The sequence below is a fragment of the Providencia sp. TYF-12 genome, assembly GCF_041344805.1.
GTDB classification, from domain to species: Bacteria; Pseudomonadota; Gammaproteobacteria; order Enterobacterales; family Enterobacteriaceae; genus Providencia; species Providencia huashanensis.
The window spans coordinates 1,786,121-1,843,791 of sequence record NZ_CP166833.1 but is presented as its reverse complement, the minus strand read 5'-3'; the positions used below and the strand labels follow the sequence as shown (position 1 = coordinate 1,843,791).

The 57,671-nt window shown below is 40.1% G+C and carries 50 protein-coding genes (1 of these 50 cut by a window edge); 20 read left to right on the top strand and 30 right to left on the bottom strand.

What is annotated here, in order from left to right; genetic code table 11:
* From ABE954_RS08205 to trmJ, 12 genes are all read right to left on the bottom strand, one after another.
* Positions 1 to 2,933, bottom strand: partial view of an alpha-2-macroglobulin gene (locus ABE954_RS08205; RefSeq protein ID WP_048607844.1) — the 5' portion only. It extends 2,107 nt beyond the left edge of the window; 2,933 of the gene's 5,040 nt are visible here — the first part of the coding sequence; it begins with the start codon at positions 2,931 to 2,933; the stop codon falls past the left edge of the window.
* Positions 2,934 to 3,243: 310 nt separating this feature from the next.
* Positions 3,244 to 3,696 carry an enhanced serine sensitivity protein SseB C-terminal domain-containing protein gene (locus ABE954_RS08200; RefSeq protein ID WP_042844633.1) on the bottom strand — a complete coding sequence of 151 codons (453 nt, stop codon included), beginning with the start codon at positions 3,694 to 3,696 and terminating at the stop codon, positions 3,244 to 3,246.
* Positions 3,697 to 3,820: 124 nt separating this feature from the next.
* Positions 3,821 to 5,116 carry an aminopeptidase PepB gene (pepB, locus tag ABE954_RS08195; protein ID WP_042844635.1) on the bottom strand — a complete coding sequence of 432 codons (1,296 nt, stop codon included), beginning with the start codon at positions 5,114 to 5,116 and terminating at the stop codon, positions 3,821 to 3,823.
* 173 nt (positions 5,117 to 5,289) lie between these two features.
* Complete coding sequence (gene iscX, locus ABE954_RS08190; protein ID WP_004912658.1) at positions 5,290 to 5,490, bottom strand: Fe-S cluster assembly protein IscX; 201 nt, start codon at positions 5,488 to 5,490, stop codon at positions 5,290 to 5,292.
* A 251-nt stretch (positions 5,491 to 5,741) separates the two neighbouring features.
* Positions 5,742 to 6,077: an ISC system 2Fe-2S type ferredoxin gene (fdx, locus tag ABE954_RS08185; RefSeq protein ID WP_042844637.1), complete on the bottom strand. Its 336-nt coding sequence runs from the start codon at positions 6,075 to 6,077 to the stop codon at positions 5,742 to 5,744.
* Between the two features lie 2 nt (positions 6,078 to 6,079).
* On the bottom strand, positions 6,080 to 7,930 hold the full coding sequence (gene hscA, locus ABE954_RS08180) for a Fe-S protein assembly chaperone HscA (RefSeq protein WP_166686814.1): 1,851 nt from the start codon (positions 7,928 to 7,930) through the stop codon (positions 6,080 to 6,082).
* Between the two features lie 12 nt (positions 7,931 to 7,942).
* Complete coding sequence (hscB, locus tag ABE954_RS08175; protein WP_042844640.1) at positions 7,943 to 8,464, bottom strand: co-chaperone HscB; 522 nt, start codon at positions 8,462 to 8,464, stop codon at positions 7,943 to 7,945.
* Positions 8,465 to 8,544: 80 nt separating this feature from the next.
* Positions 8,545 to 8,868, bottom strand: coding sequence for an iron-sulfur cluster assembly protein IscA (gene iscA / locus ABE954_RS08170; RefSeq protein ID WP_004264913.1), 324 nt, complete (start codon positions 8,866 to 8,868; stop codon positions 8,545 to 8,547).
* 211 nt (positions 8,869 to 9,079) lie between these two features.
* The gene (gene iscU, locus ABE954_RS08165) at positions 9,080 to 9,466 is read right to left on the bottom strand and encodes a Fe-S cluster assembly scaffold IscU (protein ID WP_004264914.1); all 387 of its coding nucleotides are present in this window, start codon (positions 9,464 to 9,466) and stop codon (positions 9,080 to 9,082) included.
* A gap of 25 nt (positions 9,467 to 9,491) precedes the next feature.
* On the bottom strand, positions 9,492 to 10,706 hold the full coding sequence (locus tag ABE954_RS08160; RefSeq protein WP_042844645.1) for an IscS subfamily cysteine desulfurase: 1,215 nt from the start codon (positions 10,704 to 10,706) through the stop codon (positions 9,492 to 9,494).
* A gap of 122 nt (positions 10,707 to 10,828) precedes the next feature.
* Complete coding sequence (iscR, locus tag ABE954_RS08155) at positions 10,829 to 11,326, bottom strand: Fe-S cluster assembly transcriptional regulator IscR (RefSeq protein WP_004264917.1); 498 nt, start codon at positions 11,324 to 11,326, stop codon at positions 10,829 to 10,831.
* A 119-nt stretch (positions 11,327 to 11,445) separates the two neighbouring features.
* A complete protein-coding gene (trmJ, locus tag ABE954_RS08150) occupies positions 11,446 to 12,177 on the bottom strand; it encodes a tRNA (cytosine(32)/uridine(32)-2'-O)-methyltransferase TrmJ (RefSeq protein WP_042844647.1) in 732 nt (243 codons plus the stop codon).
* A gap of 123 nt (positions 12,178 to 12,300) precedes the next feature.
* On the opposite strand from trmJ, the gene suhB reads away from it, so the two are divergent.
* Complete coding sequence (gene suhB, locus ABE954_RS08145) at positions 12,301 to 13,104, top strand: inositol-1-monophosphatase (RefSeq protein ID WP_042844648.1); 804 nt, start codon at positions 12,301 to 12,303, stop codon at positions 13,102 to 13,104.
* A gap of 90 nt (positions 13,105 to 13,194) precedes the next feature.
* Here the strand turns inward: suhB and ABE954_RS08140 are convergent, their stop codons facing one another.
* A complete protein-coding gene (locus ABE954_RS08140) occupies positions 13,195 to 14,211 on the bottom strand; it encodes a zinc-binding alcohol dehydrogenase family protein (protein WP_048607851.1) in 1,017 nt (338 codons plus the stop codon).
* A gap of 143 nt (positions 14,212 to 14,354) precedes the next feature.
* Here ABE954_RS08140 and ABE954_RS08135 point away from each other — a divergent pair, with 143 nt between their 5' ends.
* From ABE954_RS08135 to ABE954_RS08115, 5 genes are all read left to right on the top strand, one after another.
* Positions 14,355 to 15,260 carry a GntR family transcriptional regulator gene (locus tag ABE954_RS08135; RefSeq protein WP_042844651.1) on the top strand — a complete coding sequence of 302 codons (906 nt, stop codon included), beginning with the start codon at positions 14,355 to 14,357 and terminating at the stop codon, positions 15,258 to 15,260.
* 368 nt (positions 15,261 to 15,628) lie between these two features.
* Complete coding sequence (locus ABE954_RS08130; protein ID WP_048607853.1) at positions 15,629 to 17,083, top strand: tagaturonate reductase; 1,455 nt, start codon at positions 15,629 to 15,631, stop codon at positions 17,081 to 17,083.
* A gap of 31 nt (positions 17,084 to 17,114) precedes the next feature.
* Positions 17,115 to 18,119 carry a C4-dicarboxylate TRAP transporter substrate-binding protein gene (locus ABE954_RS08125; RefSeq protein WP_071548209.1) on the top strand — a complete coding sequence of 335 codons (1,005 nt, stop codon included), beginning with the start codon at positions 17,115 to 17,117 and terminating at the stop codon, positions 18,117 to 18,119.
* A gap of 76 nt (positions 18,120 to 18,195) precedes the next feature.
* A complete protein-coding gene (locus ABE954_RS08120; protein WP_048607855.1) occupies positions 18,196 to 18,675 on the top strand; it encodes a TRAP transporter small permease in 480 nt (159 codons plus the stop codon).
* On the top strand, positions 18,666 to 19,943 hold the full coding sequence (locus ABE954_RS08115; protein WP_210814098.1) for a TRAP transporter large permease: 1,278 nt from the start codon (positions 18,666 to 18,668) through the stop codon (positions 19,941 to 19,943). The genes ABE954_RS08120 and ABE954_RS08115 overlap by 10 nt, the downstream gene beginning before the upstream one ends.
* 153 nt (positions 19,944 to 20,096) lie before the next feature.
* On the opposite strand, the gene ABE954_RS08110 is transcribed toward ABE954_RS08115, so the two are convergent.
* Both ABE954_RS08110 and glyA read right to left on the bottom strand, forming a co-directional pair.
* A complete protein-coding gene (locus ABE954_RS08110) occupies positions 20,097 to 21,248 on the bottom strand; it encodes a 3-phenylpropionate MFS transporter (protein ID WP_042844654.1) in 1,152 nt (383 codons plus the stop codon).
* 81 nt (positions 21,249 to 21,329) lie between these two features.
* Positions 21,330 to 22,583 carry a serine hydroxymethyltransferase gene (glyA, locus tag ABE954_RS08105; protein WP_105881182.1) on the bottom strand — a complete coding sequence of 418 codons (1,254 nt, stop codon included), beginning with the start codon at positions 22,581 to 22,583 and terminating at the stop codon, positions 21,330 to 21,332.
* 463 nt (positions 22,584 to 23,046) lie between these two features.
* On the opposite strand from glyA, the gene hmpA reads away from it, so the two are divergent.
* Positions 23,047 to 24,246 (top strand): NO-inducible flavohemoprotein, encoded by a 1,200-nt coding sequence (gene hmpA, locus ABE954_RS08100; RefSeq protein WP_042844659.1) that lies wholly within the window; start codon positions 23,047 to 23,049, stop codon positions 24,244 to 24,246.
* A 194-nt stretch (positions 24,247 to 24,440) separates the two neighbouring features.
* On the opposite strand, the gene glnB is transcribed toward hmpA, so the two are convergent.
* From glnB to ABE954_RS08075, 5 genes are all read right to left on the bottom strand, one after another.
* Positions 24,441 to 24,779 (bottom strand): nitrogen regulatory protein P-II, encoded by a 339-nt coding sequence (gene glnB, locus ABE954_RS08095; protein ID WP_004912721.1) that lies wholly within the window; start codon positions 24,777 to 24,779, stop codon positions 24,441 to 24,443.
* Positions 24,780 to 24,791: 12 nt separating this feature from the next.
* A complete protein-coding gene (locus tag ABE954_RS08090) occupies positions 24,792 to 26,414 on the bottom strand; it encodes an NAD+ synthase (protein WP_071548212.1) in 1,623 nt (540 codons plus the stop codon).
* Positions 26,415 to 26,502: 88 nt separating this feature from the next.
* Positions 26,503 to 27,843 (bottom strand): two-component system response regulator GlrR, encoded by a 1,341-nt coding sequence (glrR, locus tag ABE954_RS08085; RefSeq protein ID WP_042844663.1) that lies wholly within the window; start codon positions 27,841 to 27,843, stop codon positions 26,503 to 26,505.
* The gene (qseG, locus tag ABE954_RS08080; protein WP_071548855.1) at positions 27,830 to 28,585 is read right to left on the bottom strand and encodes a two-component system QseEF-associated lipoprotein QseG; all 756 of its coding nucleotides are present in this window, start codon (positions 28,583 to 28,585) and stop codon (positions 27,830 to 27,832) included. The genes glrR and qseG overlap by 14 nt, the downstream gene beginning before the upstream one ends.
* 83 nt (positions 28,586 to 28,668) lie before the next feature.
* Positions 28,669 to 30,108, bottom strand: a complete 1,440-nt coding sequence (locus tag ABE954_RS08075; RefSeq protein ID WP_042844664.1) for a HAMP domain-containing sensor histidine kinase — start codon at positions 30,106 to 30,108, stop codon at positions 28,669 to 28,671.
* A 1,056-nt stretch (positions 30,109 to 31,164) separates the two neighbouring features.
* Between ABE954_RS08075 and ABE954_RS08070 the strand changes: the two genes are divergently transcribed.
* The 8 genes from ABE954_RS08070 (at position 31,165) to fbpC (ending at position 40,327) form a co-directional block, all read left to right on the top strand.
* Positions 31,165 to 31,806, top strand: coding sequence for a methyltransferase (locus ABE954_RS08070; protein ID WP_371025846.1), 642 nt, complete (start codon positions 31,165 to 31,167; stop codon positions 31,804 to 31,806).
* An 8-nt stretch (positions 31,807 to 31,814) separates the two neighbouring features.
* Positions 31,815 to 32,195: a methyltransferase gene (locus tag ABE954_RS08065; RefSeq protein WP_371025893.1), complete on the top strand. Its 381-nt coding sequence runs from the start codon at positions 31,815 to 31,817 to the stop codon at positions 32,193 to 32,195.
* Between the two features lie 222 nt (positions 32,196 to 32,417).
* Positions 32,418 to 33,044, top strand: coding sequence for a response regulator transcription factor (locus ABE954_RS08060; RefSeq protein WP_042844669.1), 627 nt, complete (start codon positions 32,418 to 32,420; stop codon positions 33,042 to 33,044).
* 6 nt (positions 33,045 to 33,050) lie between these two features.
* A complete protein-coding gene (locus ABE954_RS08055) occupies positions 33,051 to 34,577 on the top strand; it encodes an MASE1 domain-containing protein (RefSeq protein ID WP_042845368.1) in 1,527 nt (508 codons plus the stop codon).
* A gap of 105 nt (positions 34,578 to 34,682) precedes the next feature.
* Positions 34,683 to 36,008 carry an MFS transporter family glucose-6-phosphate receptor UhpC gene (uhpC, locus tag ABE954_RS08050; protein WP_042844672.1) on the top strand — a complete coding sequence of 442 codons (1,326 nt, stop codon included), beginning with the start codon at positions 34,683 to 34,685 and terminating at the stop codon, positions 36,006 to 36,008.
* Between the two features lie 14 nt (positions 36,009 to 36,022).
* Positions 36,023 to 37,054: an ABC transporter substrate-binding protein gene (locus tag ABE954_RS08045; protein ID WP_042844675.1), complete on the top strand. Its 1,032-nt coding sequence runs from the start codon at positions 36,023 to 36,025 to the stop codon at positions 37,052 to 37,054.
* A 137-nt stretch (positions 37,055 to 37,191) separates the two neighbouring features.
* Positions 37,192 to 39,270 carry an iron ABC transporter permease gene (locus ABE954_RS08040; protein ID WP_166686818.1) on the top strand — a complete coding sequence of 693 codons (2,079 nt, stop codon included), beginning with the start codon at positions 37,192 to 37,194 and terminating at the stop codon, positions 39,268 to 39,270.
* A 16-nt stretch (positions 39,271 to 39,286) separates the two neighbouring features.
* Positions 39,287 to 40,327, top strand: a complete 1,041-nt coding sequence (gene fbpC / locus ABE954_RS08035; RefSeq protein ID WP_042844680.1) for a ferric ABC transporter ATP-binding protein — start codon at positions 39,287 to 39,289, stop codon at positions 40,325 to 40,327.
* A 232-nt stretch (positions 40,328 to 40,559) separates the two neighbouring features.
* On the opposite strand, the gene ABE954_RS08030 is transcribed toward fbpC, so the two are convergent.
* From ABE954_RS08030 to ulaR, 6 genes are all read right to left on the bottom strand, one after another.
* Positions 40,560 to 41,432, bottom strand: coding sequence for a DMT family transporter (locus ABE954_RS08030; RefSeq protein ID WP_131680551.1), 873 nt, complete (start codon positions 41,430 to 41,432; stop codon positions 40,560 to 40,562).
* Complete coding sequence (locus ABE954_RS08025; RefSeq protein WP_129466134.1) at positions 41,419 to 42,090, bottom strand: 2OG-Fe(II) oxygenase family protein; 672 nt, start codon at positions 42,088 to 42,090, stop codon at positions 41,419 to 41,421. The genes ABE954_RS08030 and ABE954_RS08025 overlap by 14 nt, the downstream gene beginning before the upstream one ends.
* On the bottom strand, positions 42,077 to 43,207 hold the full coding sequence (locus ABE954_RS08020) for a ThiF family adenylyltransferase (protein WP_129466135.1): 1,131 nt from the start codon (positions 43,205 to 43,207) through the stop codon (positions 42,077 to 42,079). Before ABE954_RS08020 ends, ABE954_RS08025 begins: the two co-directional genes overlap by 14 nt.
* Positions 43,208 to 43,255: 48 nt before the next feature.
* Positions 43,256 to 43,360 (bottom strand): pantocin A family RiPP, encoded by a 105-nt coding sequence (locus tag ABE954_RS08015; RefSeq protein WP_071548218.1) that lies wholly within the window; start codon positions 43,358 to 43,360, stop codon positions 43,256 to 43,258.
* A 236-nt stretch (positions 43,361 to 43,596) separates the two neighbouring features.
* On the bottom strand, positions 43,597 to 44,664 hold the full coding sequence (gene ulaG / locus ABE954_RS08010; RefSeq protein WP_071548219.1) for an L-ascorbate 6-phosphate lactonase: 1,068 nt from the start codon (positions 44,662 to 44,664) through the stop codon (positions 43,597 to 43,599).
* 113 nt (positions 44,665 to 44,777) lie between these two features.
* Positions 44,778 to 45,533, bottom strand: coding sequence for an HTH-type transcriptional regulator UlaR (ulaR, locus tag ABE954_RS08005; RefSeq protein ID WP_042844690.1), 756 nt, complete (start codon positions 45,531 to 45,533; stop codon positions 44,778 to 44,780).
* 391 nt (positions 45,534 to 45,924) lie between these two features.
* Between ulaR and ABE954_RS08000 the strand changes: the two genes are divergently transcribed.
* From ABE954_RS08000 to ABE954_RS07985, 4 genes are read left to right on the top strand one after another with little or no spacing between them, the layout of a single operon-like run.
* Positions 45,925 to 47,685 (top strand): PTS ascorbate-specific subunit IIBC, encoded by a 1,761-nt coding sequence (locus ABE954_RS08000; protein WP_272579203.1) that lies wholly within the window; start codon positions 45,925 to 45,927, stop codon positions 47,683 to 47,685.
* A gap of 56 nt (positions 47,686 to 47,741) precedes the next feature.
* Positions 47,742 to 48,209, top strand: a complete 468-nt coding sequence (locus tag ABE954_RS07995; RefSeq protein WP_042844695.1) for a PTS sugar transporter subunit IIA — start codon at positions 47,742 to 47,744, stop codon at positions 48,207 to 48,209.
* A gap of 50 nt (positions 48,210 to 48,259) precedes the next feature.
* Positions 48,260 to 49,090: a Cof-type HAD-IIB family hydrolase gene (locus tag ABE954_RS07990; protein ID WP_048607865.1), complete on the top strand. Its 831-nt coding sequence runs from the start codon at positions 48,260 to 48,262 to the stop codon at positions 49,088 to 49,090.
* The gene (locus ABE954_RS07985) at positions 49,087 to 49,734 is read left to right on the top strand and encodes a 3-keto-L-gulonate-6-phosphate decarboxylase UlaD (RefSeq protein ID WP_129466138.1); all 648 of its coding nucleotides are present in this window, start codon (positions 49,087 to 49,089) and stop codon (positions 49,732 to 49,734) included. The genes ABE954_RS07990 and ABE954_RS07985 overlap by 4 nt, the downstream gene beginning before the upstream one ends.
* 76 nt (positions 49,735 to 49,810) lie before the next feature.
* Here ABE954_RS07985 and purL read toward each other — a convergent pair whose 3' ends face one another.
* Positions 49,811 to 53,698 carry a phosphoribosylformylglycinamidine synthase gene (gene purL / locus ABE954_RS07980; protein WP_166686821.1) on the bottom strand — a complete coding sequence of 1,296 codons (3,888 nt, stop codon included), beginning with the start codon at positions 53,696 to 53,698 and terminating at the stop codon, positions 49,811 to 49,813.
* 327 nt (positions 53,699 to 54,025) lie between these two features.
* On the opposite strand from purL, the gene mltF reads away from it, so the two are divergent.
* On the top strand, positions 54,026 to 55,633 hold the full coding sequence (mltF, locus tag ABE954_RS07975) for a membrane-bound lytic murein transglycosylase MltF (protein ID WP_238563552.1): 1,608 nt from the start codon (positions 54,026 to 54,028) through the stop codon (positions 55,631 to 55,633).
* A 41-nt stretch (positions 55,634 to 55,674) separates the two neighbouring features.
* Here the strand turns inward: mltF and tadA are convergent, their stop codons facing one another.
* From tadA to ABE954_RS07960, 3 genes are all read right to left on the bottom strand, one after another.
* Positions 55,675 to 56,166, bottom strand: coding sequence for a tRNA adenosine(34) deaminase TadA (tadA, locus tag ABE954_RS07970; RefSeq protein ID WP_042844704.1), 492 nt, complete (start codon positions 56,164 to 56,166; stop codon positions 55,675 to 55,677).
* Positions 56,167 to 56,259: 93 nt separating this feature from the next.
* Positions 56,260 to 56,907: a leucine efflux protein LeuE gene (gene leuE / locus ABE954_RS07965; RefSeq protein ID WP_371025845.1), complete on the bottom strand. Its 648-nt coding sequence runs from the start codon at positions 56,905 to 56,907 to the stop codon at positions 56,260 to 56,262.
* A gap of 315 nt (positions 56,908 to 57,222) precedes the next feature.
* Entirely contained in the window at positions 57,223 to 57,570 is a 348-nt protein-coding gene (locus ABE954_RS07960; RefSeq protein ID WP_042844706.1) for a hypothetical protein, read from the bottom strand.
* Positions 57,571 to 57,671 lie beyond the last annotated feature (101 nt).

Sequence of the window (57,671 nt, the reverse complement as noted above, 5' to 3'; positions counted from 1 at the left end):
GCGTCTTCGCTATCCCCACCAAAACGTAGGTTGGCAATTTTACCTTGCCCTTCAATCAAGTGGCCATAAACATCGTATTGGTCCACGCTATAACGTTTACGACCAAAAAAAGCATCGTATGGGTCTGGCGTTTTAAAATCAGTGATATTTAATACACCCGTATCAACCGCAGATAGCAACACATTCACTTTTTCAGGTAATGGCTTGCCGTCTTGTGCTGTCGCTTTGATTTTTACCGTTAAATCTTGATTTGGGCGCATTTTATTTGGTGCACTTAGTGCCAATGCAATCTTACGGTTTTCATCTGCAATAGGGAGATGAAGCACGCCTACCGCACGTTTCACGGTTGCTTCTTTAGAATCATCCCCAGGGCGCACGACAACCGCGGAGACATATAAATCATGGCGAGCCCACTCTTTATTGACTGGAATTTCAATATCTAAACCTTTTTCAGGCACGTCAATTTCTTGCCACCATAATGGGCCGTTGCTCGACTCCAACAATACATAGCCTTTCCCGGCTTTTGGTGATTCGATGCGCACTTTCGCCTTTTCACCCGGTAAATAAGCTGGTTTATTCAGGCTTAGCTTCACTTGGTCAGGTCGAACGGAACCACTGCCGCCAGTGTTATCTTGCCATGAGTAACCGGCCCAAAACTGAAGGCTAGTGACCAATTTATTTTCTGGGTTAACGACTTCTAAACGGAAAGCACCCCAATCCACTGGAAATGATACTTTTGCAGTACCATCTTTAGCTATCGTGATGTTTTCATTCGCCATCACTAAATCTTTTTGATCATAATTTGATGACCAGCCACCACTTTCAGACCAACTCCAATAATAATCACGGCGCTCATACACTAAACGAGCTGTTAAGTTTTCTGCAGCCAATTTATTACCCGCCGCATCTGCCATGACTAATTCGAATTCTGCTAATGAGTTTTCATCCACATTATGGCGTTTTACATAGCGGTCAGTGCGGTAATCGTAAATTTCTTTTTTAGCAAATAATGGGCGTATACCCACCAGCTTGTCTGCTGGCCAAATAGCCTGCTCAGCGCGGCGCGTTACTGGGCGGCCACCCGCTTCTAATAAGCTGGCTTGTAAAACAGCTGAAATCGGTGAACGAATTGAACTCCAATTACTGTTTGGAATTGAGATGACCGTTTCCCCATTGCTATCGAGTGTCAGGTCAAACTCATCCAGTTTACGCGGTAAACCTTCCTCATTGACGGCACCAAATTCAAAACCGGGGAGTTTAGCTACAGCTTCGCGATCCGCTTTTAATACAATTTGCCCTTGCAGTTGGTTATCTGCCGCTGGCGCACCGTATAAATAACGCCCTTGAATATCAAAATCTACTGACTGATCCGTTAAACGAGGAACATCACTACCTTCGATTTCTAATGCCATCCGTTCAGGCATAAAATCTTCAACATTGAATTTATAATAGCGTTGCGGTGAACCATCTCCTAAATCAAAGCGTAATGACCAACCACCTGTTTCTGCATTTTTAGGGATTTCAAATTGGTACTGATATAAGCCATTTTGCTTTTCATCCGGTTGCCAAACAAAGCTTCTTACAACTTGCCCATCCGTTTTTAATACGTCCACCTTGACGGGTTGGCTTTTAACGGGATTACCATCCCCATCACGTAATAACCCATTGACTAATAATAGTTCGCCTGGGCGGTATAAATCACGAGGTCCAAAGGTGAAAAATTGCTTTGCGTAGCCCTCTGGCCCTGAAATGTCGAATTCCGATAAATCAAGCGCAGGTTGTGTTAAATCAATCATACTGGTTTGCCCATCATGGGTTGCCAGTAATAATTTCCCACCCGCCAATTTATCTAATTGCGCATGACCATCTCCATCCGTTGTCCCTTTTGTGACTAACTGGCCTTTGTCATCCAAAATACGTAACTCTACGCCTTTAATTGCAGAGCCTTTCGCTAATGATTGAGTGAAGATATCCACACGGTCTTGGTAGCTGTGTAATGACACTCCAATATCACTTAATGTGAATACCGTAGCTGGGAATTGGTAACTGTAGCTCCCCGCTTTTTGCATGATGGCTAAATAAACGCCATCTTGCTGTAGTTCTTTGATGTCTTTTAACGGCAATAAAATCGTTTGTCGTGTATTTTTATCCGGGTTTAAATCAAACCGACCGGTGTAAGCCAGTTCAACTTTGTCAAGAAACTCTTCTGAATACCAATATTCATAATTACTGCGGTATTGCCACTTCGCCAAAAATTGCGGTAGTTGTTTTTCGTCTACACGGAAAAAATTCACATCAACTTTATCAACATTCAATGCAATAACTGGCAAGCCTTGAGCAACCTTACTTGGCAATAAAGAACCTTTGCTCGCAAAGCCAACGGTTGGAATGATCTGGGCAGTTGTCAGCTTTTTATTAAAACTCTCAGAGAGTGTGCGTTCGTTAACCGCTTTAATACCTGGGTTAATCGATAAATTTAATTCTTTTGAAGGTGGAAGATGGCGAAAACGTAATTCCATCTGGTTATCAGATAGTTCCCAAGCACCATCCAGCTTACCTGTTTTCACATCAATTAAGTTTAAATACTGACCAAAGTCTTGGTCTGCTTGTAATGGTACAGAAAAAGTCACCACCATGGCGCTAGCACCATCAAGCTGTAATTCAGATGCATCCAACACTGTTAAGTCTTTCCCTGCGTATTTTTTTACCATTTCTTCAGTAGAAAGCTTTGGTGCTGACTTTTTTTGTTCTGCAACAGGTGCTGTTTTGGTTTGGTTTTCTGGTGCCGTAGATGACACATTTTGCTCATTTTTAGTGGTGTCTTCTGTATTATCGCACCCCACTAACGCCATGACTGATGCTAATGCTATTGCAAGATAACGTTTTTTCGTTTTTAGACCCGCCAATGAAGCCCAACCTGATTGTTGTTTCATTACCGCCCGCCCTTTAATAAGTTAATTTTTTCTGTTTTTTTATGGTTTTAACAGGAAGTTAAAACCCACTAGATACTAGGAAATGACTAAATTTATGTATTAGTGATGTTTTCCAATAATTATTTCTTTCATCAATATAATTTAACAGAGTGTTATAAAAACACCTATCAGACAAAACGGAAAAAACCATTAGGAAAAAATACCGTAAGAATGTGGAATGTTTATCAATAGAAAGCAGAAAAAAGTTTATTCAAGACTATTTTTTATTTATGAGTGAGAAAAAACTACTTTCCCACTCAGATATTATTTATCAGGTATTTTTGACAGGGATAGTATCTCGTAGAAAACTGCCTAAACGGCGTTGATAAAATGGCTGGACATGCTGCGTAATAAAATGACTAACCCCTTTTTCATGTTCATTAACGATACAAAAATCAATCGATTCGTTATCTGCTAAGAAATCACACGCTAATGTCCCAGCATCATGAATAATTGCATCAATATTTTCAGCACCCGCGGTAAATTCCAATGCAACCAACAAAATTGGGTTTTCTTCGCTAGCTTCATCCTCAACTGCCGATACTATAAACCCACGTCTTACGACTTTGTGTTGTTTAAAAAACTCAGATAGTGCATCGACAATTGCTTGTGGCTGTTCTTCTAAAGCACTTAGCTTAAGTGATGAGCCTTTTGGTACGGTTAACTCAGTATATTGGATCTCAGTTTCTTGGATAGAACTGTTATTATTCGATTGCTGCGACATTGCCATCCCCTGCTATTAAAAATAATTGCTGATTATACTCGCACTTTCATTGAGGTAAAAATCGCTTAGGTAAAAAATAGGCACGAAAAGTATTCTTCTCGTGCCCATTGTCAACCCGTGGGGGTTATTTTGATTTACTGATTAACAAGTTTGCCAGTGTTCTCACACCAATACCTGTTGCGCCTTCTGCCCATAAACTAACAGGAGACTTACGGTAAGTTGCCGAGCAATCAATATGTACCCAGTTTTGGCGATAGTTTTCAACAAAATGGGATAAAAATGCCGCCGCTGTACTTGCCCCAGCAGTATGAGATGGCGCAGCAATATTGTTGAGATCAGCAAAACCTGACGGTAGCTGCTGACGATGAAATTCAGCTAATGGTAAACGCCAAAATAATTCAAATTCCTCATTTGAAGCACTCATTAAATCAGCGACTAACTTGTCATCGAAACTTAAAACTGAATGGTAATCCCCACCTACTGCCATTTTTGCTGCACCAGTTAAGGTTGCTGCATCAATAATCAGTGTCGGGTTTTCTTTGCTCGCATCAATTAAGCCATCAGCTAACACTAAACGCCCTTCAGCATCTGTATTCATGATTTCTACGGATTTGCCATTACGGTAACGGATAATATCGCCTAACTTAAATGCGTTGCCACTCACCATGTTATCTGCAATACACAGGAACATTTTCACACGTTTTTGCAAACCGCGTGAAATCGCTAGAGCCAATGAACCTGCTAAAGTGGCAGCCCCGCCCATGTCCGCTTTCATTGAGTTCATCGAAGCAGATGGCTTGATACTATAGCCCCCCGAATCGAAGGTAATACCCTTACCAACTAGAGCTGCAAAAACTGGCGCGTTAGGGTTTGCACCTGGGTTGTAATCTAAAGCTAAGAATACTGGTGGGCGACTTGAGCCACGGCCAACAGTATGAATACCCGTATAACCTTGAGCTAATAAGTCATCACCTTTGATAATGCGATAGCTAATATCTTGAGCGCCCACGGTGCAAAGTAGGTCAATAGCGCGTTTTGCTAATTGCTCTGGCCCTAATTCTTCAGCCGGAGCATTAATGACGTCACGTACCCAATCAACAGTACGAATACGGTTTTCTAATTCTTTACGGTCTTCTTCTGGTAACACAGGCCATTCAATAGTTCTAGCCCCTTTCGGTGCACGAAAACCTTGCCAAAATGCCCAACTTTTTTCTAAGTCCCAGCCCTCACCGGTTAAGGCAACATTGCGAATACCTTGCCCATCTAATTTACGGCCAGCACTTTGCACAGCACATAATTTCCCAGCGTGTTTCAGGTGGATTGTCATGCCGTTATCGCTAGAGCTTAACAATGCGCCTTCACCCCAACATGGTGCTGCTGGCTCACAAGAAATCATTACTGGCATAATTTGTTTTGTCATCGTTTTTCTCACTTTGTCTATTTTTGCGGACAGCAAAAGCCCAATAGATTGCCCGCACTTACTGTTACCTTAACTGATAAATAATACTAGGGATATCATTATAGTGCTGATGCAAAATAAAAAAACCGAGCACTATTCTTAATAGCCACTCGGTTTTTAGATGAAAAAACCACTTATTCGAATTCATCCAGCCAAACTAACAAAATCGCTTCTAAAATTTTCTCATTCGATTTTTGCGGGTCATCATCAAACTCTTCTAAGTCGCAAATCCACTGGTGCATATCCGTAAAGCGCACGGTTTTCGGATCAACGTCAGGAAATGCATCATATAATGCTTCACCGATTTCACGGCTATTTGACCATTTTAAGCTCATACTCCCTCACTAATTTGATTATCAAGCTTTCATCTACACTTCAATGTGCAAAATAATTCGCTCGCTCTGCTACCTGTGATTGAAAGCATCAATACCGCGACAGCATGAAATATTAACAAATAGTCCAATGCTCTAAATAGTTCGCGTTGTCGCTAGGCGGCAATTGAAAGTATCTCGGAGAGCATACACAGGTATGTGACCCGAATACTTGAAAGAAGCCAACACCGCGACAGCGCGAAATATGACGAGCATTAGTGTTCACGGGCATGGTTGATCGTATATTTTGGAATCTCGACCACTAAATCTTCATCAGTCACCAGCGCCTGACAACTCAGTCGGCTCTCAGGTTCTAAGCCCCATGCTTTATCTAGCATATCGTCTTCTAACTCACTGCTTTCTTCCAATGAATCAAAACCTTCACGAACAATGCAATGGCAAGTCGTACAAGCACAGGATTTCTCACAGGCATGTTCGAGTTCGATACCACTGCGTAATGCAACATTTAAAATAGACTCGCCTTCTTGTGCTTCAACAACCGCACCGTCTGGGCATAAATCACTATGAGGTAAAAAAACTATTTTAGGCATAATTATATCTCATCCACAGAATGGCCTGACAGCGCTTGGCGTATAGAGCTATCCATACGACGCGCAGCAAAATCCTGCGATTGCTTATCCAGTTGTTTAATGGCATTTTCAATTACGGCCGGGTCAGTCCCCTCGACCGCTTTAATTAACTCATTGACTGCATTATCAATTTCCGACTCTTCTGTTGGCGTCAGTAAATTGGCATCTTGCGCTAATGCACTCGTTAAACTTTCAAGCACTCTTGCCGCTTCAACTTTTTGCTCCGCTAAGCGGCGCGCATTAAGATCATCTTGCGCGTTTGACATTGAATCTTTAATCATGCTTGAAATTTCATTATCCGTTAACCCATAAGATGGCTTAACTTGAATAGAAGCTTCTACACCCGTGGATTTTTCCATCGCACTGACACTTAATAACCCATCCGCGTCAACTTGGAAAGTTACCCGAATATGTGCGCCCCCCGCAGCCATTGCTGGGATATCACGCAAGGTAAAACGCGCTAATGAACGGCAATCGGCAACCATTTCACGCTCACCTTGTACTACGTGCACGCTCATTGCCGTTTGGCCATCTTTAAATGTAGTAAATTCTTGGGCACGAGCGACTGGGATAGTGGTATTGCGCGGAATCACTTTTTCTACAAGCCCCCCCATGGTTTCTAAACCAAGGGACAGGGGAATAACATCTAGCAATAACATATCACTGTCAGGCTTATTCCCAACTAGAATATCGGCTTGGATAGCCGCGCCAATGGCCACAACCTTGTCAGGGTCGATTGAGGTCAGTGGTTCTTTTCCAAAAAAATCACCCACTTTCTGGCGAACTAATGGCACACGCGTTGAGCCCCCAACCATCACCACATTCAACACTTCTTCTGCCTCAACTCCCGCATCTTTCAATGCTCGACGGCAGGCTAACAATGTCCGTTTAACATGATTTTCAATCAATGCATTAAATTGCTCACGGTGAATTTCACCATGCCAATTAGCAACATCAATGGTCGCAGTATTTGCATCACTCAACGCAATTTTTGTTTTGGTCGCAATATTCAATAATTGACGATTTAAATGATGATCACCTTGCAGTGAAACGCCAGCTTGATTGGCAATCCACTCGGCAAGAAGTTGGTCAAAATCATCACCGCCGAGCGCTGTATCACCACCAGTCGCTAATACTTCAAACACACCACGACTTAAGCGCAAGATAGACACATCAAATGTACCACCGCCGAGGTCATAAACCGCTATTACCCCTTCTTGCCCAGAGTCTAACCCATAAGCAATCGCCGCAGCCGTCGGCTCATTGAGTAAACGTAGCACATGTAAACCAGCAAGACGTGCGGCATCTTTGGTACCTTGACGCTGTGCATCATCGAAATAGGCAGGAACGGTGATCACGATGCCATCCATTTCACCACCGAGAGTTTCTTGTGCGCGTTTAGCGAGTGTTTTTAAAATATCAGCAGAAACTTGGATTGGGTCAACTTGGCCCGCAGCAGTTTGAATAAATGGTAAACCATTTTCACTGGCACTCAATTGATAAGGTAAATCAGGATAGCGTTTTTGAATATCTGCTAATGACCGCCCTATCATACGTTTTACTGAAATAACCGTATTCACCGGGTCCTGCTCAGCTAGTTGTTTAGCTTCCCAACCAACTTGTTTGCTATTTGCTTGATAATTCACAATAGAAGGCAATAAAAAACGCCCTTGGTTGTCAGGTAATGCGGCGGCTTCACCACTTCGTACCGTTGCAATTAAAGAGTGAGTGGTTCCTAGGTCAATCCCCGCTGCTAATTTACGTTGGTGTGGAGCAGCAGTCATTCCCGGTTCACTGATTTGTAATAAAGCCATAGTCGTTTTCTCTTAAAATTCGCCTAGTAACCGTTCTTCGAGTTGCTCAGCCTGTTGCTGTAGCTTATCGAGAAAACGCAATTTACGTACGGTATCAGCGGCTTTTTCCCACTGCATGGCATCCAGTTCGGTTACCATCAACACACTTCTTGTTTGTTGCATTTGCTTGACGTTTTTCATAAACGTGCTCAGTAGTTCAAGTGCATCAGCATTATTTTCGATATTGTCTAATTCTTCACGTAATTCAAGCTGCTCCATCAAAAATGCAGTGTCATGCATGGTATGTTGTTCATTATTAATATCGAAACCATGCAATGAAAGCATATATTCCGCGCGCTTAAGCGGGTGACGAAGGGCTTGATAAGCCGCATTAATCGTTGCAGCCTTTTGAAGTGCTTGCATCTTTTCCTGTTCGGAACAAGTTGCAAAACGGTCAGGATGGTATTGACGCTGTAAATCTTGAAAGCGCTGCGTTAGCTGTTCGCTATCAATAGCGTAAACGGGAGTTAACCCGAAAAGAGTAAAATAATCCATAAGTGCTCAGTTTCTCGAACCGGTAACCAATGCCGCCAGTATTAGCAACATCGGTCGAAAATCATGCTTATATGAAGGAATTATACGTGAAAACTTTCACCGCATCCGCATTCACTGTTGACGTTAGGGTTATTAAATTTAAACCCTTCGTTTAAGCCTTCTTTTACAAAATCCAGCTCGGTACCATCAAGATAAACAATGCTTTTACCATCGACGATAACTTTAACACCTTTGTCTTCAAAAACCGTGTCTTCTTCATTGATTATATCAGCAAACTCAAGGACATAAGCCATTCCTGAACAACCAGAAGTTCTTACACCTAAACGCAAGCCTTCACCTTTCCCTCGGTTTTGTAGGAAAGATTGAATTCGCTGCGCCGCACTTTCTGTAAGAGAAATAGACATTGCAAACCTCACTTTAGAAACAAATAAGGCAGATGCTACCGATTAGTCGCATCCGCCTTCAAATTATTTTATATCCGTCATCATTGAGCTGATGAGTGTTAACTTCCCTCAGCGATATTCACCCCAAATGATTACGGATAATCTGTCAGATATAGGACGATAACTTTTGTTATTTATTAATATTGGTTGCCCTATACACTAACATTTATACCTATTTGCTTTGGCGTTTGCTTTTGTAATCAGCAATAGCAGCTTTAATGGCATCTTCAGCTAGAATTGAGCAGTGAATTTTCACTGGCGGTAATTCTAACTCTTCTGCGATTGCTGTATTTTTGATTGACTCAGCTTCATCCAAGCTTTTGCCTTTCATCCACTCTGTAACCAATGAACTTGAAGCAATAGCTGAACCGCAACCATACGTTTTAAAGCGTGCATCTTCAATAATGCCGTCATCATTTACTTTAATCTGTAATTTCATGACATCACCACATGCAGGTGCACCTACCATACCACTGCCTACGCTTGGGTCGCTGTTGTCAAATGAACCAACGTTGCGTGGATTTTCATAATGATCGATAACTTTTTCACTGTAAGCCATTTTTTATACTCCTGAAACCGTCTGATTAATGGTGAGACCATTCGATGCTGTTAAGATCTACGCCGTCTTTAAACATTTCCCATAAAGGAGACAGCTCGCGTAAGTGGCCAATTGCGCCATGAATCATTTTGATTGCATAGTCAATTTCTTCTTCTGTCGTGAAACGACCTAAAGAGAAACGGATTGAGCTGTGTGCTAGCTCATCATTCATCCCTAAAGCACGTAGTACATAAGAAGGTTCTAGGCTTGCAGATGTACATGCAGAACCTGAAGAAACAGCCAAATCTTTCAAGGACATCATCAGTGATTCACCTTCAACATAGTTGAAGCTGACGTTCAGAATGTGCGGCGCACCGTGTTCTAAATCACCGTTGAGGTAAACTTCTTCGATATCTTTAATGCCATTCCATAAACGTAAGCGTAACCCGCGTAAACGCTCGGACTCAGATGCCATCTCTTCTTTTGCAATACGATACGCTTCGCCCATACCGACAATTTGGTGAACCGCTAATGTACCAGAACGCATACCACGCTCATGACCGCCACCGTGTTGTTGTGCCTCAAGACGCACACGCGGTTTACGACGAACGTATAGTGCACCGATGCCCATTGGGCCATACAGTTTGTGAGCAGAGAATGACATTAAATCGACTTTTAATGCGTTCAAGTCGATAGGTAATTTACCTACACTTTGAGTCGCATCAACGTGGAAGATAATCCCTTTGCTACGGCATAATTCACCGATTGCTTCGATATCTTGAATAACACCAATTTCATTATTAACATGCATAATTGAAATTAAAATTGTGTCTTCACGGATAGCATCTTTGAGATCTTGCATGGCAATTAAACCGTTGCTTTGTGGTGACAAATAAGTCACTTCAAAACCTTCTCGTTCTAATTGACGGCAAGTGTCTAAAACGGCTTTGTGTTCCGTTTTACACGTAATAATGTGATTACCTTTCTTTTTATAGAAATTGGCAGCGCCTTTAATCGCTAAGTTATCAGACTCTGTTGCACCTGATGTAAAGACGATTTCACGTGGGTCAGCACCCACTAATTCAGCTATTTGATTACGAGCAATATCAACCGCTTCCTCGGCTTGCCAGCCAAAACGGTGAGAACGGGATGCTGGATTACCGAAGTTCCCATCCATTGTTAAACATTGCATCATTTTTTCAGCAACACGTGGATCGACGGGTGTTGTTGCTGAATAGTCAAGATAAATTGGTAATTTCATTGCTCACATACTCCAAAGGTCAATATAGCTTGCCTTTAATTTTTAAAGGTACAAATAGCGGGTGCTAGCTCTTCGTCTAAAACCTCACCAAAATGTACCGACTGCAATTTTTAATATATTTTTTAAGCACGTACATTGATAATAGATTCAGGTGTTATTCCATTTGGCATGGTTTTACGCTGTTCATTATCTTGTCTATCAGCAACAACCATGACTTCTTGGTTTTTAACCAATTCGTCAAGACTAATGCTGCTAAGGAAACTTGTGATTCTATCGCTTAAGTCACGCCACAATGCGTGGGTTAAGCAGCGGTCACCATTTTGGCAACCTTCTTTATTACCTTGACAACGAGTCGCGTCAACAGATTCATCAACCGCAGCAATGACTTCAGCAACAAAAATTTGGTCTGCGTCTCTGCCAAGCAAATAACCACCACCCGGACCGCGGACGCTGGAAACTAGCTCGTTTTTGCGTAAACGAGAGAAAAGTTGCTCAAGATAAGAGAGGGAAATTCCCTGACGTTCAGAGATATCAGCTAAAGGTACTGGACCTGACTGAGAATGTAACGCGACATCTAACATCGCTGTTACCGCGTAACGCCCTTTGGAAGTGAGTCTCATAACATATTACTCCGTGGTAAATTATAGCAAGATTGTGACATTCCTGACTAATTTAGTCAACTATTTACCTGACTATTTTACTCAAGTATTATTCACCTACTTTTACCACGAGTTTAGCCTCACTTTTTCGCCCATTTTTCCATCGACGTTAGGATACCCCTTAAGATATGTAACTCTTGAGTTTCAATGTGCGCACGGGTGAACAAGCGACGTAATTTATTCATAATTAAGCCTGGATGTGCCTTACGAATAAAACCTGACTCATGTAGTACACTCTCAAGATGGACATAAAAACGCTCAACATCTTCTGATGGCGGGTATTCTACCTCATCATCCGGCGATATTACCGCATTTTTTTCATCCATAGCCAGATAAGCCATACGAATTTCATAACTCACCAACTGAACAGCCATCGCTAAATTTAATGACCCATATTCAGGATTGGTGGGAATATATAAGTGATATTGGCATTTTTGTAACTCTTCGTTAGTCAAGCCAACACGTTCACGACCAAAAACAATCGCCACTGGTGACTCTTTTGATTGGTTTACTGATTTTACACCACACTCACGAGGCTCAACCATTGGCCACGACAATGTACGAGAGCGAGCACTAGTACCAATGACTAATTTACACCCTTCTAAGGCTTCATCGAGCGTTTTGACGATCGTGGCATTACCGATAACATCACTTGCCCCTGCGGAAAGTGCGATTGAGTGTGAATCAGGCTCAACAAGAGGATTAACAAGATAAAGATTTGAAAGCCCCATGGTTTTCATTGCACGGGCAGTCGAGCCCATATTACCAGTGTGTGAGGTCTCAACAAGAACAATACGGATATTATCTAACATGGTTTATACGTTTAATGAAAAAATTATCGGCACAGTTTAACACAAAATTGCTTATTGTGACGAACATCTATATAATTCGGCTCTCTTGTTTTTCGTTCTTTAACATTCCAGTGGAAAAAGCCCATGCATCCGATGCTTAACATCGCCATACGTGCCGCACGTAAGGCCGGTAATCACATAGCTAAAAACTATGAAATGCCTAGTAATATCAAAGTGACTCAAAAAGGCGCTAACGATTTTGTCACTAACGTTGATCAAGAATCTGAGCAGTTGATTATTGAAATCATCCGTAAGTCATATCCTGATCATACTATTATCACTGAAGAAAGCGGTGAGTTATTAGGTAAAGATAACGATATTCAATGGGTAATCGATCCACTGGATGGCACGACTAACTTCACAAAACGCCTTCCCCATTTTTCTGTTTCTATCGCTGTGCGCGTTAAAGGCCGTACTGAGGTTGCCGTTGTTTATGACCCAATGCGTAATGAACTGTTCAGCGCAGTTCGTGGTCAAGGCGCGCAACTTAATGGTTACCGCATTCGTATCGATGAAAAACGTGGCCTTGACGGAGCTATTGTCGCAACTGGCTTCCCTTTCAAACAAAAGCAACATGCTCCTGCCTATATGAAAATTATGACGGCTATGTTTGATAAATGTGCTGATTTTCGCCGCACAGGCTCCGCAGCGTTAGATTTATGCTATGTCGCATCAGGCCGTGTTGATGCATTCTTCGAAATTGGTTTAAAACCTTGGGATTTCTTAGGTGGCAAGCTGATCATGCGTGAAGCAGGCGGTATTGTGACTGATTTTGTCGGTGGCCATAACTATTTAGCTTCAGGTAACTTGGTTGCTGGTAGCCCACGAGTGGTTAAAGATATATTATCCGTTATGAAAGACGAATTATCAGAAGCCCTTAAACGCTAATTACCCCCCGTTTGAAAAAAGCCCACAACAAGTTACAGTTCAAGCTGTCTTAAGTGGGCATTTTTTTGCATGTAATTTAACGAATGTGACTTAAAATAAAATAACCCCTTTAATTAACTCACGATTATTAATAACATCTTTCTCATAGCGCTCACCAATGGTATTAAAATCAAATTGATGAGTTAACATCATCTCACTTGTTAGCTTACCTTCCGACATCAACTTCGCTACTTTATTGAAATCTTCAAGCGTTGCATTACGGCTTCCCATCATTGTGGTTTCTTTCTTATGAAAATCGGGATCTGAAAAAGATAAATTGCCTTTAAACAAGCCAACAAATACCACTATCCCACCGTGGCGAATTAAATTAACGGCGCTATTCATCGCATGCGGGTTCCCCGTCGCATCAATGACTTTTTCTGCTAACTGCCCTTGGAAATTTTCTTCAATGACAGATAAATACATTTCATCCGCTGGGTCACAGGTTGTGACTCCCAGCACCTTTTCTACGTGCTGGCGCCTTGCTGCACTGGTATCTGCAACTAACACGTTAGCACCATCTGCTTTAGCAATAGCAGCAACACCTAAACCAATTGGCCCTGCGCCCACGACCAAAACCGTATCTTGAGATTTCACTTGCGCACGCCTTACCGCGTGAGCACTAATAGAAAATGGCTCAATTAACGCCCCATCAATATCACTAACAGTATCGGCGATTGCCAATACATTATTCTCTGGGACATTTAAATACTCACAAAACCCCCCATCTTCATGTACACCTATAACTGAGATTTTTTCGCAGCAATTCGTTTTACCACTTTTACAAGCTCCACATTCGTAGCAAGCAACATAAGGCATTACCGCAACACGTTGCCCTACTTTCCACTGAGTTACATCAGAAGCGACTTCACAAATGGTCCCCGAAATCTCATGCCCTAATACGCGAGGATATTGGAAAAAAGGTTGATTTCCTCCCCATGCATGAATATCTGTGCCACAAATTCCAATAGCATGGATTTTAATTTTTACCTGACCGGCTTTGACCACTGGCTCTTCAACTTGCTGATAGACTAGCTTTTTAGGTTCCTGACAAATCAATTGCTTCATATCATCCTCCATCAATTTATCTGTCTTTTTTAATTTAAAAAACATAATCTAGATATTAAACAAGCAGGTTTTGTGATTAAATGTTTTAAAATCGGTTTTAAATCGGTTTTTTAAGAATAAAAATCAATTAGAGGGATCTCAAAATGGTGAGAAGTAAAAATTTGCGCTACGCTTCTATTAATGAATTTTTAGATGCTATTCATAAAAATTTGTTAACTTCGCCTTTTCCTTCTCAATCTTCCTTAGCGGAAATGTTTAATATCAGTCGTACAACTGTCAGGCACACGATTGAATATTTACTAGAGAAAAAAATTGTTGAAAAACAAGGTAATGAATATCACGTTATTCGATACCCAAACAAAACTGATTTCTTCCCAGTTGAATCAAGCCTGCCAGATCAGCAAATTGTGTTATTCGAAAAAGCGTTTTACCAAATGATTAAACGCAAAGAACTGATGCCTGGGGATACTTTTACAGAGTTACAACTCGCCAAGAAAAGCCATGTTAACTCCAGTGTGGTTAGGGAATTTTTGGTTGAATTTTCTCGATATGGGTTAATTAAAAATACCCATAGAGGCAACTGGCATATGATGAAATTTTCTCGCGAATATGCAGAGAAACTCTTTGAATTTAGGGAGTTGCTTGAAACAAATGCACTTACGCATTTTTTAAATTTACCCGCGGATGACCACCGTTGGATTTTAGCCAAAGAATTATTACTTAAACATAGGGCATTGCGCGAAACAGTCACGATTAATTATCGTGATTTTTCCCAGTTAGACTATGAATTACATAGCCTTATTTTATCGGGAGCCAACAATCCCTTTTTTAACCAATCACTTGAAATTATTACTGTTATATTCCACTTCCAATACCAGTGGGATGAGTCAGACTTAAAAGAAAGAAACGTCCTTGCTATCGAAGAACACATGACTATTTTAAGTGCTTTAATTAGCCGTAATGATATTGTCGCGATGAATGAACTTCGTCACCATTTAGATACTGCTAAACGGACTATGATCAATTCGATACAACAGACATATGAATAACCCTATTCAATCCAAGCGCTTGATTAAAAACTAATTGAGCGCCCTATGACTTACTATTATTATTCCCTCCTCCACGTTTAACCTGAATTTTTCACTAAAAAAACAATAGAATCATAAAAAACCAATCATCCTCACTTACCCAAAAAATAATATATTTCTTAATTATCATATAATTATATAAAAAATAATAATAATCACCATTTTAACAAAGATAAAAACCATGTTTTTAATTGATAAAAAACACATTAAAAACACCAAAAAGCCATTGACCCCACAAAATTGATGCAATTAATAGTCCGTAAAAAAAAATACTTCTAGTCTGAACCCACACCAGATGAATAATACACATAATAACTCGAGGAATAGTCATGGATAATTACCTGAATCGGCAATCAATGGCTAATAAGCAGTACCCAGAAAAAATTCTTCAGTTTGGGGAAGGTAACTTTTTACGGGCATTTATTGACTGGATGGTTGATCAACTGAATGAAAAAACAGACTTTAATAGCGGCATAACAATTGTCAGGCCGATTGATTCAACACACCCGTCAATCAATGAGCAAGATGGTTTATATACCGCCATCACCAGGGGAATCAACGAACAACAACAAAGTGTTTCAAATGTCAGGATCATCAATTCCGTTAATCGCGAAATTCTTATTTATTCTGAATATGATAAATTTTTAAGTTGTGCGGAAAACCCAGACTTACAGTGGGTTTTTTCCAATACGACCGAAGCGGGTATTGTTTATAAACAAGATGTTTGCTTGGACGATAGGCCTGCAAGTAGTTTTCCTGCAAAATTGACTCAATTTCTTTTCCACCGTTATCAGCATTTCAATGGTGATAAAAGCAAAGGATTGATAATCATCCCTTGTGAATTAATCGATTATAATGGTGAAAAATTAAAAGAATTTATCAATAAACACGCAGAGGACTGGAATCTACCTAATGATTTCATCATGTGGCTGAATAACCACAATACCTTTTGCTCTACGTTAGTTGATAGAATAGTGACAGGTTATCCTAAAAATGAAATCGGTAAATTAGAAAAAGAGTTAGGTTATAAAGATAAGTTTTTAGTTACCGCTGAATATTTTTATCTATTTGTTATTCAAGGACCAAAAGAATTAGAGAAAAAACTGAAATTAAATGAATTGCCATTAAACATAAAGATTGTCGATGACATTAAACCTTACAAAGAGCGTAAAGTCGCTATCTTGAATGGCGCACATACCTCAATGGTACCTGTCGCTTATTTAGCAGGAATTAAAACTGTACGTGAGGCCACATCTAACCCCATTTTATTATCCTTCACCAAGGATTTAATCGGTAACGAAGTGATCCCTGTGTTATCTCAAGACCCTACGGAGTTAAATGCTTTCGCATCCGCAGTTATCGACCGTTTTAACAACCCATTTATAGAGCATGAATTACTCTCTATCGCTCTTAATTCATTAACCAAGTTTAAAACTCGGCTATTACCTCAATTAATCTCTTATTCTAACCAATACAATCAAATCCCTTATTGCATTGCATTCTCACTCGCGGCATTGATTGTTTTTTATCGCGGGCAGTTTAATCAATTATCAATCCCATTGAATGATGATGATTATTTGCTCAAACGTTTTAAAGAATGGGATAGCCTCTATGATTCGGATACAAGGCAGTTAACCCAAAATGTCTTAGCAATGTCTGATTTATGGGGCTTAAATCTCAATGAAATTCCACAATTACAGGAAGATGTTTGCCAAAAAATAAATGCTATTCTGCATAATGGCACTGAATCCACTTTACGTGAAAGATATAAAAAAACTATTTAAAACAATAAATCCCCCTACAGGAGATACTTTTATGAAACTGAGCACATTGAACGGGAAGAAAATTCTTAGCTTAACACTCAGCACTATGATTTTAATGGGCAGTATGGCTGGTTCAGCTTTTGCTGATGCTAAATATAAATTAAAAGTTGCCTACGAAAATAATCCAGGCGAACCTTTTGACTTAGCAATCCATGAATGGGCAAAAAAATTCAATGAAAAAACAAATGGTGAAGGTGAATTAATCCCTTACCCAAGTTCACAATTAGGTTCTAAGAAAGATGTCATAGAACAAATGAAATTAGGTAGCCCATTAATTACTCTCGCTGATGGCGCTTTCTTCTCTGACTATGTCCCTGACTACGGTATTATGTTTGGTCCTTATTTAGGCCTTTCCTATCAAGATATTTTTAAATTAAATGCTTCACCTTGGTATGGCAATTTAGAACAGCAGTTGGATAAAAAAGGCCTGCATGTTGTATCTAAAGATTGGTTATATGGGTCACGTCATATTCTCGCGAATAAAATGATAAAAACGCCGGATGACTTAAAAGGTTTAAAAATCCGTGTACCAAATAATAAAATCCAAATTAAAGGCTTAGAAGCGATGGGAGCAACTCCAACACCATTACCTTTAGCTGAAGTTTATACCGCACTTAACCTTAAAATTATTGACGGTGCAGAAAACCCAATTCCTGTTTTATATGGCCAAAAACACCATGAAGCAGCGAAATTTCTTATCCTAACGGGCCATGTAGAAAACGTCACTAACTTAGTCATGGGAAGCAAAACCTACAGTAAATTACCTGAAAATATTCAACAAGCTTTGGTTGAATCAGGAAATGAAGCAGGCCAATATTTAACTGAATTAGTTCTAAAAGAAGAAAAAGAAATTATTGAAAAAATGAAGAATGAAGGGGTTACCGTCGTTGAAGTTGACCGTGAGCTTTTCAAAGAAAAATCTAAGCCATTCTATAATGAATTCCCAGAGTGGTCTGCAAATTTATACCAGCAAACACAAGATATTATTAATAATTAACCATCATGATTGGCGGTATATTCCGCCAGTCTTTTCACAATAATAAGGTTAGCTATTATTCTTGCAAGGATCTTCTATGTTTAAATTTCTGGGGAAATTAAGTGATATTGTATCATCACTCGCCGTCGCAGCGATTGTGATGATCACTATTCTTGCTGTGTTCATGCGTTGGCTTCTTAATGACCCTTTAATGTGGAGTGAAGAAGTTTTAATTATTTGCTACATCTGGCTTGTCATGATCGGTGCCGCTTCGGCCGCAGGTAAAAGAATGCATGTCAGTATTGATGCCATCACCTCTTTATTTCCTGAAAAAATACAGTTAGTTATCGCAGTATTCACCCATATTATGGCTATCATTGCTTTATCAATTTTCGGTTACCTTGGATACGAACTGTCTATTATTGCAGAAGATAAGATAACCCCAATTATTGGTGTTTCTTATTATTACATCGACCTCTCTGTTCCTATTGGTGCATCCATCATGGTGTTATTTTCAATTCAACATTTGTTGGAAGATATGAGCAAATTAATTAAAGGGGATAAACCATGTCAGTAGTTATCGCCTGTATTGTATTAATTTTCTGTTTTTTAATTAACGTCCCTATATTCTTAAGTGTATTAATCGCTTTACTCACTTATTTCTTTTCTGTTGGTGATATTTCTCCATTAATCGCCGTACAGAGAATTATTGGTGCAGGGGAAAACGTAACCTTACTAGCTATTCCTTTTTTTATTTTATTAGGAAATTTATTAAATTACACTGGAATAACCAGTCGAATGCTAAAATTCACTGGCACTTTATCCGGCCACTACCCTGGAGGTCTTGCTCAATCAAACGTATTGTTAAGCACCATGATGGGTGGGCTATCAGCATCTAACCTTGCAGACTGTGCAATGCTGTCTAAAATGCTAGTGCCTGAAATGACGAAATTAGGCTATGGAAGGAGTTTTTCTGCTGCTGTGACAGCCGCTGGTTCACTCATAACCCCAATTATTCCCCCTGGGATAGCCCTTATTATTTATGGGTTTGTTGCTGACGTTTCCATTGGCAAAATGTTTATGGCTGCAATTATTCCTGGCCTTATGTGCTGCCTTGCCTTAATGGTTACTATTTATTTGATTGCCAAGAGACGTGGCTATAAACCAGCAAGAGAAAAAGGACCGACTTGGTCAGAGGTATACCAAACCGGTAAAGGCGCAATGTCAGCTTTCTTGTTGGTTCTTGTGATCATTGGTGGAATTAGGTTTGGTATTTTTACCCCAACAGAAGCTGGTGCAATTGCTGTACTTTATGTCATCGTTATTGGTACCTTCTTTTATCGCGAAATGAAGTTAAAAGATATCGCCGCTTCGTTTCTCGAAACAGCTCGTTCAACCGCGAGTATTATGCTAATCATCATGACATGTTCCGCATTAGCATGGGTATTGACGAATGAGCAAGTGGCACAAGATGTCGCGCGAATGATGACCAATTTTTCTGACAATCCTTATGTATTTTTAATGATAGTCAATGCGGTTCTGTTAATTCTAGGCATGTTCATTGAAGGTAATGCCGCGATTATTGTGCTCGTTCCTCTATTAATGCCAACGGTGAAATTACTCGGTATCGACCCAATCCACTTTGGTATTGTGATGATATTGAATTTGGCTATTGGTTGTTTAACGCCACCAATGGGAACAGTGATGTTTGTCGCGACGTCTATCACAGGTGTGCGTATTTCTGACTTTATTCGTGAAGTATTACCGTTATTCTTCGCATTAATTGTTGTTTTATTACTAGTGACATTTATGCCTGTATTTACAACATTCTTACCAAGCTTATAAAAATAATACTAACTTTAGATGGCAAGTAGCTCAGAAAGCTACTTGCCCATTTTAATTAAGTGTTTTTATTTAAATTAATATAAATGAAATGCAGCAAGAATACGCATATTCACTTCACTACTTGACAACAGACTCCCTCGTAACTATTCACCATTACGGCTGAGCAACAATTTTGGGTCGAATAAATATGGCAGGAATAGCAAGAAGAGCCATTAAATAGAAAACCACACCATGATGGGCTGGAACGCGCTCATAAATATAACCAACAATAATTGTAAGCACAGCTAACCCACCACCGGTGGCTAGGGCAGAATACACCCCTTGTAACGGAATGATTTCATTTTCTTTACGCGCACTAATAAAACGCATCGCGGCTAAATGGCAAACCGTAAAGGTACCACTGTGCAGTATTTGTATAATGATTAATACTGGTAAACTGGTAAATGCCCCCATTAAGCCCCAGCGAATCACCCCACAAAATGCAGATAAGAGTAATAGATTACGAGCACTCCAACGCCTAAATAAACGGTGGCTCAACATAAAAACTATCACTTCTGCGACAACACCCAGTGACCACAAATTACCTATTACTAAATCTGAATAGCCCGCTTCTTTCCAAAATAGGGACGCAAACCCATAATAAGCTGCATGTGCACCTTGCAGCAGCGTTACGCAAACTAAAAACTTCACGATGTTCTTATCTGCAATTAATTGCTTAAAGGAAAGCTTATCATCGCCCTCTACTTTGGCAGCTCCAGTCGGCATGATAGCGGGTTTTAACATTGACCCTAGCAATAATGCTAAGCAACTTATAATCAAAGCAACCATAATGGACTGATGACCCCAGACTCCCGCCAAATAGCCCATTAAAGATGAGCCGATAATAAATGCGATAGAGCCCCAAACACGGATTTTGCCATAATCGAATGAAAATTGTTTTTGCCAAGTGCCAGCCAACGAATCCCCTAATGGAACCATTGGTGCAAAGAACAAGTTAAACCCTATCATCACAAATAATAACCATGCCCAATGGGAACCAAAAGCAAAACCAACAGAGAAAATTAATGAGAGACCTGCTAGCAGTCGTAGTGCCATGATGAGTTTTGAGGGCTCTTTAACGGAAGGAGTAATAAACATTGCACCTAGGAAGCGAGCTGTTAGCCCGACACCGAGTAAAACCCCTATCATTTCTGCATCAATACCCTCGCCCTGTAGCCACACAGACCAAAATGGTAAAAAAATACTATACGCAAAAAAATAGGTAAAATAGTCAATAGCTAACCAACGTGTTGATGGAATGACCATCACCCCTCCCTTTTTTCAATGCAAAAAACCCGCTCATACAAACATGTAGAAGCGGGTTTAGGTAATTAAATATTGTTTATATTATGCGTAAACTGGGTATTTTTTGCAGATTGTTAATACTTTTTGTTTCACGCTTTCAATGGTCGCTTCGTCATTGAGGTTGTCTAGAATATCACACATCCAGCCAGCTAGCTCACCTGCTTCCGCTTCTTTAAAACCACGACGTGTAATTGCTGGAGAACCAATACGTACACCAGACGTTACGAATGGGCTTTTCGGGTCGTTTGGTACGCTGTTTTTGTTAACAGTGATATTAGCGCGGCCAAGAGCTGCATCAGCATCTTTACCAGTAATACCTTTATCAACTAAATCAACTAAGAATAAGTGGTTTTCAGTTCCACCAGACACAACTTTATAGCCACGTTTTTGGAAAACGTCGACCATGGCTTTCGCATTTTTCGCCACTTGCTGCTGGTAAACTTTGAACTCTGGCTCCATAGCTTCTTTCAACGCAACCGCTTTACCTGCAATCACATGCATTAAAGGGCCACCTTGAGAACCTGGGAATACCGCAGAGTTGATTTTTTTGTACATCTCTTCGTCGCCACCTTTAGCAAGGATCAAACCACCGCGAGGGCCTGCTAAAGTTTTATGGGTCGTTGTTGTGACAACATGAGCGTGAGGAACTGGGTTTGGATAAACACCAGCTGCAATAAGACCTGCAACGTGAGCCATATCAACAAACAGATAAGCACCAATGCTATCTGCAATTTCACGCATTTTAGCCCAATCAACCACACCTGAATATGCAGAGAAACCGCCGATAATCATTTTAGGTTGATGTTTTACTGCTTGTGCTTTGATATCGTCGTAGTCAATTTTACCGCTCTCATCAATACCATAAGGAACGATATTATATAACTTACCCGAGAAATTAACTGGCGAACCATGCGTCAAATGCCCACCGTGTGCAAGGTTCATACCTAACACTGTATCGCCCGGTTGTAATAAAGCCATGTAAACAGCAGCGTTTGCTTGTGAACCAGAATGCGGCTGTACGTTTGCGTAATCAGCACCAAATAATTCTTTTGCACGGTCAATCGCTAATTGCTCAACGACGTCAACGTACTCACAACCGCCGTAATAGCGTTTACCTGGGTAGCCTTCTGCATATTTATTGGTTAGCTGAGAACCTTGAGCCTGCATGACTCGTGGACTGGTATAGTTTTCAGAAGCAATTAATTCAATGTGTTCTTCTTGACGTTGTACTTCTTGCTCCATTGCTTCCCATAGTTTTGGATCATAGTCTGCAATATTCATTTCACGCTTTAACATTCGCTTCTCCTGCCTCAGCAATTCAATAGGTTGAAAATCGATTCATCGCAATAACACACAGTGTAAACTCTTTTTCTCTGTTGAGATAGCCCTAAAGAAAAAATATACGCAAACGATTGCATTAATTTTTTTCACTTCATTTGCTTCTTAAGGCTTCACTATAAAATAGTCCAAATTTTATTTTTTGACGCAGAGATCGCTGAATTTGCAAGCCCCTTCTCATTATGTGTTTATTTCAGTCATATTTTCCACGTTTGAGTATTTACTTGTTACCTTAAATATTATAAGTTGTATTTAAAATACATGTTTATAAATAAACTTTGTGTCTCTCAAATAAAAGTACGTTTATTACGGTGAAATAACGCTATCTAAATGAAAATATGCAATATATTTTCAAGTAGCTGAAAAATACATCATCGCGATGAACACTAAGGGAACATGAAAATAATTCAGGAGCACCTGTATGTTAGATAGCCAAACCATTGCCATTGTCAAATCAACTATCCCTGCCATTGCTGAGACAGGCCCCAAACTTACCGCCCATTTTTATGACAGAATGTTTAAACAACATCCTGAACTAAAAGATATTTTCAATATGACTCACCAAATGAATGGTGACCAACGCGAAGCCCTATTCAATGCTATTTGCGCTTATGCCGTCCACATTGAAACACCTGAAGCACTGGTTTCTGCCGTGGAAAAAATCGCACAAAAACACGTGAGTTTAAATATCAAACCGGAGCACTACCCAATTGTTGGGGAAAACTTACTGGCAGCTATCGATGAATTACTTAACCCAGGTCAAGAAGTGCTTGATGCATGGGGAAGAGCTTATGGTGTATTAGCGGATATTTTCATTGGTCGTGAAGCCGCAATTTACCAAGAAAACTCAGATAAAACGGGGGGATGGGAAGGCCTACGGGAATTTAAACTAAAACAAAAACAGCCACAAAGTGATGTCATCACCAGTTTTGAATTTGTCCCTGTCGATGGCAAACCCGTCGCAAATTACCGCGCAGGGCAATATATTACAATCTATGTAAATAGTGATGATTTTGAAAACCAAGAAATTCGCCAATATTCATTAACTACTGCACCTAATGGTCATAGCTATCGTATCGCCGTAAAACGCGAAGACCAAGGCGCTGTTTCTAATTTCTTACACCAGCAATTAAATGAAGGTGATAGCGTATTATTGGCCCCTCCTTGTGGTGATTTCTTTATCGATGTTGATAACCAAACCCCTGTCACGTTAATTTCTGCGGGTGTAGGTTTAACCCCGATGTTAAGTATGCTTAACCACCTCACAGAACAAGGGCACGATGCACAAGTTAATTGGTTACATGCGGCTGAAAATGGGGCTGTTCATGCTTTTAGCCATGAAATACAACAACTGATGGCAAAACAAAAAGCGGGGCAATCTGCCATTTGGTTTAATCAACCTCGTACAACTGATCGGGCTGGCTTTGATTATCAATTCCAAGGTTTAATGGACTTAGAGCAAGTTCGTGAATGGATTGAGCAACCAAACATGCAGTTTTACTTCTGCGGCCCAGTCGGTTTTATGCAACATGTTGGTAAACAGTTAGTTTCAATGGGGGTTGATGCCAATGCTATTCACTATGAATGTTTTGGCCCACATAAGGTTCTGCCACTCAACTAATTGATAAAAAAATGCTCTTCTCGTGAGAAGAGCATTTCTTGAGATGCATTAACGCATTAAAATTGCTTTAATCACGTTTTAAAGCTCAAGCGGCTTAGTTTTCTCGCAATTTAGCGGTAACGGGTTCATCTAACAAATACACTGTTTTAATCCCATTCCTGTGTATTTTCCGTTACCGCTTTTTCCTTCTATGTTTAAATCGCTTCTTCGTCCTGTTCACCCGTACGGATGCGGATCACCCGGGCAACGTCATAAACAAAGATTTTACCATCACCAATTTTACCGGTTTGCGCGGTTTGCATAATGGTTTCGACACAGTTTTCGACTATATCGTCCGGAACTACAATTTCAATTTTTACTTTAGGGAGGAAATCGACCATATATTCTGCACCGCGATACAGCTCGGTATGCCCTTTTTGGCGACCAAAGCCTTTCACTTCAGTAACAGTCATCCCAGTTATTCCTACTTCAGCCAGAGCTTCACGAACATCATCAAGTTTAAATGGCTTTATAATTGCATCAATTTTTTTCATAAATAGTCCCTGTTATGACCAGTTTTTACGGCCAAAACCTGAGGTGATCGGATAACGGCGATCTTTCCCAAAATTACGCATGGTAATACGCGGCCCAATAGGAGCTTGACGGCGTTTATATTCGTTAATATCAACAAGGCGTACAACTTTACGCACCATGTCTTTATCAAAACCTAACTTAATTAAATCATTAACGGAGAGATCTTTTTCGACATAACCTTCAAGTATCGCATCCAAAACGTCATAAGGCGGTAGGCTGTCTTGGTCTAACTGGCCTGGAGCAAGTTCCGCAGAAGGAGGCCTATCAATGACACGTTGAGGGATAGCTGGCGATATTGTATTACGATATTTAGCTAACTCAAAGACGAGGGTTTTAGGCACATCTTTTAATACATCAAATCCCCCAGCCATATCGCCATATAATGTTGAATAGCCCACGGCCGATTCACTTTTGTTACTTGTGGTCAACACTAAACGACGGCGTTTATTAGACATTGCCATTAGAATAACAGCTCGGCAACGTGCTTGTAGGTTTTCTTCTGTTGTATCAGCTGCTGTACCTTCAAACATAGGTGCTAATTGTGCCATGAATGCATCAAACATTGGCTCAATAGAAACAATATCAAATTCAACTCCGAGCAGCTCAGCTTGTTCTTTGGCATCATGGATGCTCATTTCAGAAGTATAGCGGAAAGGCATCATCACTGCCTGTACATGCTCTTTACCTATTGCATCTACGGCAATAGCAACAGTCAGCCCTGAGTCTATCCCCCCAGACAACCCTAAAATGGCACCGTTGAAGCCATTTTTAGTGATGTAATCACGTGTTGCCAATACCAACGCTTGGTAAACTTGAGCCACTGAGTTCGTTTCTTCTTGAGCCCCACCATCAGTCACCAATACCAAATCTTCAAAATGGACTGTCGCTACTTGTTCTTCAAACTCAGCCAACTGGTATACTTGTTTACCTTTATTCGCCAATACCTTAGAACCGCCATCGAATACTAGTTCATCTTGACCACCGACTTGGTTGAGATAGACGATAGGCATATTAGTACGTTGGCAATGATCGACCAGCAAGTCACTACGAATATGTTCTTTGTGAATATCATAAGGTGAAGCATTTATCGTGAGTAATAACTCAGCACCGGCGCCTTTAACGGCATCCACTGGCTCGTCATACCAAATATCTTCACAAATCAATAACCCAATGCGATAACCTTTAAATTCGACTACGCAGGTTTTTTCATCAGCCGTGAAATAACGAGGCTCATCAAATACACCATAATTTGGCAGTTCTTGTTTAAAATAACGTGCGTGTAATTTGCCTTGGTAAAAAAATGACAACGCATTATAGATTTCATCGTTTTCATACCATGGGTGACCGACGATAATTGCTGTAGCAGAACTGGCTTTTTGTAGGCGTTCAAGTTGTACGAGGCAACGGTCTTCAAAATCACCACGGAAAATCAAATCCTCCGGAGGATACCCAGTCAGTGATAACTCTGAAAACATAACGATATCAGTGTGACCTGCTTGTTCTTTTACAACTTGCAGCATGCGTTCACAATTGCCTTCAATATCACCGACTAGCCAGTTAAGTTGTGCTAGCGAAATGTTAAGCTTACGGCTCATAAGGTGTTTTTTCTCCCGAAGCATGAATATGGATTGCTCTATTGCACATAATTTGTTCGATAAAATTCATGCGGTCAATAATTTTCATTTATTCTTTAAAATCATTGGCTTCTAAATCATGACGACCAAGTAATTTATAAAATTCTGTACGATTTCTCCCTGCCATTCTAGCAGCTTGAGTCACATTCCCCTTCGTCATTTGTAATAACTTACGCAAGTAATTTAGTTCAAACTGATTACGCGCTTCAACAAAAGTCGGGAGGGCCGTATTTTCCCCTTGCAGAGCCTGACTGACAAGCGCTTCACTAATAACAGGAGACGTGGTGAGTGCAACACATTGTTCAATGACGTTGACTAGCTGACGCACATTTCCTGGCCAACTCGCGGTAATAAGGCATTTCATCGCATCACTGGAAAAACTGCGTACAAACGGTTTATGGCGAGATGCTGACTCACGTAATAAATGATTAGCTAATAATGGGATATCTTCAGAGCGTTCATTCAATGCAGGAATACGTAGATTAACTACATTCAAGCGGTAATAAAGGTCTTCTCTAAACTCATTTTTTTCCATCGCTTTCGGTAAGTCACGATGAGTGGCAGATAAAATTCGTACATCAATATCTAAATCACGGTTACTTCCTAAGGGGCGTACTTTGCGCTCTTGCAACACTCGCAATAATTTGACTTGCAATGGCATTGGCATATCACCAATTTCATCCAAAAATAAGGTCCCACCACTAGCAGCGAAAAATAACCCCTCACGATTACTCACCGCGCCTGTAAATGCACCTTTAGCATGGCCAAAAAGTTCAGACTCTAATAATTGCTCAGGTAATGCGCCACAGTTAATCGCAATAAATGGCTTACGAGCACGAGGGCTTGCTTTATGGATTGCTTGAGCCAATACTTCTTTACCTGTACCACTTTGCCCATTAATTAATACGCTTACATCTGACTGAGCAACCATATGGGCTTGCTCTAGTAAACGGATCATTAAAGGGCTGCGAGTCACAATACCAGAGCTCCATTCCTCATCACTTATTGGGGTTGATGAAAGCGCAAGAGCTTCGTCGATGGCTTTATATAGTGCATCTTTATCAACGGGTTTAGTTAAGAAACTAAATACCCCTCGTTGTGTAGCCGCAACAGCATCAGGAATAGAGCCGTGTGCCGTTAATATAATAACGGGCATATTCGGATGGGCTTTTTGAATTTCATCAAATAACGCCATGCCATCCATTTCATCCATTCGTAAATCGCTGATCACTAAATCTAATTTTTCTTTTTGTAATATTTTTAGTGCTTCAGGCCCGCTTTCTGCCGTAATGACTTTAAAACCTTCACTACTTAAACGCATTCCGAGTAGTTTAAGTAGACTTGGGTCGTCATCCACTAACAGTAAATTTGCCGATTTACGGTTTGTCATTAGGTTCATTCTCCGATGAAGGCTGTTCTACAGATGAGCCCGATGTGTTACTTGGCTGCTGGCTCTCTGAAGATGTAGGTTTTTCCCCTTCTACTGCATTCTCGACTTCTTTTTCTGTTTCATTAGTACTTTTTTTGCGTGAAGAAAGTTGGCGTTCAATATCCGTTAAGTTTTCTAATTTTCGCGCAGTCGTGTTCAATTCAAAAGCCAGCTTGGCATTGTCTTCCTTTAGGCGGTCGAGTTTACTGTCCATTTCTTGCTGCAAACGCTTATAACGCGAACCTGCATCAGAAAGATTAATAATTTGCACTTGTTGTTCACGCCATAGCTGCAATAAGGGGCGTACCCCTGTTGGAAAACTCAAACTATAGGTATTAATGCTATCAAGCATTTTTCGCCTTTCAGCAATGCTGGGGTCTGCTGAATTTAATAAGATATTTTGTTGAAATGCCGTCGACCAATCCGTCACCGTTATTTGATTAGCATCAGTTCGAGCCTGAGTCATATCAACCCTATCAGCACAATCCATCATACGTAACCAAAACAAGGCGTTTTCACGAGCTGCTAGCTGGTCATTATCCCAAATAGTTTCACAAGATGCATAGCGATAGTCAGTCACTTTAACTTCAGGTACAACAACTTGTGACAGTGTTTCAAGGGGGGATTGCCCATCTTTCGTAACACAACCTGTTAAAAAAAGGCCAAATAAAACCACCCCAATATGTGTAGTTGTACGTCTCATCACGTAACTAACCACCTGCTTTTGTTTATTAAACGCGACTTTATTACAAAGTACGGTTAAAAGTTCTGTAGACCGATTTACCATTATTCATTCTCTGCTGTTAGAGGCAGTTCAATTCTAAAACAAACATCTGCTGATTTATGAGGCACCAAGGAGAGCTCTCCCCCCATTTGTTTGATGCAATCCTGTGCAATACTTAGCCCTAATCCACTTCCTTTAACAGCACCTTTTCTTTGTAATGAACCTTGATAAAAAGGCTCAAATATCATGCTTTTTTCAGAATCTGGGATTGGAGTACCTGTATTAGCAACTTCAATCAGAAGTTTATTGTCTATCCTACGACTAGAAACCCAAATATTACCTGATTCGCTGCCATAGTGCACCGCATTGGAGTAGATATTATCGATTACACGCCCAAGAAGTGTCGGTTCTGCTAAGCAACTTTCAACTTTTAGACGCACGTCCGTTTTAATATTTTTCGCTCTCGCCGGTAAATTATGTGCATTTACAATATCGTCAATCAGCTTTTGCAAATCGACTAATTGTGCTTCAGGTGGGTTATCTACCAATTTGCGATTATAATCAAGAAGTTGTTCAATAAGTTGCTGAAGGTGCTTACTGCTATGATCTAAGATTTCGACAACTTCCCTTTGGGAGACCGTTAATGGCCCAGCAACCTCATCCGCAAGAAGTTCTGTTCCCTCACGCATACTGGCTAAAGGCGTTTTTAATTCATGTGAAATATGACGCAAAAATTCATGGCGTTGAGATTCAAGCCATGCCAAACGTTCGCTCAACCAGATGATCCGCTGAGCAATAGTACGCAGCTCTCGAGGGCCTTTAAAGCGTTCTATATTGCTCGCCAAGGTTCGACCAGTACCGAGGCGGTTAATCATTCGCTCAATAACCTTCACCGGACCAATAATCATCCTTGTGAATAAAGTGACCAGTAATGCGCTCAATAAAAAGAGGATTAAACTTTGCCAACCAAATAATTGCCCTTTATTGGCAATTGCTTTTTGTAATTGCTCTCCACGACTAAAAATCACATTTCTTGTTTCTTGAATTAAAAGTGCATTTTCAGCGGAAAATTGTTCCAATGCTTGAACAACTTTCTGGGTTGGTTCGTTATTTTCACAAGTAACTGCTTTAAGTTGCCCTAATATTTTAGACAGGTTAGAGGTATCTGAGTCTTTCGGTAAAATCGTCTTTTGGCGCTCAAGCATCTGTTCATAGTCAACAAATTGCTTTTGATACTGTGTCTGTAGTGTCGCATCTTGTAAAACACAATATTGCCGATAACTACGCTCCATTTCCAAGGCGAGACTACTCATGACCTCACTGCGCCTTGCGTCAAGCAATGTGGTCTTATTGATATCGGCTGCTTGATTACTCAGTTGCTCTAAGCTTTGGTAAGCCTGATAAGCTAACACTAAGAGTGGTAATAATACCAACCAGAATGCCATAACAACCAATTGGCGCAAGGAGCGCGGGAAAAAACGCCATTTACTCAATGCATTCATCTCATACTCATTAAACGTTTTTTAATGGTAACAGAACTCTTTGTAGGACGGGTAGTTGAATCACAATTCTGTATACCGCAATGTTGAAATCAGACTAAGTGTATAATGTGATAGCAATCAACATGCCAACCTCTCTAAATAAAGGTCGGGGCTTTTTAGCCACGCATATCTATTGATAAATAAATAGCAAAAGCGCATTTCAACAACCAATCACTTAAGATGATCTTTGGGGAAACTACACTGAGATAGCAACGCAGCGGTTCGAAAGATTGGGGGAGATAAACAGGAAGGCGGGATAGAGTATTGGACTCTACCCCGCCAGCGATGGGTTACTTCTTTTATATGACTATGTCTTTACAATAAAGATAATCATATAGGTGGTGCCTCACTCAACGTGTCGCCCTGTGTTTGATAAGGCCCGAAGGCGAGTATCTGTGCTGTTGGACGGTAGGCACCTTACTTTGGCGTCATTCTTGCTTTATGTGGTATGTACCCAACTAATTATGGACCTACATAATAAATTGAATGAGCAACTGAGTATTATTATGCACAAGCCATGCCAACTTTTCAAGAAAACACTCATCACTTTGAATAATAACAAAAAATATATTCAATCATTCTTTTGCGGGATTTAAGTACACAAAAATAGTGTTCTCCATTCATCGTATTGTCGCTAATTTAAGACACTCTAGCACCAAAAATAAAATAACCTTAAATATCAATAAGATAAGTGTCTCCATTTGGCGACAGTGGCAATACTGGTCTGTCGTTAATTTTATACACCCCGTATTAGAGGGGGAAAAACCTAGTTAACCCTATTGATATTTCAGTTAAGTTACATTAAATATATTTATATTTTATGTGTGAAATAAAATATTGACTCTAATTTGACAATCTATAACAAAGCAGACAACCAAAAAAATAATTACTTATAATACATTAAGATAAGAAATTCTCGCATTTTCTTTTTATATGGTTTGCTTTTTCCGCAAAGTAATACAATACTTAAAAAGAACAAATCAATTGACCTTTTTTTAAACAATAATAGGATGTCAAATGAAAGACTCTTCAACGGTAACTAACAAACCAGATGACCTCAGTGCTGGCGTATACGTTTTACAGCAAACAATTGGTTTCATGTTTCAAGCTGCATTACGTGCAGCTGCAAAACTTAATTTAGCTGAACACTTAGAGAGTGGCCCCAAAACGTCAGAGCAGCTAGCACAAGAACTCGGTTGCAGAGAAAGAACAATTCGCCAAATACTGCGCCTGCTTGCCAGCCACCGGATTTTTACCTCTCTAGGTGACTCGCGTTTTGCCTTAAACCCTGAAGCCGAATTTCTAAAGGCTGATCATCCATTTTCATTACGCCAAGCGATACTCATGGTAACAGACCAAACATTTTGGATGCCGTCTTATCAATTAAGTGATATCGCATTAAAAAAACCGGTATTTGAAGATTTATTTGGCGGTAGTTTCTTTGAATATTGGGAGAAAAATGCCAACTTACCCGACAACTTCCATAATGGTATGTCATCATTTTCAGCGATAGAAAATAACTCTGTAGTTAGGCATTATGATTTCAATGAAAATATTGTTGTAGCTGATATTGCGGGTGGCTTTGGTGGTTTACTTCTCGAAGTACTGAAAAACAACCCAACAGTTCAAGGTATTCTATTTGATAGGTACATGTTTTAGAAAATAATATCTTACACTTATTAGAAGATGACTCTCGTTGGGAAACTTGCCCCGGTTCTTTCTTTGAAAAATGCCCAGAAGCCGATATATTTTTACTTAAGTATATCAGCCATGACTGGCCAGATGACAAAGTTGTTGAGATCCTAAAAACTATCCGCCGTGCCATGAAGCAATCATCTAAATTACTCTTGATCGATTGTGTTATTGGTGATGATGACAAACCCTATTTTGGCAAAGAATTGGATTTACTCTGTATCAACCTTTCCGCGGATGGCGGCGGGCATACAAAAGCAGAGTTTGAAGCGCTATTTGCCAAGTCTGGGTTAAAACTTAACCGAATCATCGACACGGATACCCACGTTTATATCATTGAAGTATTGCCTGTTTAATCATCTAAGTAAGGGCTAACTCTTCAGGTAATAAAGCATTAAGCCTTAGTTTTATTACCTTGTACGATTAAGTCATTGCCTATTGTGGGCTCGCCTTCCCTCCTCCTTTTATACTCTGCTTTTCTGATGAATATCAGAATTCTAAATGATGTTTATAGATTATCCTTTCCCATCTTGATATAAGACTGAGTAACACACTACACATTAAAATAATAAAGCCAAATGATAAAAATCGCCTTAATTGATGACCATATTGTTGTACGGTCTGGGTTCGCTCAATTGCTTACCTTAGAAAGTGATATTTCAGTGGTTGGGCAATATGCAAATGCCCAAGAAGCTTGGCCAAACCTAATTAACCTTGATATAGATGTGGCCATTATGGACATTTCTATGCCTGATGAAAACGGCTTGCAATTACTCACGCGTCTACGCCAGAAAAAGCCCGACTTCCGTACAATTATTTTAAGTATTTATGACACGCCGGCTTTTGTTCAAAGTGCGTTAGATGCGGGGGCTAGCGCTTATTTAACGAAACGCTGCGGACCAGAAGAATTAGTCCAAGCTGTTCGTTCTGTCCATCAGGGAGGTTGCTACCTATGTTCAGATGCCATGAGAGCTTTACGCCATTCACCGCAGCAACAAAAAGGAATTCAAGAGCTTACCCCTCGTGAACGCGAAGTATTTGATTTATTAGTATCAGGGTTAAGCGTTAAGGTCATAGCTGAACAACTCGAATTGAGCCATAAAACTGTTCATGTGCACCGTGCTAATGTACTCGGTAAATTACAGTGTGAAAATACCATCGATCTGGTTCATTATGCATTAGAACACAACCTGATTTCTCGATAATTTATGATGAATAAAAGCCTGCGATTAACACTGCAATCCACCTTTCTACTTTTTACCTATTCATTATTGTGGGTTGGATTGTGGATCATCGGTTTTTATTTGAGCCAAAATAGTTTTCAAGCAACATTATTTCTTCCTCAAGGGTTAAGACTCGCTTTAATGATCATCCTTTGGCGACGCTATTGGCCAACACTGCTACTCAGTGAAGGAATACTCAATCTTTGGCTATCAGAAGAACAATTACTGTTTCAACCTATTTTATTACTCTCTCCATTGCTTAGCCTTGGAGTCGCTTTTATTATTCAAGATATCTGGTGGCGATACACTTTATATTGGCAACGTTTATTACTGTTGCTCGCCGGTGTGGCTGCAAATAGCATTCTGCATGCGTTATTATTTGGTTGGTTATCCCCCTATTCCGTTAGCCAGTTATTTTTAACGACATTTACTGGCGGAATTTTGCTATCCCCATTTGTTTACCTAATTTATGAATATCTACACGAACAGCACTACCAAATGTTACTTGACTATGGGACTCCTGATAAGCAATTACGTACTTCATTGATTGTCTGGTGCTTTTTGTTTTGTGTTGTCGGTTTAAGCGCTCAAGTCTTTTTTGCGCCTGAAATAGAGCGTTTAATTGTCCTACTGGTATTTATTCCTAATGTTTTTATGGCCTATCGCTATGGCTGGCAAGGTGGAGTACTTTCCGCTCTATTAGGGAGTTTAATTATTACTTTTGCTCGGCAATTCCACGGTGCCTTCGCTGATTTAGAAGAGCTAGAGATGTTCTTAAGTACCCAAGCCCTTATTGGTATTGGATTAGGGATTGCCATTAGCCGTCAAAAACAACTTGCTAGCAATTTACAACGTTACCGCCAACGTTTAGAACAAGAGCTAAAAGCTCGTCGTGATTTAATGCGCCAATTAGTCCATACCGAAGAAGATATTAAAAAAGCGATTGCCCGTGAGTTACACGATGAAATCGGCCAAAATATTACCGCCATCCAAATTCAATCAATGTTAGTCAAAAAAACTGCCGCTGATCCACTTGGCCAGCAAGCAGCGAGCCAAATTAATGAACTCGCGCAGCAAATTCACCAGTCTACACGGCAATTGTTGCGCCAGTTACGCCCGCCCGTGCTAGAAGAAATGTCCTTGGAAAAAGCGCTTAAACACTTAATTGCTGAGTTTTCCTTCCCTGAAAGGAATATTCAATGCCATTTTCATTACGGTTTACAAGAAACACCAATAAACGAAACGGTTTTATTTACACTATATCGGCTAGTCCAAGAGTTACTTAACAATATCAGTAAGCATGCGAAAGCCACTCAAATCCATATATCACTTGAACAAGTAAATGACCAGATCCAGCTTATCGTTGATGATAATGGCGTTGGTATTCCTTTTAGTAAACGAACCAGCGGCTTTGGTTTACGTGGTATTGAAGAACGAGTCAGAGCCTTAGGCGGTGATTGGACGTTAACTACCCAAAATGGAACGAAAATAAGTGTTAACTTGCCCACATTTTGAGATAAAACATCGCAAAACTAGGAATTATTCCTACCCCTCTAATACCTTCTCTCATCCTTTTTGTTAAAAACTTGATTACATTTGCCAAACAAGAGAAACAACACCATGACAGGTAATGACACGTTGAGTCTGGATAACACTTATCGTTTTTGGCGTCGCCGCTTAATGCTATCAATGATTATTGGTTATGCCACTTTTTACCTTACACGAAAAAGCTTTAATTTCGTGATGCCAGTTATGCAAAGTGAATTGTTTCTCGATAAAAGCGATATCGGCTGGATAGCCACTGCGTTTTACCTTACCTACGGTATTTCAAAGTTTTTATCGGGTATTTTTCACGATATTACAGGATATCGCTGGTTTATGGGGGCAGGCCTAGTGATGACTGGGTTGCTAAATATCGTATTCGCCTATTGCTTATCGTTCCCTGCTTTATTAGTGGTGTGGACATTAAATGGTTTTTTCCAAGGTTGGGGATGGCCTCCTTGCGCACGTATCTTAACCCATTGGTATTCACGCAATGAACGTGGCTTTTGGTGGGGGTTATGGAATATCTCGATAAACCTTGGTGGAATGCTGCTGCCTTTATTGACAGCGCTATTAGCCACCCAATATAGCTGGCAGATGGCTTTAATTGTTCCTGGGGTAATTGGCGTGGTTGTTGGTTTATGGCTATGTAGTCAGTTACGAGGAACACCACAAGAAGAGCATCTTCCTAGCGTGGGCCAATGGCGAAAAGATGTGCTGGAATTACGCCAAGAGCGTTTGTCTCCGCCAATGCCAATGCTCTTGATTTTAAAAGAGAGCATCGTTTTTAACCGCATGATTTGGTTATTAGGTTTCTCTTATATCTTAGTTTATTTGATCCGTATGGCAATAAATGATTGGGGAAACCTATGGTTAACGGAAACACACGGTACCAACTTACTGAGTGCTAACGCAACATTATCGTTATTTGAATTAGGTGGCTTATTAGGGGCACTTTGTTCTGGCTGGGGTTCAGATCTTTTGTTTCGCGGCCAACGCGCACCTATGATTTTACTGTTTTCATTGGGCCTGTGTGTTTCAGTTAGCGCCTTATGGTTAACGCCAATTCATCATTATGCATTATTGGCTGTATGTTTTTTTGCTATCGGCTTTTTTGTTTTTGGACCACAAATGTTAATCGGTCTAGCTGCAACAGAATATTGTCATAAAAAAGCAGCTGGAGCGGTAACAGGCTATCTTGGCTTGTACGCCTATTTAGGTGCCGCAATTGCTGGATGGCCACTCTCTCAGGTCATTGCACGTTATGGTTGGTCAGGGATGTTTACCTTGCTCGCCAGTGCAGCGGCTCTGATGGGGCTACTGCTAATGCCTCTTTTGATTGCCAATGTCAGCAAACGGGAGCACTTAGCAGGCACTGTTTCACCCTCTGATAATAAAACCTGAAAAAAGGACTGACAATGAAACTGAAAACTCTCTCTACGCTTATCGCTGCGGGTTTGTCACTTGCAGCAATCACTACCACTGCAAATGCCGCAGGCCGTCTGGTGGTTTACTGTAGCGCAACTAATGCCATGTGCGAAACAGAAACCCAAGCTTTCGCGAAAAAATACGATGTCAAAACCACATTTGTTCGTAACGGTTCTGGCAGTACTTTAGCTAAAATTGAAGCAGAAAAACGCAATCCACAAGCTGATGTATGGTATGGCGGTACATTAGACCCTCATTCACAGGCGGGGGAAATGGATTTACTCGAACCCTATAAATCGCCAAAATTATCTGAAATCATGCCTCAGTTCCAAGACCCTGCGAAACGTAAAGGGAACTATTCTTCCGCGGTTTACATTGGTATTTTAGGCTTTGGCGTAAATAAAGACCGCTTAAAAGAAAAAGGTTTACCTATCCCAACTTGCTGGAAAGACCTGACTAAACCTGAATATAAAGGCGAAATTCAAATTGCTGACCCACAAAGCTCAGGGACAGCTTATACCGCACTGGCCACTTTTGACCAGCTATGGGGAAATGAACAAGCTTTTGATTATCTGAAAAAACTGAATGCGAATATTTCACAATACACCAAGTCAGGGATTGCACCGGCACGTAATGCGGCTCGAGGTGAGTCTGCTATTGGTATCGGGTTCTTACATGATTATTCATTAGAAGTCGAAAATGGCGCACCATTAGAGCTTATTGCACCTTGTGAAGGTACAGGCTATGAAATTGGCGGTATCAGTATCCTTAAAAATGCGCGCAATATGGATAACGCCAAACTATTCGTTGATTTTGTCCTCTCTAAAGAAGCGCAAGAACTTAGTTGGAAAGAAGGTAAATCTTACCAGATTTTAACCAATACCACTGCGGAGTCTTCCCCAGTTTCATTAAAACTCAATGACTTAAACCTAATTAACTATGATATGGATAAATACGGGGATGCAGATGTCCGTAAAAATCTGATCAATAAATGGGTTACTGAAGTAAAAATGAGCAAATAACAATTTGGTGCGGCGTTAATACGCCGCATTGAGCACTTACTTAACTAAAATAAAAATTAATTTAATTAAGCTCAAAATAGTTTGTGTCATGGCTAAACACCCTGCTTACACAAAATATAATGAGCTTAGGGGGATCTATGTCTCAAACCCTAACACTGACACCACCTAAAAAGCGAGATAGCACCTTTTTCTGGTTGTTATTAGCTTGGATTGGTTTTGCTTTGCTACCTTCTTGGAGCCTTGATTATGGCTTACTTGATTCTACGCAAGATGAAATCCTTGCCGCGTATGGTTGGAGCAGCTTAAACATTAGTTGGCTTTGGTATTTATTGCCTTCTATTTTATTTATTCGCCCGTTAACACCTGCGGATCGCTATCATAAAACTCGCCATTATTTGGATATTGGCATTGCAGTAGCAACGGTTGCTATAGTCATTTTGACCTCTTATCTTGAAGGAAAAGGCTTAGGCTACTCTTCGATAGTGTTATTTATCGCCCTTGGCATGGTGATGACTCTCGCACTAACACGCCTTGAATGGCTTGGTGGCGACCAGTTTGTTATTGGTTCACTCATCACTGTTGTCACCCTGATTGCGCTGTTTATTGTTTTTCCGAGCGTGGCTATTTTTATTCCCATGTTCACCGATGGTAATGGCGATTTTGCTCCCTTTGCGTTTGTAGCGATTTTGACACAATCACATATTGTTCAAGTCATTATTAACTCAATCTTTTTATCATTGGCGGTTGGTGCTGGCTGTACCTTCTTTGGTTTAATTTTAGCTATTTACACCACTCGTATTGCGAAACGCTCCGCAATTATTGGCCGTATTTTCTCAATATTACCCATCGTAACTCCGCCATTCGTTGTCGGTTTGGGTGTTACGTTGATGATGGGGCGTTCTGGGTATATCACCGAATTTCTCGCGGCCTATATGGGGTTAGAAAATACCAACTGGTTATACGGTTTTACTGGTATTTGGCTAGCTCAAGTCCTCGCCTTTACCCCTATGTCATTTATGATTTTGGATGGGGCAATTAAAACTATTCATCCATCATTAGAAGAAGCTTCGTATACCTTACGAGCTAACCGCTACCAAACCTTTTTTAATGTGTTTATGCCATTACTGAAACCTGCACTGGCTAACGCATTCTTAATTGTCATCGTTCAGTCATTAGCCGATTTTAGTAACCCATTAGTGTTAGGCGGTAACTTCGATGTTCTAGCAACACAAATTTATTTTTATATCACAGGTTCTCAGCTCGATTATCAAGCAGCAAGTACCTTAGGTGCATCACTATTAGTTTTCTCACTATTAGTGTTCTGCGTTCAATATATGTGGATAGGTAAGCGTTCCTATGTCACTGTTTCGGGCAAATCGTATCGCGGTGATGTACAACCATTACCTGTGTCATTAATTGCTACTGTAACTACCTTCTTAGCTATTTGGGTTGCCTTTAACGTATTGTTATACGGTAGTATTTTCTATGGTAGCTTCACGGTAAACTGGGGCGTTGATTACACATTAACCTTCGATAACTTTATTAAGTTATTCGGTCAAGGTATGAGTGACGGCGCATGGCCATCCTTATTAGATACCCTTCTGTACGCGGGTATTGCTGCACCAATCACCGCCATACTCGGCTTGTTAATTGCTTATATCGTCGTTCGCCAAGATTTTCGTGGTAAAAAAACCATCGAATTTACCACCATGCTGTGCTTTGCCGTACCGGGAACAGTGGCTGGTGTGTCATACATTTTAGCCTTTAATGACTCGCCATTTTACTTAACTGGTACCGCAGCTATCGTCATTATATCGATGACCATGCGTAATGTTCCGGTCGGTATCCGTGCCGGTATTGCGGGCTTAGGGCAAATTGATAAATCGTTAGATGAAGCCTCACTCAGCTTACGGGCAGGCTCCATGCGCACCATTTTCTTTATCCTGTTGCCATTACTGCGCCCTGCGATTTTATCGGCTTTGATTTATAGCTTCGTGCGAGCGATCACGACAGTAAGTGCCATTGTATTCTTGGTAACCCCCGATACTCGCGTAGCAACTGCCTACATTCTTAATCGTGTTGAGGATGGTGAATACGGCGTGGCAATTGCTTATGGTTCAATACTGATTGTCGTCATGTTGGCCATTATTTTCTTATTTGACTATTTAATTGGCGAAGCCCGTGTTTCACGTTCCAAAGCCAAAAATGCACAGTAATCATGGAGTAACTGACATGACACAACATAATTTTGTTGAATTAAAAAATGTGACTAAACGCTTTGGTACCAATACGGTCATCGACGATTTAAGTCTTTCTATTCCACAAGGCAGTATGGTGACCTTATTAGGTCCCTCTGGCTGTGGTAAAACCACGGTATTACGTTTAGTCGCAGGGTTAGAAAAACCCACAGAAGGACGGATGTTTATAGATGGTGAGGATGTTACCGATCGTTCAATCCAACAACGTGATATTTGTATGGTTTTCCAATCATATGCCCTATTCCCTCATATGTCGTTAGGGGACAACGTCGGTTATGGTTTGAAAATGTTAGGCTTACCTAAAGCTGAAATCAGAAAACGTGTTGACGAAGCACTAGAATTGGTTGATTTAGCTGGCTTTGCTGACCGTTTTGTTGACCAAATTTCTGGTGGCCAGCAACAGCGTGTTGCTTTAGCTCGTGCATTGATCCTCAAACCTAAAGTGTTGTTATTTGATGAGCCATTAAGTAACTTAGATGCCAATTTACGCCGTAGCATGCGTGAAAAAATCCGTGAATTACAGCAACAGTTTAACATCACCTCGTTATACGTGACCCATGACCAAAGTGAAGCCTTCGCCGTTTCCGATATGGTTTTGGTGATGAACAAAGGGAAAATCATGCAATTAGGTTCTCCACAAGAACTATACCGTCAGCCTGCCTCAAGGTTTATGGCCAGCTTTATGGGAGATGCGAATATTTTCCCTGCCACACTGACTCATGATTCAGTAAATATTTTTAATTATCACTTACCTCGCCCAGCACAACTAGCAACGGATAATACGGAAATCACTGTCGGTGTACGCCCTGAAGCTATCACGCTTAGCTTACAAGGTGACGATAGCCAACGCTGTACTGTCACTCATGTGGCTTATATGGGGCCTCAATATGAGGTCACTGTTGATTGGCATGGTCAATCCATGTTGTTGCAAATTAATGCCACACAATTGCAGCCAACCGTAGGGGAAAACCTTTATTTACAGATCCACCCCTATGGCATGTTTATTCTTGAGTAATGTTACACTCTTTAAATAATGCTTAATGTGGTTAGGCAACAGGTAAATGAAATACCAGAGTAAAGTACAAGGAAGTAACCACGTTAAGAAGCATTAAAGACTAGCTTAGCTAACAACAGAATAACTTGGCATTTGTGAATAACTCGTCGCCCCTCCGCCCTTTAGGGTGGAGGAATACGCAGCACCGATAGGAAGTTTAATCACTAAAAGCATGTAAGCCGTTATTTGAATATCAAACTTTATTTTTTTCTAAAAAAATAATTAACATACTTAAAAGAATAAATAACATACCGATTATCATTGAAATTGTCATAGACTCATCTAAAAGATAAGATGAGATCATGACACTAATGATTGGTGAAATAAGAATTGAGTATGATGACAGTTTAACACCGCCGTGCCCTATCATGTAATACCAAAGAATATAAACAATCACCCCATTAGCCAGCCCCATATAGATAATTGGAATATATACAGTCCAAAGAAATTCAGGATGTATATTACTCAATATGTTTACATCAACATCTAAAAATGGCATTAACAATACAAGAAAAATCAATGAGACTATATTTTGGTAAAATACTTTTGAAGTTAGGTTTATTTTTAAGACGATTTTTTCAGATAAAATGGTTCCTATCGCCCACATGAGTGCACTTAATAGAATTATCGCTTCGCCAATACTTATGCCAGATGGCGCTATAAATATAAAAATGCCACTAATACATAATAAAGACACAATTATTGAACGAAATTCAATGTGTTTATTCATTATGCTCAGCAAGAGTGTTGCCATTACTGGCATCGTATAAACAAGTACAGACGCCTTTACAGCTTCAGTATACTTTAACGCCAAACTATTTAATATAGGAACCAAAAAAACATTCAAAAAACCAAGTGGGATACTTTTTAAAAAGTATTGAATATTAAACCGATATCGACCAATAATGAAAAATACAAAACACAAAAAAACAACTGAAATAACTAATGAATAGATTCTAAAACCCCAAACACCTACTTGGTCAATTGCCAGTTTTGATATAGGAAATGCACTCCCCCATATTAATGACATTAAAGTAGCACAAAGAAGCACTTTAATTTTTTTCATTATACCTCACAACTAATGCCATTCTTTTGCTTATTTTATTAGATATTACTGTAGAAACAAAATGTGGGATTTTTCTTTTTTTTGTGTCAAAAATTAAAATGTTTAGATATGATGGGATAAATGTTTCTAAAATTTCTTTTTTTTCGTTATCTAATATCATCGTTAACCCTCCATAGTTCGCTTCCCATTTCTTTGTTAAGTTAATCACGATGCCTATACCATCATCGGAGTCACAATGTGTAGTTAAAAAATCATTTTTATCAAACTTGCTTAAATATATGTTTGATATCATATTTACTTTCTTTCCAGTTATACTCCATAAAAAATCTTTAAATTTAACATCATCAACAACCGCAATTAAATCAACTAAAATTATTTTAATTTCATCAAAGCATATTCTTCTAAATGAAAATGAAAACTCGCCATTATCTCTATCCTCAAATGCTATTGTTTTTTCATAATTGATACTCTCTATATCAGTGTCAGAAAGATAAAAATCGCTTACCCCTCGCCTATTTTTTATAATAAAACTCCATTTATCCTCTTCAATATTATTAATTAAATTTAAATTAACTTCAAATTCAGGAAAAAAATCTTTTATTGAAAAACTAGTATACCCATTACTTAAAAATTCTTTGTTATGCTTACTTATCCCCATTAAACAGATTCTCCTCTGAAAAACTCAAGTCCCTAAGTGAGATTGTAACTTTCCTTCCTTCCAATGAGATAGCATCATATTTAGTAATAACTTTAATTACTTGGTCAACCACTAACCCTGACATTACAGCTAGTGATGGTGAGCTTTGCCAAGCATTAACAGTTCTCACCCCATTTAAAAACTGTTGCTTCATTCTTGCTTCTTGAAACTCTTTCACTGTCGGGTCATCACTATAGAATGTTTTTTTAATTTGATGTTTAACATCAAAGTATGTTTTCCCTATTTGATTATTTAAATAAATAGGTCCTATGGATATTTCATGTGGGTCCCCACCAAGTTCAATGATAGGTATCGATTTATCAATAGCAACTTTGTGTATTACCTCCTCTACCGTATTTTTTTTGTAGTAGCCTAAACTTGCCCATGCAAGTAAAATCATATCAACATTATTAAGTAAATCATTAATTCTATTTTCATTTGGCGTTAAAAATTCAAAAAACTTTTCTATTTTAGTGTGTTTATTATGCTTATATATTCCATTTTCAGCTGAGTCAACTTTTCTTTTTCCGATATCCTCCTCTGTATATAAGACTTGTCTATTTAGGTTTGATAATTCGACAATATCACCATCAACAATCCTTAACGTTCCAACCCCCATTAATGCAAGTTGTAATGAGCACCATGTTCCCCATCCACCCATTCCCAGCACTAAAACTCTGCTTTTTTTCAAACGTTCCTGATATCTTATCGATGATAAATTATCATTATCGACTAAAGAAAATTGTAATAATTGACGATCGTACAATTCAATCTCTCTAGAAGAAAGTAATTCGGATGAAATAATATTATCTTCAACTAAACCACATGATATCATTTTTTGAATAAAATCTATGACTTCATATTCTTCAACATTTAAGTTTCTATTTAATAGTTCCTTTATTATTCTAGGTAATGTATGCTCTCCATCTAATTTAGACAATACGACTTTTACCCATTCAGGGGGGGACTTAATTATTTTAGCCTTACTAGGGATCTCACCAATACAAATATTTCCATTATCAGATTCAATAACATGATGAGAACGCTTTATCATTGGTTTTGTTATTCCGTTATACATATTCACACCTCCATTAAAATGCCGCTGTGGACGGCATTTTTTCAATCTTTACGACTCTAATATAACTTCTTCATCTTCATTATACATCGCAATTTCTTCGCTAATTGAAGATATACGCTCAGTTAAATCATGTAATATTATTTCATTTTCCATATTTTCACCTAGAATAAATGTAATTTTAATTAAATATTATCCACATTGATAACATTAAGATTAAAAATGATTAAATTAAGACAGTCAATATCAATAGAGAAACAAAAAAACTAACCATATAACAATAAAAAATACTGATAATTCATATTATTTAAATATATGCATGCTATTTTAAACCTCATAAAAAAACCAGCGCTTAAGTCTCCTTAAACGCTGGTTTTTAATAGCAGAATTAATTATAAGAATGCTTTATATGGCAGTTCAGGTTCATTTTTAAAAATATCATTAAAGCCACGGAAATGCTGATAATGTATGCGGTCTTTATCTGTTGGGTAAGTATACTTACCACCTACCTGCCAGAAAAACGGCGCAAATTTGTATTGTAAACGCTCTTTTTTCATATTCCATAAAACTTCTATTTCACGTGGGTCATTTTGGAAGTTGGCCCAAATATCATGGTGGAATGGAATAACTCGCTCGCAATCAAGTGACTCCGCAGCACGCAAAATATCAGATGAAGTCATTTTGTCCGTGACTCCACGGGGGTTCTCTCCAAAAGAAAGCAATGCCACGTCAATATTATAACGGTTACCATGTGCTGCGTAATAATTTGAATAGTGAGAATCACCTGAGTGATAAATAGAACCACCTGTTGTTTCAATTAAATAATTCACTGCACGGTAATCCATACCATCTAGGATTTCTTTATCATAAGAAGACACGCCTTGCGGTAGCGTAACCAGTGCTGTACGGTCGAAAGAATCGAGTACACGAATTTTCATGTCTCCGACTTCAATCACATCCCCCACCTTTGCCACAACACAACGCTCTGTAGGAACGCCCCATTTGGTCCATAAATCAACACAAGCTTGCGGGCCAATAAATTTAACGTGTTCACCGCAATTTTGTAATACTGCGGCTGCGACATTGACATCAATATGGTCGGCATGGTCATGGGAGGCTAATACCGCATCAATTTGTTTAATTGCAAATGGGTCGAGAGGAAAAATAGAGGTTCTTAGGTTAGGCTGTAATGCTTCTACCCCTCCCATGCGCATCATTTGGTGTTGCTTATTCATCAACGGATTTTTCTGCGTTTTTTTACCTGTCCCACACCAAAAATCGATAGAAATATTGGTATTACCTGCACTTTTCAGCCAAATTCCTGTACAGCCTAACCACCACATTGAGAATGTGTTTGGCTCAACAGCCGTTTTTTCAATTTCTTCATTCAACCAAGTTCCCCACTCAGGAAACGTACTTAAAATCCAAGATTCACGTGTGATTTCATTTACTTTACTCATAGTATTAATACCTTTTTCCAGAATTTTGAATGTAGGGAGCTTGGCGCCTTAATAGAGCATTAAGGCACTTAGCAAGATAGGATTAAATTCAATAAACCAAATATATGAAGGAATTAGACCAGTATGACCCGTGTTCCCTGTGCTTCAATGGCTTTAATAACTTCAGGGTTAGCGTTTTTTCCAGTAATTAAAACATCAATTTTATTTGCTGGGCAAAAGAGCATTCCTGTTCGATGCCCCACCTTAGAACTGTCAACCACCACCACGAGCTTATCGATTTGGTCAAGCATCTGTTGTTCAGCCACCGCCGTTAACATATCCGCTTTATACAAGCCGGCCTCTGTTAAGCCTTTGCCCGATGTAAACATCCAGTTACCTGCATAACCCATTAAGCTGTTCAGAGCTGGGTTTAAAAAAATATTTTGTGCCTTGTTGTACTGGCCACCAATTAAAATAACATCGTCGTGGTCTTGGTCTATTAAATAGCTTGCTAGCGGAAAATAATTGGTCACTATCTGTACGTTTTTCCCGCACAATTGCTGCCCAAGAAGGAACGCTGTTGAACCGCAGTTAATTACCGCGCTCTCACCGGGTAAACAGATTTCTGCCGCCTTAACCGCTATTTGTGATTTTTCCTCGTAGTGGTCAGTACTGTTAATATTTAACGGTGTCCACTTACGCTTTTTATTTTCAATTCTTTCTGCACCATTACGGACTTTTCGTAACTTACCTTGCTCATCTAACTTAGAAATATCGCGACGAGCCGTTGCAGGAGACACATTAAAGTGATCGGTAATATGAGAAACGTTGATCACCCTATTTGTTTCTAATAAAGACAATATTTCATTGTGTCTTTGCACTTCATTCATAACTATCGTCCTGTTAATAAGTAATCACTCTATGATTAAGTTTGATTACTTGTGATTGGTTTTGATTCTATTTATCTCGCTATTAGTTGTCAACCTTTGTCGTAACAAAAAACAGATATTTACTATGAATAAAAAAATAACACTGATTTTATTGGTGTTTTTAAATTTTACGTGATCAAATCGCCATTTATTTATTTTTTTGCTGGTAAAAAAACAGACAAATGCAAACAATCATAAAAGATCAGACGGTGATTACATATGATTACTTTTGGTTTTTTAACGACATTTTATAGGTTTAAAATGATTATATCGCAAGAACACCAGATACGATCAATATGATTAATCTCTACCCCATATAAATTACAAAAACAATTTGATTAGAGGTAAAAATATGGATTTTTTATACGACGCTTTCTATATTTTTTACAGCCAGGTAATGACAAAAGCGCCTCTATTATTAGGCTTAGTCACTTTTATTGGTTACTGGCTTTTGAAGCGTGACGGTACCACAATTCTTAAAGGAACAATCAAAACCATTGTCGGCTTTATGTTAGTCAGTGTTGGTGCCAGTACTCTGGTCTCCAGCTTCAAACCCGTGATTGAAAAAATGTCTGAATATCATGGCCTCACCGGTTCAGTCATTGACCCTTATACCTCCATGATGGCTACTATGGAAACCATGGGGGATGACTATTCATGGGTGGGTTATACGGTATTGTTAGCACTTGCACTTAACATCCTACTGGTACTCTTTCGCCGTATTACCGGTATCCGCACCATCATGCTGACGGGACATATCATGTTCCAGCAAGCAGGGTTGATTGCTGTTTTCTATTTTGTACTTGGCGCAAGTATGTGGGAAACCATTATCTACTCTGCGGTTTTAATGGCGTTATATTGGGGGATTTCCTCCAATATTATGTTTAAACCTACGCAGGAAGTCACTGGTGGGGCTGGTTTCTCAATTGGCCACCAGCAACAATTTGCCTCATGGATAGCCACTAAAGTCGCACCAAAATTAGGAGATAAAAAAGACAGCGTAGATAATTTAAACTTACCAAAATGGTTACACATCTTCCACGATAGTATTTCTGCAACAGCGATTGTGATGACCTTGTTCTTTGGGGTTATCCTAATTTCCTTCGGCATTCCAAACCTACAATCAATGGCAGGAACAACACACTGGACCATCTATATTATTGAGACTGGGCTAAAATTTGCGGTAGCCATTCAAATTATTGTAACCGGCGTGCGTATGTTTGTGGCTGAATTATCGGAAGCTTTTAAAGGTATTTCAGAACGAGTGATCCCAAATGCAGTGCTCGCGATTGACTGTGCGGCTATCTACGCCTTTTCACCAAATGCAATGGTATTTGGCTTTATGTGGGGGGCAATTGGCCAATTTGTTGCCGTACTCGGTATGCTGGCATTTAGCTCCCCTATTATGATTATCCCAGGCTTTATCCCGATGTTTTTCTCAAACGCCACTATCGGTATTTTCGCTAACCACTTTGGGGGCTGGAAAGCCGTGATGAAAGTATGTTTTGTCATGGGAGTCATAGAAATATTAGGCTCGGCATGGGCGATTGATTTGATTAACCGCCAAGGCACTGATTTCAGCGGCTGGATGGGTATGGCCGACTGGGCATTAGCCTTCCCTGTTATTATGCAAGGGTTATCATTTTCAAAAATGTTTTTCTTTGTTGTCGTGGCGTTAGCCGTTGTCTATATGTACTTTGCGGCTAAAAAACTACGCGCAGAGGAAGATGCACAAGCCGCTTTAGGGCCTATTACTGAGCTAGAAGAAACTGAAGAACCACCCGAAGCTACATTTGAAAACCCCACTGTTAAACCCGTTAGGATTTTAGCCGTTTGCGGTAATGGACAAGGTTCATCAATGATGATGAAAATGAAAATTGGTCAATACCTTGAGAAAAAAGGCATTCCCCATGTAATGGACTCCTGCGCAGTATCTGACTATAAGTCAAAATTAACGGCAACAGATATTATCGTTTCTTCAAAACACCTAAGTGCTGAGATGGACCCAGGTGAAGGCAAGTTTGTTTTAGGCGTACAAAATATGCTCAATCCACATTCGTTTGGTGATGAACTGCTCAGTATTATTCATACTAATTTTCTAGCAAATAAATAGCATCACTGAGGAATTATGACCTTAAATGTTCATTTAATATTAAAAGGAAGACAATGATGGGGTTTAAACAGTCATTAATTGATAATAATTCAATCCAGCTACAAGCATCCGCAACCAACTGGCGTGATGCCATTAAAATCGGTACGGATATGCTGGTCGCTTCTGGCGCAATCAAACCCGCCTACCATGATGCGATTATCAGTAGCGTCGAAAAACTCGGTCCTTACATTTGTATCGCGCCCAATCTCGCACTTCCCCATGCTAGGCCTGAAGATGGTGTGATCCGCACGGCTTTTGCCCTTGTCACATTAGAAAGCCCCATTATTTTTGATGGGGAAGAGGAACCCGTCGATGTGCTGATCACTCTTGCTGGCAGTTCATCAGATGAACACATGGAAGGCTTAATGGAAGTCACTCGCGTTCTTGATGATGAAGACAGTGAAACAGGCGTTGACCTCAATAAATTGCGCCGCTGTCGAACGATTGATGATGTTTATCAGGTTATTGATCAAGCATTATGCTAATTTAATGATAACAAAAGAAAATCACTAATTAGCTATAGAGGTAATCCACTATGTATAAAGTATTAGCACTTGATTTGGATGGCACCGTACTCACTCAGGATCACACAATTCACCCTGAAGTCAGACAAGCCATTCAGGCAGCAACAAAGCAATGTCACGTTATGATTGTAACGGGACGCCATCATACCGCTGCTCGCCCTTATTATGATGAGCTAGGGCTAACCACGCCTATTATTTGTTGCAATGGTACTTATATCTATGATTACCAAAACGAAAAAGTTATCACGCACAATGCACTCACCAAACAAAATGCACTCACTTTTATCGAACTCGCGCAACAAGACAAGCTGAAAATGGTGATGTATATCACTGATGCCATGGTGTATTCAAAAGTCGATCCTATCGATTACATGAATGCAATGGAGCAATGGGCTAACGACCCAACAATGGCCCATCCACCCAAAATTTATCGTATTGATTCATTTGAAGAACAAGTCCAGCACGCTGACTATATTTGGAAGTTTGTTGTCGAAGGTGAACCCGCTACATTACAACGTTTCTTGAATTCCCCTTGGATAAAACAAACTTTTAATGCAGAAAAGTCATGGTCAAACCGTTTCGATTTCGCCGCTAAAGGCAATAATAAAGGAATACGTTTAGCTGAACACCTTAACTCTCTGGGGTATCAACCAAACCAAGTTATCGCTGTCGGCGATAATCACAACGATATCTCCATGATTGAGCTAGCGGGCTTAGGAGTTGCAATGAAGAATGCCGATGATACCGTGAAATCCCACGCAGATGTCGTTTGTGCTACAGATAACAATGGTGATGGCCTTGCGCGTTTGATACGTGAAAATATTCTAGGACAATCACAATGACCAAACCTTTGATCCAAATTGCATTAGACCAAACTGACTTACAATCCGCTTTAAACGTCGCTGAAAATGTGCACTCCTTTGTCGATATTATTGAAGTAGGAACAATTTTAGCCTTTGCGGAAGGAATGAATGCCGTTGCCACGTTACGCAAACAATACCCAAACCATATTATTGTTTGTGATATGAAAACTACCGATGGCGGTGCCATTCTTTCCCGTATGGCCTTTGAGGCTGGTGCAGATTGGATCACCGTTTCCGCGGCGGCTCATATCGCCACTATCGCCGCCTGTAAAAAAGTCGCCGATGAATTTAACCGGGAAATCCAAATCGAAATCTATGGTAATTGGACATTTGAAGATGCTAAAAACTGGGTTGAACTTGGTATCTCACAAGCCATATACCACCGGTCTCGTGATGCTGAACTCGCTGGTATTGGTTGGACTAACGAAGATATCGAAAAAATGCGTCAGCTTTCTGACCTTGGGCTAGAACTGTCTATCACTGGCGGTATCGTTCCTGAGGATATCCACTTATTCAATGGCATCAAAGCGAAAGCGTTTATCGCTGGGAGAGCCTTAGTTGGTGATACAGGGAAGCAGACCGCAGAAGCATTGCGTGAACAAATCAATCGCTTTTGGAAATAGTGTTTTCTCCCCTACTCGCTAAAAAAACAGGCCAGAAGAAAAATCAACTGGCCTGATAAACAACCTTAATTAACTATTAACCTAATTGTTTACGTGCATTACGGAAAATTCGCATCCATGGGCTATCTTCTCCCCAGTTTTCAGGGTGCCATGAGTTACTCACCGTACGGAAAACACGCTCTGGGTGAGGCATCATAATAGTGGCTCGCCCATCTTTTGTGGTAACCGAAGTGATTCCATTAACTGACCCATTCGGGTTAGCTGGATACTGCTCAGTCACTTGACCATAATTATTCACAAAACGCATGGCTACTAGCCCATTGTCTTCTAACTGCTGTAAATGTGCCGCACCACGAGCCTCTACCTGCCCCTCGCCATGAGAAACCGCTATCGCCATGCGAGAGCCAGCCATATTTTGCAGCAATAATGACGGGCTATTCGCAATTTCAACTAAACTAAAGCGGGCTTCAAAACGTTCTGAACGGTTACGAACAAAACGTGGCCAGTACTCTGCTCCTGGGATCAGCTCATGTAAGTTTGACATCATTTGGCAACCATTACAGACCCCTAAGGATAAGGTATCAGGACGATTAAAGAATGCCGCAAACTCATCACGAACTTTATTATTGAACAAAATTGATTTTGCCCAACCTTCCCCCGCCCCTAATACATCACCATAAGAGAAGCCGCCACAAGCTACCAGTGTTTGGAATTGACTCAGGGATAAATTCCCCGCTAACAAGTCACTCATATGAACATCAACCGCATCAAAACCTGCACGGTCAAAAGCGGCTGCCATTTCAACATGAGAGTTAACACCTTGTTCGCGCAATACCGCCACTTTTGGACGTACGCCTGATAAAATATATGGCGCAGCGACGTCATCTTCAATATCAAAAGTCAGATGAGCATGTAAACCAGGGTCTTGGTCATCTTGTTTCATCGCGTGCTCTTCATCAGCACACACTTCGTTATCACGCAGACGTTGCATTTGCCATGTTGTTTCAGCCCACCATTGGCGCAGTTGGCTACGAGAGCCATGATAAACCACCGTATCGCGACTATTAATTATCACCGCATCATCTTGCGTCGCCGTCCCCAAATAATGAACACAAGAGGCCAAGCCAGCCTGAGCAAAGCATTCTTCTACATAAGATTTATCCGCGCCATTAATTTGGATCACAGCTCCAAGTTCTTCATTGAATAACGCGGCAAGAGTGTCTTCATCGAATGAGCTAATATCAACATTGATCCCACAGTGCCCTGCAAAAGCCATTTCCGCTAATGTGACAAACAAACCGCCATCTGAACGGTCGTGATAAGCGAGTAATTTTTGCTCTGATAATAATTTCTGCACAGTATTAAAGAAGCCGAGCAGCAACTCAGGGCTGCGTACATCAGGGGCTTTGTTGCCTAATTGGCGATAAACTTGTGCGAGTGCAGAACCACCTAATGCATTGTGGCCTTGACCAAGGTCAATCAATAATAATGCGTTATCTGTCGATGTTTTTAATTCAGGAGTCACTGTTAAACGCACATCTTCTACACGCCCAAATGCAGTGATCACCAATGAGAGTGGTGACGTCATTTCACGTTCCTCACCCTCATGTTGCCAACGTGTTTTCATTGACATTGAGTCTTTACCAACAGGGATGGTTAACCCTAATGCAGGGCAAAGCTCTTCACCGACGGCTTTAACTGCTTCATATAACCCAGCATCTTCCCCTGGATGCCCTGCTGCCGCCATCCAGTTTGCTGACAATTTGACGCGTTTTAAATCTTGAACGTAAGAACAGGCGATATTTGTTAACGCTTCACCGACAGCCATACGTGCAGAGGCCGCGAAATCTAATAGTGCTACCGGCGTTCTTTCGCCGATAGACATCGACTCACCATAGTAGCTATCTAAGCTTGCTGTTGTTACTGCGCAATCTGCAACAGGGATCTGCCATGGCCCGACCATTTGGTCGCGAGCGACCATCCCGGTAACGGTACGGTCACCAATCGTAATTAAGAACGTTTTCTCAGCCACCGCAGGTAAATGAAGTACACGTTTAACCGCTTCATTTAGGTTAATCGTTGTTCTATCTAATGCATCGGCTTCTGCTTTCAGGGTTTTCACATCCCTAAGCATTTTCGGCGTTTTACCCAGCAGCACATCCAACGGCATATCAATAGGTTGATTATTAAAATGCTGGTCATTTAGCGTTAAATGGCGTTCTTCTGTTGCTTCACCAATCACTGCAAATGGCGCACGCTCACGCTCACAAATTGCCGTAAATACAGGAAGCTGTTCTGGTGAAACCGCCATAACATAGCGTTCTTGTGACTCATTACACCACACTTCTAATGGGCTCATTCCCGGCTCATCATTGAGGATTTTACGCAGTTCAAAGCGACCTCCACGGCCCCCATCACTGACTAGCTCAGGCATAGCATTTGACAGACCACCAGCGCCCACATCATGAATAAATAAGATTGGGTTATCATCACCAAGCTGCCAACACCTATCGATAACCTCTTGGCAGCGACGCTCCATCTCTGCATTATCACGTTGCACGGAGGCAAAATCTAAATCAGCATCGGATTGACCTGACGCCATAGATGATGCAGCACCTCCCCCTAAACCAATATTCATGGAAGGGCCGCCAAGTACTACTAATTTAGCACCTACGGTGATCTCACCTTTTTGAACATGGTCCGCTCGGATATTACCAATACCGCCCGCTAGCATAATTGGTTTGTGGTAGCCTCGTAATTCTTCACCATTATGGCTGTTAACTTTTTCTTCATAGGTACGGAAGTAACCCAATAACGCAGGACGGCCAAACTCATTATTAAATGCCGCCCCCCCAAGAGGCCCTTCCATCATAATGTCCAGCGCAGTAACAATCCGCTCAGGTTTACCGAAATCCTCTTCCCATGGCTGTTCAAAACCCGGAATTCGTAAGTTAGAAACAGAAAAACCAACTAAGCCTGCTTTTGGTTTTGCACCACGACCTGTGGCCCCTTCATCACGAATTTCACCACCAGACCCTGTTGCAGCACCAGGCCACGGAGAGATTGCCGTTGGGTGGTTGTGTGTCTCTACTTTCATTAAAATATGTGCATCTTCTTGATGATAACGATAAGTGCGCCCTTCTGGATCAGGGAAGAAGCGGCCAACTGATGAGCCTTCCATTACCGCAGCATTATCTTTATATGCAGATAAAACGTGATCAGGTGTTTTCTCAAAGGTATTTTTAATCATTTTAAACAGCGATTTCGGCTGTTCTTCACCGTCAATAACCCAATCTGCGTTAAAAATTTTATGGCGGCAGTGTTCTGAGTTTGCTTGTGCAAACATATATAATTCAACGTCTGTTGGGTTACGCTTCAAGCCTGTAAAAGCATTTAGCAGATAATCTATTTCATCATCAGCCAATGCTAACCCCATTTCTTTATTTGCTGTTTCTAATGCAAGGCGTCCACCAGCAATAATATCAACCACTTTCATGGGAGCTGGTTGTTGATGCGCAAACAACGCACTGGCTTGTTCAAAAGAAGAAAAAATAGTTTCCATCATGCGGTCATGCAAAATAGTGATTACATCATGCCATTGTTCTTGGGTTAAGTTGTCCCCTTGAACATAGTAAGCAATTCCGCGTTCAATACGTTTCACTTGAGTAAGACCGCAGTTATGCGCGATATCCGTTGCTTTAGAAGACCATGGAGAAATCGTCCCCGGACGTGGGGTCACTAGAATCAGCTTACCGAATGGGTCATGCTCCGCCAGAGAAGGACCATACTTTAACAAACTGCTCAGTTTGCCTTGCTCACTTTCACTTAACGGCGCTGACAGCTCAGCAAAGTGCATATATTCAGCATAAATATCCGTAACAGGGAGCTGTTTTTCTGCGAACAGCGCCAAAAGGCGGGTAATACGAAATGCTGATAGAGCAGGTGAACCACGCAAAATTTCCATAGTCTTAATTTCTCTCTTTTAAACGCCAGCCCTGAACATGAAAGCAGGGAAACCGAAGGACATTATAGAGCAATGTTCATCAATACGAAACCGTTTGCGTGATTAAAAATGAAGCGGTTAGTTAAATATTATTATGTGCTAAATACGATAATATAGGTTGCACCGATCTTGATTGTTAAGCAAAATAGCCAACCACTGGAATTATAACCATTACTTAGCCATACTCTTTTTAGGTATACCAGCACCAGTTAATGCACGAGAAACTATTATTTGAATAACTTAAAAGTTAACTATCTAATCATCCTAGTTATCACGCTACTGGCTACAATGGTCATTGGTTTTAACGTCCGTTGGCCAAATACACAAGATTCACAAATTAATAGAATTATATCTCAAGGTGAATTACGTATTAGTGCTGTTAGCTCACCACTTATCTATATAGATGAGCAAAAACAGTTGCGCGGATTTGACTATGAACTCGCCCAAGGGTTTGCCTCATATCTTGGTGTTAAACTAAAAATCACCATTCGCCCAAATTTTGAGCAGATTTTTGATGATCTTGAAAATGGGGATGCAGATATCGCTGTCGCTGGGCTACTGTATAATAAAGAAAGGTTAGCAAAAACTAAAACTGGGCCAAGTTACCTTAATGTCACCCAGCAACTCGTATATAGAAAGGGAACCACGAGGCCAAAATCTTTCAATGATATTGATGGCAAACTACTGGTCACCTCTGGTACCGCCCATGCTAGCACGCTAAAGGAACTTGCTAAGGAATACCCAAATCTAAAATGGGAAGAAACATCTCAATATACTACAAATCAAATACTTGAGATGCTAGCTGATGGTGAAATTGATTATACACTAGAAGATTCTATCGCCATCGCTTTACAGCAGCGCATCCATCCTCAAATTGCTGTCGCTTTTGACCTATTAGATGACCATGCTGTTACCTGGTATATGCGACGTAGTCAAGAAAATAGCTTAGATGCCGCATTACTGGACTTTTTCAATCTCAGCAATGAAAGTGAATTATTAGCACGGTTAAATGAAAAGTATTTTAGCCACGTAGAGTCATTCGATTACTTTGATACCATGGCATTTATTAAAGCTATCGATAATAAACTACCTGACTACCAACCTTTATTTGAAAAATATGCCCAAGAGATAGATTGGAAACTACTCGCAGCAATTGCATGGCAAGAATCTCACTGGGACCCCCTTGCAACTTCTCCTACCGGGGTTCGTGGCTTAATGATGTTAACAAAACCAACGGCAGCAACGATGGGAATTGCCGATAGGTTAGACGCAGAAGAAAGTATTAAAGGCGGTGCTGCTTATATTGCTTATATAATGGACCGGTTACCCGAAAGCATCGCAGAAGATGACCGAATTTGGTTCGCTCTTTCAGCTTATAATATGGGATATGGCCATATGCAGGATGTGCGTAAACTAACGGAAATGCTAGGTGGGGACCCAAATCGGTGGTTTGATGTTAAAGCACGGTTACCATTACTGACCCAAAAGAAATATTATTCACAGCTAACCTATGGCTATGCTCGTGGACATGAGGCTTATCGCTATGTTGAAAATATTCGTCGATATCATCAAAGCCTAGTCGGTTATTTGCAAAGCCGAGAAAGAAAACAACATACGCTTGATATTGCTCAAAAGTCATTAACTTACTTGATTTCGCCTGATAACTTAAAAACTACAGGGGCTAACCCAACTGAAAATCAGTCACCTATTACAGAAAAAGTTAGCATTAAAAACCTGGGGGCGATGAGCTCCTCTAACCAAACACCTAAAATCCATAACATGGAAAAGCTATCCTTAGGCCATTATTTGATTTCGCCTTATTCATTACAAGATGAAACAGAGACTGATAACCCAGTGCCAGTTCCACCACTTAAATCCCCAGATAACCCGCTTTAAACCTACGAATTAATAGCAAATCGGATAGTGAAATAACACCGCTAACTCTGTTGACGCTTTTGTGCTTTTTTCTGCTCTCTGCGCATTTTAAAAAAAGCACTAAGCATTGAAGAACACTTTTCGGCTAAGACTCCGCCAGTCACATCCACATAATGATTTAACCCAGCTTGCCCCATAATATTAATATAAGAACCACAAGCCCCTGTTTTAAAATCTTTAGCGCCATACACGACACGACCAATTCGGCTGTGAATTATCGCTCCTGCACACATGATGCAAGGCTCTAATGTGACATATAATGTGGTATCTAATAAACGGTAGTTGCTCAGAGCTTGCCCTGCTTGTTGCAAAGCAATAATTTCAGCATGGGCTGTCGGGTTGTGGTCAATAATGGAACGATTCCAGCCTGAAGCAATTAGTTGATTATCTTTAACAAGTAACGCCCCCACCGGGATTTCGCCTATCTCTTGCGCTTTCAACGCTAGCTCTAGGGCTTGTTGCATCCAAAACTCATCAATTTCTATTTGCGTCACTCTTACCTCTGTTCAATACATTTTATGTATTGATTATCCCGAAATGTTAGAGTGACTGCAATTTGAAATAGTCGACACCCGTATCATCTTCAGCTAATTGCTAAAAATAGCTAATTTTGCGGCAAACCCCATGAAGAACGCCCCAACCGTACAGTTTCCTAACTTCGCCAGCACTTGTTTTTCACGTAAAAAACGCGCAATTAAGTAACCACTAAAAATCAGTAAGCTCAGATATAAAAAGCTAACAGCTTCCAAAATGGTGGCTAATACCAAGTAAGGTACCCATGCATGAGAATAATTAAAATCTATAAACTGAATAAAAAATGAAATATAAAATAAAATGGCCTTAGGGTTAGTTAAACTGAGTACTAAAGCCCGAGTGAAATATTTCTCAGCTTTAATTTCTATCGTACTTTGTTCAGAAGACATTGATTTCTTTTGTAAAAAAGTGGCATACAAAATTTTGCAGCCTAAATACAATAAATAAGCAGCCCCTAAGTAACGAACAATGGTGAATAGAGTCGGTGATGCTTTAATCAGTGATGCGACACCAATAAAAGAAAGGAAAATCAGGATTGCATCCCCAGTAAATACCCCTATTGCAGCGCGGTACCCTGCTCGAGTACCATGTGATGTACTTGTTTTTAATATATAAAGCGAGTTTGGCCCCGGTACAATGATAATTAATATTAACCCTGCCAAATACGTCCAAAAATTCAATACACCTAGGTTTTCAAACATAGCCATACCCTAATAATTTTTTATTATTACTACCATAACTTTTGTTATCTGAAAATATTTATTCAAGTGAATGTTATCGGTAAATATTAATCACTTAATTTTCTTTTACATTCAAGGTTAATAATTCAACTCAATTTTTATCAGCAATTTAATTGGCGATATATCAATAACTACTTCATGCATAACAAGTTATTTAGGGGAGGTCGTTCCTCATAATTAATAACTTTAGCCACTTCGTCAGATAAAGGAGCATAGATTATGAGTAAGCAGTCCCTCAAATTTGAGTGAAATACCTGACAACAGGTAAGGGCTAAATTACTTGTACATTGCTTCATTTATAGTACCGGACACATTGTCCAGATCAATACAATTGAATGTTAGTGTTCTATCCTCCATCAACACCCTAATAGAATATAACTTCTCCATTGAAGCCCCTATTTTCTGTGGATACACAGCATAAGGTATTAATTGTTCTTTTTGCCACTCTTTGCAAGATTTAAAATCACCTAGCCCTTTAACTTTTATGAGTTGCTTATAAGGGCTTACTACTTCTGGCTTTTTATTGTTATCTAACATCGCCTGTAGTTCATCCAAGCTGTAGGTAGTCGCCATTACAGACGATTGAAAACATATGAACAACACAACTGCTAGTATCCTTTTCATCTCACACCATCCCATTAATTAATTTCAGTGATGTTAGCGTAGAGGAAATGCAAATTGAAGCAAACCTGCCGAGTTTCGCTAGACACACTTAAACTAATTAC

Bases quoted from the DNA above. Each gene is read 5' to 3' on its own strand.
- ABE954_RS08200 (WP_042844633.1), bottom strand. From the start codon at position 3,696: ATGTCGCAGCAATCGAATAATAACAGTTCTATCCAAGAAACTGAGATC.
- pepB (WP_042844635.1), bottom strand. From the start codon at position 5,116: ATGACAAAACAAATTATGCCAGTAATGATTTCTTGTGAGCCAGCAGCA.
- iscX (WP_004912658.1), bottom strand. From the start codon at position 5,490: ATGAGCTTAAAATGGTCAAATAGCCGTGAAATCGGTGAAGCATTATAT.
- fdx (WP_042844637.1), bottom strand. From the start codon at position 6,077: ATGCCTAAAATAGTTTTTTTACCTCATAGTGATTTATGCCCAGACGGT.
- hscA (WP_166686814.1), bottom strand. From the start codon at position 7,930: ATGGCTTTATTACAAATCAGTGAACCGGGAATGACTGCTGCTCCACAC.
- hscB (WP_042844640.1), bottom strand. From the start codon at position 8,464: ATGGATTATTTTACTCTTTTCGGGTTAACTCCCGTTTACGCTATTGAT.
- iscA (WP_004264913.1), bottom strand. From the start codon at position 8,868: ATGTCTATTTCTCTTACAGAAAGTGCGGCGCAGCGAATTCAATCTTTC.
- iscU (WP_004264914.1), bottom strand. From the start codon at position 9,466: ATGGCTTACAGTGAAAAAGTTATCGATCATTATGAAAATCCACGCAAC.
- ABE954_RS08160 (WP_042844645.1), bottom strand. From the start codon at position 10,706: ATGAAATTACCAATTTATCTTGACTATTCAGCAACAACACCCGTCGAT.
- iscR (WP_004264917.1), bottom strand. From the start codon at position 11,326: ATGAGACTCACTTCCAAAGGGCGTTACGCGGTAACAGCGATGTTAGAT.
- trmJ (WP_042844647.1), bottom strand. From the start codon at position 12,177: ATGTTAGATAATATCCGTATTGTTCTTGTTGAGACCTCACACACTGGT.
- suhB (WP_042844648.1), top strand. From the start codon at position 12,301: ATGCATCCGATGCTTAACATCGCCATACGTGCCGCACGTAAGGCCGGT.
- ABE954_RS08140 (WP_048607851.1), bottom strand. From the start codon at position 14,211: ATGAAGCAATTGATTTGTCAGGAACCTAAAAAGCTAGTCTATCAGCAA.
- ABE954_RS08135 (WP_042844651.1), top strand. From the start codon at position 14,355: ATGGTGAGAAGTAAAAATTTGCGCTACGCTTCTATTAATGAATTTTTA.
- ABE954_RS08130 (WP_048607853.1), top strand. From the start codon at position 15,629: ATGGATAATTACCTGAATCGGCAATCAATGGCTAATAAGCAGTACCCA.
- ABE954_RS08125 (WP_071548209.1), top strand. From the start codon at position 17,115: ATGAAACTGAGCACATTGAACGGGAAGAAAATTCTTAGCTTAACACTC.
- ABE954_RS08120 (WP_048607855.1), top strand. From the start codon at position 18,196: ATGTTTAAATTTCTGGGGAAATTAAGTGATATTGTATCATCACTCGCC.
- ABE954_RS08115 (WP_210814098.1), top strand. From the start codon at position 18,666: ATGTCAGTAGTTATCGCCTGTATTGTATTAATTTTCTGTTTTTTAATT.
- ABE954_RS08110 (WP_042844654.1), bottom strand. From the start codon at position 21,248: ATGGTCATTCCATCAACACGTTGGTTAGCTATTGACTATTTTACCTAT.
- glyA (WP_105881182.1), bottom strand. From the start codon at position 22,583: ATGTTAAAGCGTGAAATGAATATTGCAGACTATGATCCAAAACTATGG.
- hmpA (WP_042844659.1), top strand. From the start codon at position 23,047: ATGTTAGATAGCCAAACCATTGCCATTGTCAAATCAACTATCCCTGCC.
- glnB (WP_004912721.1), bottom strand. From the start codon at position 24,779: ATGAAAAAAATTGATGCAATTATAAAGCCATTTAAACTTGATGATGTT.
- ABE954_RS08090 (WP_071548212.1), bottom strand. From the start codon at position 26,414: ATGAGCCGTAAGCTTAACATTTCGCTAGCACAACTTAACTGGCTAGTC.
- glrR (WP_042844663.1), bottom strand. From the start codon at position 27,843: ATGACAAACCGTAAATCGGCAAATTTACTGTTAGTGGATGACGACCCA.
- qseG (WP_071548855.1), bottom strand. From the start codon at position 28,585: ATGAGACGTACAACTACACATATTGGGGTGGTTTTATTTGGCCTTTTT.
- ABE954_RS08075 (WP_042844664.1), bottom strand. From the start codon at position 30,108: ATGAATGCATTGAGTAAATGGCGTTTTTTCCCGCGCTCCTTGCGCCAA.
- ABE954_RS08070 (WP_371025846.1), top strand. From the start codon at position 31,165: ATGAAAGACTCTTCAACGGTAACTAACAAACCAGATGACCTCAGTGCT.
- ABE954_RS08060 (WP_042844669.1), top strand. From the start codon at position 32,418: ATGATAAAAATCGCCTTAATTGATGACCATATTGTTGTACGGTCTGGG.
- ABE954_RS08055 (WP_042845368.1), top strand. From the start codon at position 33,051: ATGAATAAAAGCCTGCGATTAACACTGCAATCCACCTTTCTACTTTTT.
- uhpC (WP_042844672.1), top strand. From the start codon at position 34,683: ATGACAGGTAATGACACGTTGAGTCTGGATAACACTTATCGTTTTTGG.
- ABE954_RS08045 (WP_042844675.1), top strand. From the start codon at position 36,023: ATGAAACTGAAAACTCTCTCTACGCTTATCGCTGCGGGTTTGTCACTT.
- ABE954_RS08040 (WP_166686818.1), top strand. From the start codon at position 37,192: ATGTCTCAAACCCTAACACTGACACCACCTAAAAAGCGAGATAGCACC.
- fbpC (WP_042844680.1), top strand. From the start codon at position 39,287: ATGACACAACATAATTTTGTTGAATTAAAAAATGTGACTAAACGCTTT.
- ABE954_RS08030 (WP_131680551.1), bottom strand. From the start codon at position 41,432: ATGAAAAAAATTAAAGTGCTTCTTTGTGCTACTTTAATGTCATTAATA.
- ABE954_RS08025 (WP_129466134.1), bottom strand. From the start codon at position 42,090: ATGGGGATAAGTAAGCATAACAAAGAATTTTTAAGTAATGGGTATACT.
- ABE954_RS08020 (WP_129466135.1), bottom strand. From the start codon at position 43,207: ATGTATAACGGAATAACAAAACCAATGATAAAGCGTTCTCATCATGTT.
- ABE954_RS08015 (WP_071548218.1), bottom strand. From the start codon at position 43,360: ATGGAAAATGAAATAATATTACATGATTTAACTGAGCGTATATCTTCA.
- ulaG (WP_071548219.1), bottom strand. From the start codon at position 44,664: ATGAGTAAAGTAAATGAAATCACACGTGAATCTTGGATTTTAAGTACG.
- ulaR (WP_042844690.1), bottom strand. From the start codon at position 45,533: ATGAATGAAGTGCAAAGACACAATGAAATATTGTCTTTATTAGAAACA.
- ABE954_RS08000 (WP_272579203.1), top strand. From the start codon at position 45,925: ATGGATTTTTTATACGACGCTTTCTATATTTTTTACAGCCAGGTAATG.
- ABE954_RS07995 (WP_042844695.1), top strand. From the start codon at position 47,742: ATGGGGTTTAAACAGTCATTAATTGATAATAATTCAATCCAGCTACAA.
- ABE954_RS07990 (WP_048607865.1), top strand. From the start codon at position 48,260: ATGTATAAAGTATTAGCACTTGATTTGGATGGCACCGTACTCACTCAG.
- ABE954_RS07985 (WP_129466138.1), top strand. From the start codon at position 49,087: ATGACCAAACCTTTGATCCAAATTGCATTAGACCAAACTGACTTACAA.
- purL (WP_166686821.1), bottom strand. From the start codon at position 53,698: ATGGAAATTTTGCGTGGTTCACCTGCTCTATCAGCATTTCGTATTACC.
- mltF (WP_238563552.1), top strand. From the start codon at position 54,026: ATGGTCATTGGTTTTAACGTCCGTTGGCCAAATACACAAGATTCACAA.
- leuE (WP_371025845.1), bottom strand. From the start codon at position 56,907: ATGTTTGAAAACCTAGGTGTATTGAATTTTTGGACGTATTTGGCAGGG.
- ABE954_RS07960 (WP_042844706.1), bottom strand. From the start codon at position 57,570: ATGAAAAGGATACTAGCAGTTGTGTTGTTCATATGTTTTCAATCGTCT.